This window comes from Cognatiluteimonas sedimenti (assembly GCF_022808325.1).
In the GTDB taxonomy this organism is placed as follows: domain Bacteria; phylum Pseudomonadota; class Gammaproteobacteria; order Xanthomonadales; family Xanthomonadaceae; genus Cognatiluteimonas; species Cognatiluteimonas sedimenti.
This window is the reverse complement of sequence record NZ_JALGCL010000004.1, coordinates 114,431-169,240: the sequence shown is the minus strand read 5'-3', so window position 1 is coordinate 169,240 and position 54,810 is coordinate 114,431. Positions and strand designations below refer to the sequence as shown.

Here is a 54,810-nt window from a genome sequence, read left to right as displayed (position 1 = left end):
GCTGCCGACACCGGCGCCGGTGCCGGCGCGGCGATGGTCGCGGCGAATTCCACCAGCGCCGCCGCATCGGACGGCTCGCCCTGGACGCGATTGCAGCCCGCACACGACACGACGACGGACAGGAACGACAACAGCAGGCGACCACGCATCGCGATTCTCCCGGGTGGCAGGCGGCGAATTGGGCCCGCCCGTCAGAATGCATACGTCAAAACCCGCGGCCCGGGGACAGCGCGCGGCGGCTATGCTGCCGCGTCCGTTCCGGTCCGGCCATGTCCATGCGTGTTTCCGCCACCCTGCGCCCGTGGCTGCTGTTGCCCGCGACGCTGGCAGCGCTGTGGGCGAGCTCGGTATTCACGCCCTGGGCGGTGGATCCCGAGCCGCGGTTGTGGCTGTACGACCTGCTGTTCTACCTGCGCTTTGCCCTGCTGTTCTGGGGCGCTGCCGAAGCACTGCGCCTGGCCTTGCGGCGCGGTCCGGCACGGGATGCCATTCCGGTCGTGGCCGCCGCCTGCGTCGCCGTCGTCGCGCTGGGCCACGCACACACCGGCACCGGCATGCGCTGGAAGGTCGCAGCCAGCCAGGCCGCGTTGGCAGCGGCGGCGCACGCCGGTGACAGCGACCAGCGTCGTCGCCTCGGCCATTTCATCGTCGACGACGTGCGCGTGCCCTGCGCAGGCACGCAGCAGGCGTGGTTGTGGCTGGGACGCCCACACGGCGGCGGCACCGGCACCAACATCGCACTGGTGTGGGGCGCCGGCCGACGCCCGGCCACTCCCTTGCCCGATGCCTTCGCATTCTGGCCCGCGGGCCATGGCTGGTGGGTCGCCTACCAGCACGCCGGCCGTTTCCACGCTGGCAGCGCGCGAGGGTCCGCCGGCGCGAGACATGCCTGCTCCCCCGGCGCGTTGCTGGCGCGCCACAGACAGGGCGTCGCGCTCGTCGTCGCCGGTCGCCGCGCACTGCCCGAATGACACAGCGAGTCAGCGCCGGTTCGATGAAGTCGAATTTGCGTTAACCCTTGCGCCCACGCCGCAACCTGACTGGCCGCCAAGACGGCCCGAGGCGCGAATGCATCGCGAGAATGTGTTGCGCGGTGGAGTACGCAAGCATTGCATTCACGCTTCCTGCAAGTGCCGGAACCTAGCCTGCGCGCATCGGATGCCGTGCATCCGCGCCGGAATCGACATGCGTACCTTGCTGCTCCTGTCCACGATGCTGCTGGCGGTCGCCACGTTCGATGGCAATGCGCAATCGCGTGGCGCGGCGACGGTCGAGGCAGCGCATGGTTCAGCCGCGCCGGCCCCGGCCGAACAGAAGAGCGCATTCGGGCGGGTGATGGGCGTGCTGATCGCCAAGCTGGTGCAGGACACCCAGGCAGCGCAGCAGCGGACAAGCACAAGCGACAGGGGCGCAACCACGCTGCCGATCGACGTCGAAGTGGGCGCGGCGTTCCAGCCCGCTGCCAGCGCCACCGCCGCTACCGGAATCCCGGCCGATGCGGCCGGTGCCGCGCAAGGGGTGAAGGCGCAAGGGGTGAAGGGGCAAGGGGTCGATGTGCAAGAGGTCGAGGCGCCAGCGCGTGTCCCGGAACTCGCACTCCAGGGCGCGCCCGCAGTGGCCGGGCAGTGACCCGGCCAAGGGCCTCGTAACCCTGCGGCGGGCCGCGCCTGTTACTTCGGCGGCGGCATCGCCTTCAAGCGCGCATCGAACTCGGCCTTGCTGATATAGCCGTCGTGGTCGGCATCCACCCTGGCGAACATGGCGCGTGCCCCCGCGGCATGTTCGGATGCGGAAACCTTGCCGTCGTTGTCGGTATCCATCATCGCCTGCTTCCGCATGCCCGCCCCGGCCATGCCGCCCTGGCCGTGCATTCCGTGGCCGGCCATGGCGTGATCGCCCATGCCCCGGTCGCCATGCGCCATGCCCTCCGGCATGGCGTGATCGCCCATCCGCTGCCCGCGCATGCCATGCCCGCCTTCGAGTTCGGCGCCGGCCAGGCGGCCATCGTGATTGGCGTCCATCCTGTCGAACATCGCCTTCGCCATCGCGGCGTGCTCGTCGGCGGTGATCACGCCATCGTGGTTGCCATCCATCTTCGCCATCCAGTCGCCGCCCTGCATGCCGCCGGCGTGCATGCCACCGGCCTGACGCCCCATCCGCGACCGCATTTCGTCGGCGTCGAGCATGCCGTCGTGGTTGGCGTCGTTGCGGGCGAACTTCGCGGCCGCGCCGGCATCATGTTCCTGCGCGGAGATGCGGCCGTCGTGGTTGCTGTCCATCCGCGTGAACATGTCGTCGTCGCCCGCCCATGCGCCGGTGGCGACGATGGCGGCCAGCACCGCGGTGGCGAGCAGGGAATGGGAGATACGCATCTCAGTACTCCAAACGGAAGGATGATGTTGGAATGCTGCGCCGGGCAGGGTTAGTGACGCGTTAACCGGCGTCGGCAACCGCCGATCCGCCGCAATGCCCGACCCTCAGCCCGCGCGCCGCGGCAACACCCAGTCCGGGCGCACGTAATGGCAGGTGTAGCCGGTGGGATAGCGCTGCAGGTAGTCCTGGTGCTCGGGTTCGGCTTCCCAGAAGTCGCCGGCGGCTTCGACCTGGGTGACCGCCTTGCCTGGCCACAGGCCGGAGGCATCGACATCGGCAATGGTGTCCAGCGCGATGCGCCGCTGTTCCGGCGTGGTGTAGAAGATCGCCGAGCGATAGGACGCGCCGCGGTCGTTGCCCTGGCGGTCGCGCGTCGACGGGTCGTGGATCTGGAAGAAGAACTCGAGCAGCTGGCGATAACCGATCTTCGCCGGGTCGAACACGATCTCTACCGCCTCGGCATGGCTGCCATGGTTGCGATAGGTGGCATTGGCGACATCGCCGCCGCTGTAGCCCACGCGCGTAGAGACCACGCCGTCCATCTTGCGCAACAGCTCCTGCACGCCCCAGAAGCAGCCGCCGGCCAGGATCGCGCGCTCCAGTCCTTCGGGCACGTCGCTCATCGCGCGCCCCCCACCTGGTCCAGGTAGTCGCCGTAGCCCTCGGCCTGCATCCGCTCGCGCGGGATGAAGCGCAGCGACGCGGAGTTGATGCAGTAGCGCAGGCCGCCGCGGTCGCGCGGCCCATCCTCGAACACGTGCCCGAGGTGGCTGTCGCCATGGGTCGAGCGCACCTCGGTGCGGATCATCCCGTGGCTGGTGTCGCGCACTTCGTTGACGTGGGCCGGGGTGATCGGCTTGGTGAAACTGGGCCAACCGCAGCCGGATTCGAACTTGTCCGCCGACGCGAACAGCGGCTCGCCGGACACGACGTCCACGTAGATGCCGACAGCCGTGTTGTGCAGCAGCTCGCCGCTGCCGGGGCGCTCGGTGGCGCCTTCCTGGGTAACCCTGTACTGCTCCGGCGTCAGCCTGGCGATGGCGTCGGGGCTCTTGTCGTACTTGTCCATGTCCTGCTCCCGGGATGCTTCCGGCTTTCTTGATGGGGTCCCGCCGGCGGCGAAACAATGGGAGCGCACGGCCGCGCGCCGATCCGGCGGCGACCGCGAAGCGCCGCGCGATGTCCTGCCCGCGGCCTGCGTCGCGTTGAGCCTCCTGAAGCCGTGCCCGGGGAGGCACGGCCGCCCGGCAACGGCAACCCGACGCCGCCGCGCCTGCGTGGTGGCCGGTGCCGCGCGGCATCGAACCGGCCTGGCACCGCCTGCCCGGCCCGGCCGCCGATGGGCACGGACGGATTCCAGGAGAGGCAGATGCGCAACATCGCAGGGACCCCGGAAGGCTTTCGCCTCGCCATTGCATCGTCGTTGGTGGCCCTCGGGCTGCTGGCTGCCTTTCCGGTACAGGCGCAGGGGAAGAACGAAACACTTGTGAGCAGCGAGCGCGAACTGGTGGACAGCGAGTTCAGCCAGTCGCGCGGGATGATCACGTGGTGCGACTACTCGGGCGCCCTCTGGATCGCGGGCATCGATCGCGATACCGGCCTGTTCATCCCGGCCGACGGCAAGGGATTGCTGATCGACCCCAGTGCGATGACGACCGGGGACCTCCAGGTCGTAGGCAACGGCCCGGAATGGATCGGCACCGCCACCGGGGACCAGATCGTCTATACGAAGTTCCTGGCGGACAAGCCGCACACGATCGACAACGCCAGGCTGGCCGTTGCGGTGCAATCGGGCGAGAGCGACTGGTCCTACGGCTACCTGCCGCCCCACACCCGCCGGAATGGCCCCTATGCGAGCCACGACCCCGGGGATCCCGCGCCACGCATCAGCTACGTCGATGCGCGCGGCAACCACTACTGGCGCGATCTCTTCGACGCGTCCAGCGAGACTGCCGTGCCGCAGTTCCCGAAGTCGCGGTTGTCGATGCGCTTCGTGGAAGGGGCGAGGGCCGCGGTCTTCGCCGCGCCGGTCGAGGGCACGCCACAGGTCTTCATGCAATGGCTCGACAGCGACACGCCCAAGCAGCTGACCTTCGACGACGGCAGCAAGGACCTGCACACGGTGCCCTGGGGTTGGCGAGCGCCTGAGTTCGATGGGGATTTCGTCATCGCCACCGTCGCCGACGACACCGAATTGCGCATCTATCGCCGGCGTGCCGGCTCCCGTGGCGAGGACGCCACCTGGGAGTTGGTCCGCAGCGCGCGGACGCCGCGCAACGGTGTCATCAATTCGCCAGAACCCTTCGTGCACGAGGGCAAGTCGTACGTCGTCTTCTCGGCAACCTCGCCGCCGGGCATCTACCCGACCGTGGTCTACCTCGCCAGCATCGACCCCGCCGCACCGTCGCTGGTGCAACTGACGCCGGACCTGCCGCGGCGGATCCGCCGGGATCCGGAAGTATTCGTGGCCAGCGACGGGCCGTACGTCTATTACAACCGGCTGACGATGGAAGGCGGCGGTTATTGCCTGGCCTGCAACGAAGGCGTGTACCGCAGCCATACCGGCCTGCCGCCTGCGCAGCAATGACAGCGACGCCGACGCGGCGTTGCGCGCACGGCGCAACGGCTACCATGGCCGTGTTGCTGGTCGCGACATGCCATTGAAGGTCCGGGTGCCGCCGCAGCGCATACCGGTGCGCGCTGCGGCCAACCTCCGCGCGGATCGCCTTCGCCCTGGAGTCAGCGCCCCCGCGCCGTCGCCGCGCCCGGCCGCGGCGCGGTGGTGTACAGGTCGATGATGTCGGCGATCGCGCGCTGGCAGACCGAGCAGAACGCGTCGGCGCGGGTGAACATCATGCATTGCATCTGCGGGCGGTAATAGCCGGTGGCGGCGTAGTTGGCGCCCTCGAAGGCGCCGACCGCGTCGCGGTACCTGGCGTCGGCGAACAGGGCATCGACGTGATCCTGTTCCTCCCGGAACAGCGCGCTCATTTCCGCTTCCGGGCGCCGGTCGGCACGCAGCTTCACCCGCCGCGCCTGCACGTCGCGCTCGTAGGCTTCGTATTCGGCCTTGGGCCACGGGGTCGGCAAGGGCACCGCCTGCGCGGGCGCGACCGGGCTGACCTGGTCCTTCCACTTCAGCTTGCCCGGATCCAGCAGCGCGGTCACGTTCGGCTCCCACGGCTCCACCGTGGGGCGCTCGCCGGCCGCGTACGCCACCGGCGAGGTGTAGTACTCGTCGGCCAACCCGGCGAAGTGGTGGCCGAACTCGTGCACGAACACGTAGTCGGCCCAGTCGTTGTCGGCGGCCACGGTGCTGAACTGGCCGAAGATGCCACCGCCGCCGTAGGTCTGGTTGTTGACCATGATCTCGACGAACTCGTACGGCGCGTACTGCGCCAGTTCGCGGAAGGCACGGTTGTCCAGCGTCAGGATGTAGCGCTCGCTGCCGAAGATGTCGTAGCGCGCGCCGGTGGCGCTGGCGTGGTGGATGCCGGTGGAAGGGCGGCTGATGCCCGCCTCGGGCACCGGCAACGCCAACGCCCAGACGTTGAAGTCGGCGGCGCGTTCCTTGAACGGCGACACGCTGAACAGCCGGTCGGCCAGCCGCCGCGCATCGGCCCGGAACTTGTCCATCTGCGCGGCGGTGTAGCCATCGCCGAGCAGCAGCAGGTCGACCTTGGTGGCGGGGTCGCCGTGGTGGCGGATCGCGATCGGTTGCGCCGGCGCCGGCAGCGCCACCCGCTCCACGTCCAGCGCCTGCGGGTCGATGCGCACCGACCAGGCCGGCGCGAAGCGGTTGTCGGCGTCGCGGCCGTACACCTTCACCAGCACCGGCCCCGCCGGCATCGGGAAGCGCATGGATTCCTGGAAGCTGCGCTGCGTGGTCCGTGCATCGTCGGTGGTGCGCCATTCGCCGAACACCGTGGCGTAGCCGCGCGAATACAGCACCTGCCCGCTGCCGGCATCGACCACTTCGAACTTCTGGCTGCCGCGGTTGGTGGTGTCGAGCGGCCGCGCCGGATTGCCCGGCCACGGCAGCGGCTCGACGACCACCCGCTCGAGCGCGTAATGCTCGGCGCTGGCGTCGCCGCCGTGCTGGATGTCAACGCGCAGGGTCGCCGGCGTGGCCTGCCGCGAGGCCGGTGGCGACATTGCCCGGGCGTTGGCCAAGGGCAGCAGGATCGCCAGCAGGAGGATGGCAGCGCGCATTGGATTCCCCGGGGCAGCCCGGCATCGGGCTGGGCGATTATGGACCCGTGGGCTGGCAGGCCGGGCCCCCGTTGCGATCGCCGCCGCCCGCCCCCACCCGCGAAGCATCCCGTTTCCGGGGTTTCATCGGCGCCCGCGGGGTTTCGTCGCAATCGCCTCCGGCAGCGCGATCGCCGCCGCTATGCTTCGGCGCACCCACTTCCCGCCCGTCCCGAGCCCGCCGTGATCAAGAGCACCCTGTTCCTCATCCGCATCTTCGCCGCCTGGTGCGCGCTGTTGTTCCTGGCGGTGGCGCTGTGGTCCTCGTTGCCGGGGATCGGCCAGTTCGAGGCACCGATCGTCCTGGCGTGCATGATCACCGCTGCCCTCGTGGTGACCGGCGCGATCTCGCACCTGCGGCGGGTGCGCCTGATCGCCGGGCGGGTCGATGGCGAAACCCTGGGCAACCGCCAGCGGCGGCAGATCGAGATCCCGTTCGAAGCCGGCGAGGCCTTCGACCTGCTCGATGCCGCGATCCGTGAACTGCCCCATGTCGAGCAGGTGCGCAGCGCGCGCGACAGCCTGCAGGTCTCGGCCAAGGTCGCGCGGCCGAATCCGTACGGCAATTACGCGCTGGGCCGCTGGAACCCGCTGCAATGGTTCGGCACGCCGCGCAACCAGCTGTCGGCGACGGTCACTCCCAACCACGACAGCGGCAGCGTCACGCTGATCTGCGAACCGGAAAGCCCGGCCTGGACCGACCTGTTCCGCGTCGACGACGGCACCAACCTGGAGAACGCCGAGGCGATCTCGCGCGCGATCACCCGTCGCGTCGCCGAGCGCCGCCGCAACGAGAAGGCGGCGGCCGTGCAGACCGCGGTCGAGAAGGAACTCACGGTAGCCAGGCTCAGCCTGCTGCACGCCCAGGTCGAACCGCACTTCCTCTACAACACCCTGGCCAGCGCGCAGCTGCTCACGCGCAGCGACGCGCAGCGCGCCGACGAGATGCTCGGGCACCTGATCCAGTACCTGCGCCATTCGCTGCCGCGCACCCAGGACGAGATGTCGACGCTGGGAGCGGAGCTCGAGCGCGCGCTGGCCTACCTGGAGATCCTCAAGATCCGCATGGGCCCGCGCCTGGAAGTGCAGGTGGACGTGCCCGAAACGCTGCGCGCCACGCCGCTGCCGCCGATGATGCTGCAGACCCTGGTCGAGAACGCGATCAAGCACGGGCTGGAACCGCGCACCGGCGGCGGCACGGTCTGGATCCGCGCCCGCGCCGGGGACGATGGCGTCGCGATCACCGTGGCCGATGATGGCGACGGCTTCAACGCCGCCACCAGCGGCACCGGCATCGGCCTGAAGAACGTGCGCGAACGCCTGCAGCTGCGCTACGGCGAGCGCGCGGCGCTGGCGGTGGTCGCCAACTTCCCCGCAGGCGTCGCGGCAACGCTGACCGTGCCGGCCGCGGCCGACGCCGACACCGCCGGGGCGCGCAGCCATGGCTGAGCGCGCCTGGACCGCGATCGTGGCCGAGGACGAGGCGCTGCTGCGCGCGGCGCTGCTCGAGCAGTTGCAGGTCGCATGGCCACGGCTGCAGGTGCTGGCCGAGTGCGAGGACGGCGCCAGCGCGCTGGAAACGCTGGCCGAGAAGCAGCCCGACATCGCCTTCCTCGACATCCGCATGCCCGGCCTCAACGGCCTGGAAGTCGCGGCGGCGCTCGCCGAAGCCAGCCCGCGCACGCAGGTGGTGTTCGTCACCGCCTACGACCAGTACGCGATCGACGCGTTCGAACACGGCGCGATCGACTACCTGCTCAAGCCGGTGGACGCGGAACGGCTGGCCGCCACCGTGCAGCGCCTGCAGGCGCGCGGCGACAATGGCGACGGCGCGGCGCTGGCCGCGCTGGTCGCAAGACTCGGCAGCGCACTGCCGCCGCGCGCAGGCGCCGCGCCGCCACTGACCTGGCTCACCGCCAGCGCCGGCCGCGAAACCCGGCTGATCCTGGCCGACGACGTGCTCTATTTCCGCGCCGCGGACAAGTACACCACCGTGGTCACCGCCGAAGGCGAGGCGCTGTTGCGCACGCCGATCCGCGACCTGCTGGCGGCACTGGACAGCAACGTGTTCAAGCAGGTCCACCGCTCCACCATCGTCAACCTCAAGGCCATCGCCGGCGTCACCCGCGACGACAGCGGCCGCGGCACGCTGCGGTTGAAGTCGCGCCCGGAAACGCTGGTCGTCAGCCAGCCGTTCATGGCCCTGTTCCGCAACATGTGACTGGAGGGATCGCGCATGATCGCCAAGTTCACCGCCCTGGTCGTCTTCGTGCTGTCGCTGCTCGGCGTCCACGTCGGCGGCACCGACTGGAGCCACCGCATCACCAGCGACCGCGGCGACGCGCTGTACAGCAAGGCCTGGGCGAAGGATGGCCGCGCGCGCTTCGAATGCATCGAAAGCAGCAGCGGCAAGTGCTGGTACACGCTGTTCCGCGACGAATGCGACAGCGACGCCTGCGTCGACGCGCCAATCGCCCGCTTCGCGCTGGCGCGCGGCGGCGAGCGCGAGTTCACCGGCCTGCGCGACTTCCGCTTCTGCGTGGCGCGCGATGCGCTGCCGCCGCGGCCCGACTGCCGCGAGCCCTGAGCGACGGATCGCGGCCGCAGGCGTCGGCCACGGGCTGCGGCAACGGGTGTGCAGCAGCAATGGTCCTGTCCGCCCGGCACCTGCGGGCGCGGCGCTTGCGTCGGGATCAGTGGAAATAGCGCGCCGGATTGGAAGCCGACAACATCGGATGCCCGGCGATCAGCACCGCCCACAGCACCGCGGCCAGCAACGGCCGCCACCAGCCGAGCTCGCGCAGCGCCAGGCGATTGCGGCCGGAAAGGATCGCGGCGAACGGCAGGATCGACGTCGCCGCGGCGAACGCCGGCCAACGCTCCGGTTCGCGCCTGGCGTACTTGGCGTCCAGGCTCGGCATGCCGGCGAAGGCGGTGATGAGGATCGCGCCCGCCAGCACCGCCATCGACGCCGTGCCGATCGCGGCAAGGTGCAGCAGGCCCCAGGTCGCGAACGCCCAGAGCATGGGATGGCGGGTGATGCGCAGGATGCCGCGCGCCGGCTCCGCCGCCTCCAGCGCATGGCGGCCGGCGACCGAGGTCGGGTTGGGCATGGTCAGCGAGCACACCAGCAACAGCAGCGCCGGCAGCATCAGCAGCATCAGCACCACGACCAGCCAGCGCGGCGCGATCCAGAGTTGCGCCACTGGCCCGGCCATGTTGTAGGCATGCACCAGCCAGCCCAGCAGCGCCAGCGAGGCGACCACGAACAGGCCGCGGAACGCGCCCTGGCCGATGCGCGCGACGATGGCGCCGCGCAACGCGGTGCCGGAGACGCCGATGTGCAGGGCCACCCAGGCGATGCCGGCGAAGACGAGGGACACGAAGGCTGACGACATGGCTGGGTTCCGGGCGGGGTTGGCTATTTCGCGGGCACGACCACGCGGCGCTTGAAGCAGCGCGTGCCCACGCCGTGGTTCCAGTCGCCGGGCGCCCAGGCCACCGGCGCCTCCAGGGCGGTGGCCGTGTCGGTGTCGAAGCGCGCGCAGAGCTGGTACTCGCGTGCGCCGAGCGCGGCATAGCCGTACGGCTGGCCGGTGGCCGGATCGACGATCGCCAGGCGCGAGCCGGGCTCGGCCGCAAGCAGGGGAAGATCCGTCGGCAGGCGATCGTGCGCATCGCGGTAGCCCTGGATCGCCTGCGTCAGGTTGCCCAGGTCGGTCACCCGGCGCTCGTCCAGGCGCGACAACCGCTGCGTCGACGGCGACCCCATCACCACGATCGCCGCGATGATCGTCGCGACCACCACCGCGCTGGCGAGGATCGCGATCCAGCGGCCGACGCCGTTCCCGGCCACCGGCGCGCTCACGATTCGCGCTCCTCGTGGCGCAGGTCGAACAGGTAGTAGGCGAACACCGTGCCCGCGATCGCAGCGACCACCAGCACCTTCAGCACGAAGCGCAAGGTCAGCTCGCCACCGAGCAGGTTGTAGACCGCCGCGATCAGGTCGCCGATGACGATGCCGGCCGCGAGGAACAGCGTCAGGTAGGTGAGCCAGCGCCGCACCGCCGACAGCCGCTTGACCGGATTGCGCGCCAGGTCCCTGCCCAGGTGCCGCGCCACGTACAGGAATACCGGGAACGCGACCAGCAGCGAGGCGACCGACCAGCGCATCGACGCGCCCAGCTGCAGGGACCGGTAGGCCGCGTCGGCGGGGTCCGGCAGCGCATGGTTGATCAGGTCGAACAGCAGGCTGCCCAGGTGGTACGCCGACACGTACAGGGTCGCGAACAGCACCAGGTACAGGAACGCCTCGCGCGCCGACAGATAGGGCCGCGGGCGCGGCACCGGCACCGCGAATGCGACGTCGGCATAGGCATCGAGCGCATCGCGCACCTGCTCGGCGGGCCAGCCGGCCTGCGCCAGGGCCGCTTCGATCGCCTGCCGCGACTGGCCGCGGGCAAGCGCTTCGTGGACGAACTGTTCCAGTTCCCGGGTCGCCACCGCCATGACCACCTCGCCTGCATCGGGGTGCCTGAATCTAGCAGGTCAGGCAGGCCAACGGCCCCCGCGTGCCCGCGCGGTTGCTGGCGGCGAACCTCCGCCGCCGCGTATGCGGCCGCGCCAGCCGCGCCGGCGCGGCCGCGGCGCCGTGCATGCCGGTTCCGGCAGGCACGGCCCGCGAGTCCTGGTCAGGAATTCAGGTTGCCGTTTCCCACCTGGATGCGGCGCGGGGTCGACTCGGGGCGCTTGGGAATCACGATCTCGAGCACGCCGTTGCTGCCGCTGGCGGTGATGCCGTCCGGGTCCGCGCTGTCGGGCAGCGCGAAGCGCCGATGGAAGCTGCCGTGCAGCCGCTCCACGCGCGAGTAGCGCTCGTTCTGCACCGTACGCTCGGCGCGGCGCTCGCCCTTGATGGTGAGCATGCCCTTGTCCATCTGCACTTCGATGTCCCGCGGATCGACGCCGGGGATGTCGGCGTGCAGCACGAAGCGGTCCTGCTCCTCGCGGATGTCGACCAGCGGCATCCACTGGCTGGTCACCACCGACGACTCGTCGTTGTTGGATCCCAGGAACAGGTTGCCTTCCAGCAACCGGTCGAACAGCTGCCGCATCGGATCCTGGCGGCCCGGGACTGCGGCGGATTGCGGGTAACGGGTCATCTTGTCGTTCATGAAAAGGTCCCTCAGGTTGGGCTGGGCACGTTGCGCGACACGCGTCGCGTCCAGCCCAGCAGCTAAGGCAACGTCGCCGGGTTTCAAGCGGCGCCGCGCGGCCGCAGGGTCGCCGTTGGCGAAATTTCAGGATCGTGAAAGCCGGCGCCGCGAGGCCGCGGGCGCGGCCGCCAGCGTGCCGACGGGCAGCTTGGCGGGAGCAGGCTCCAGGCCGAATACGCTGCGGCCGCCGTAAGCGTGCGAGTGCAGCCGCTCGCGTGCGAGCAGGGCGTCGAGGGTCGGGCCGCGGACATCGCGCTCGAGCGCACGCGCCTGCGCGTCGAGCCGGCGCAGTGCCTGCAGCTGTTCCTCGCGCCCAAGCCGCGCGTTGCCGACCGCGCGCTTGAGCACGCCGATGGTGTGGTCGTACACGCGCACCGGCACCGGGAACGGATGCCGGTCCTTGCCGCCATGCGCCAGCGAGAAGCGCGCCGGATCGCTGAAGCGGCACGGGGCCCCGTGCAGTACTTCGGCCACCAGCGCCAGCGCGCGCACCGTGCGCGCGCCGACGCCCGGCACCCGCAACAGCTCCACGAAATCGCGCGGCCCGCATTCGGCGGCCGCCGCCAGGTTCGCGTGCAGGCGGCGCGTGACGATGTCGCCGGGTCGCACCTCGTGGTGCGCCGGCATGGACAGGTGCGGCAACGGCAGCTGCACGGAATCCCCCGCAGCTGGCTGCGCTGGCAGCGTGCCCTGCAACTGCCGCCATTCGCGCGCGATGCCGTCCGGGCCCAGCGTGTGCAAGGCTTCGACCTGGGCGGCGCGCGAACGCGCGGCACGACGATCGGCCAGATTGACGATGCGGCCGCGGCCCGGGCCCTCGATCGCCGCGTGCGGCGCATCGACGAAGTCGGCCAGGCCTTCCGACAGCCAGTGGTACCGTCGTGCCTGTCGCGTATCGGCGTTCATCCCCTGCTGGACCACCGTCCAGCGGCCGTCGTCGGTGACCACGAAGCCGTGCAGGTACAGGTCGAACCCGTCCTGCACCGCGGCGCTGTCGACCTTGGCCACCATGCGGCTGGCCTGCGCCAGCGCGTCGCCATCGAAACCCACCCGCGTCCCGATCGCGACCAGTTCCCCCGGCGTCATCCGCGAATGACGGCCGCGGCCGCCGCAGACATGCACGCCCAGTTCGCCCGCCAGCGGCGCCAGCCCGCGCTTGAGCGCGCCCAGCACGCTGGTGGTTATGCCCGAGGAATGCCAGTCCATGCCCATGACCGCGCCAAAGGACTGGAACCAGAACGGATGCGCGAGCCGTCGCAGCAATTCGTCGCGCCCGTACTCATGCACGATCGCCTCGCACATGACCGCGCCCAGCCGGGTCATGCGCGTGGCCAGCCATTGCGGCACGCGGCCGCCGTGCAACGGCAGGTCGGCGCTGCCCGAGCGCCGGCTCATGGAATGTGCCGCGACATTGGCGGCGTGATCGGGGGAAGGTTCACGTGCATGCCGGCGCAGCATGTCGCATCCGGGTCTCATCGGCTGCGCCGGTGCGCAGCACTTGCTGAACGCCTCAGGTTCGCGTGGTCAGTCCGGCCGCCAGTGCCGCGGCCGCACCCGGAACACCGCGCTGATCCGCGGCCCGACCGCACGCGTGGTCTTGGCGATGCCGTGTTCGTGGCTGCGCTGCGAGGCATGGCTCATCACCAGCAGGCTGCCCGGGGTGAGATCGACGCCGACGCCGGCGCCGCCGCCGCCCTTGGGCCGGATCCGCATCCGCCGCGTCGCGCCCAGCGACACCAGCGCGATGGGTTGCCCGGCGACGATGCTGTGCAGCTTGTCGTTGTGCATCGCCACGCTGTCGCGTCCGTCGCGATAGAGATTGAGCCCGATTGCGTTGTACGCCGCCGGCGCGGTCGCCTGGATCCGCTCGAGCATCGCCGCCAGCGGCAACGAGGCCGGCAACGCATCGGTTTCGTAGGCAGCCAGGAGCCGTGGCACGTCGACGACGCGGTCGTACATCGGCCGGCGCTGGTGCGCCCAGTGCGCGCCCGCGTGCAAGGCCTCGAACCAGGCCCGTGCCAGCGCTTCGGGCAGCCACTGCGGCCAGCAGACGACGCCGCCCTCGGCATCCTCGACCAGTTGCATTGGCGCCGCGGCGAACAGGCTCATGGCTGCGCAGTTGGGGCCAGCGCCCGTCTTTGCAAGCACCGCCGGCTTTCGCGCTCCGTCGACCGCCATTGCTTACGCTGGCGCACCGTCGCCAGGAGGCTTACGCATGCCGCTGGATGTCCGCCTGCCGGCCGCCCCGGGCCGATGAGCCGCGCGCGCACGCCGCCGCGCATCGCCAGCGCCGGCTGGGCGATCCCGGCCGCGCAGCGCGCGCGCTTCGGCGCGGGGGACAGCGTGCTGGCGCGTTACGCCAGCCTGCTGGATGCGGTCGAGATCAATTCGTCCTTCTATCGCCCGCACCGGCGCCAGACCTACGCGCGCTGGGCGGCCGCGGTACCGGCCAGCTTCCGGTTCTCGGTGAAACTGCCGCGCGCAATCACCCACGAGGCGCGCCTGCGCCGCTGCGGACCATTGCTGGACGAGTTCCTCGAGCAGTGCGGCGGACTCGGGCGCAAGCTCGGCGTGCTGCTGCTGCAGCTGCCACCGAGCCTTGCCCTGGATGCGCGCAGCGCGGCGCCGTTCCTGGCGCGCCTGCGGGACCGCTGGGACGGTGATGTCGCCTGCGAGCCGCGCCACGGCAGCTGGTTCACGCCGCGTGCCGAAGCGTTGCTGCTGCGCCACCGGATCGCGCGCGTGGCCGCGGATCCGGCGGCGCATGCCGGTGGCGACCTGCCGGGCGGCGATCCCGCGCTTGCCTACCGGCGCTGGCACGGCGCGCCGCGCATGTACTACAGCGATTACGGCGAAGCCGCGTTGCAGGCCCTTGCCGCCGCATTGCGTGCCGACGCCGCGCGGCATCGACGCAGCTGGATCGTGTTCGACAACACCGCGCACGGGCATGCGGTCGCCAATGCGCTGCGGCTGCAGGCGGTGCTGCGCGACTGAGGCGCAGCGATCACGCGCCGTGGCCGTGGTGCTTGCGAGACTGGCGCGATGATCGAGCGCATGCCAGTCGACGCCGCGGGCCCGGGCCTGCGCACCCGGATCCTGCGCGTGGTGATGCCACCGGCCCTGGTGGGCTTGCCGCTGCTGGTGCTGCTGGCGGCGCTTCCTGCCTTGCCGCTGCCTGCCGGGGGGGCCGGTTTCGGCCGCCAGGTGCTGGTGGTCGGCGTGCTGCTGTGCGCGACATGGCTGGCGCTGCGCGCGGTGCGCGCGGTGGTGGCACGGGTGCTGCGCGAACATCCCGTCGACATCGCCGACAACCTTCGCGCGCGCAAGGTCCAGACCCAAGCCAGGGTGATCAGCGGGATCGTGCAGGGCGCGATCGTGCTGTTCGGGCTGGGACTGGCGCTGATGACCATCCCCGGGATCCGCAGGATCGGGGCCACCCTGCTCGCCTCCGCCGGGCTGATCGGGCTGGTCGCCGGCTTCGCCGCCAAGCCGGTGTTCGGCAACCTGATCGCCGGCCTGCAGATTGCGATCGCGCAACCGATCCGGCTCGACGACGTGGTCATCGTCGAGGGCGAATGGGGACGGATCGAGGAGATCAATGCCACCTACGTGGTGGTCCGGATCTGGGACGAACGGCGCATGGTGGTGCCGCTGCAGTGGTTCATCGAGCATCCGTTCGAGAACTGGACGCGGACGACCGCGCAACTGCTCGGCAGCGCGCTCCTGTGGCTGGACTACCGCGTGCCGATGGACGCCATGCGCGCGGAGCTGCAGCGCATCTGCAACACCGATCCGCGCTGGGACGGGCGCGTCTGCGTGGCGCAGGTGACCGATGCCGCGGAAACCACGCTGCAGGTGCGGCTGCTGGTCAGCGCGCGCAACTCCGGCGACCTGTTCGACCTGCGCTGCGCGGTGCGCGAGCGCATGGTGGCATGGCTGCAGCAGGCGCACCCGGAGGCGCTGCCGCTGCAACGGCTGGAGCTGGCCCGCGCAACCGCCAATGCCGGCCAGGATGCCAGCCTGCACGCATTGCACGCGGGCGGCGTGGCCGATGCGACCGCGTCACCGGGGGCCGAGGACAGCAACGCAGCCGATGCGGCGGCGGCCGCGCAGCGTGCCTCCGCCGGGGCATGACGCGCGCCACGCCGGGCTCGGCGTGTCGTGGCTCCAGCAGGCGCGCGGGACCGAACAGCGCTGGTGGAGCGCTTGCGGCGGGCGGGCGCTGCCAAGCGCGTCAGCGACGCGCCGGCGCGTGGTCGGCCGCGATCTCCGCCTCGCTCAGGCGCAGGAAGCGCGCGGCATTGCCGTAGAGGATGTCGCGCTTCTGTCCGGCGTCTAGGAACGGCGCGGCCTCGATCGATTCGATCGCCTCGCCGACCGCATCGGGCCAGTACATCTGGTCGGTGCCGAACAGGATGCGCTTGGCGAAGCCGGCGTCGACCATTCGCCGCAGCGCATCGTGGAATTGCGCACGCGGCATCGCCCAGTCGTTGCAGGCCACGTCCACGTAGAGGTTCGGGTAGGCGAACATCATCGCGATCATCTCGTCGACCAGCGGCGAGCCGTAGTGCATCACGTAGATCCGCAGCTTCGGGTGCTTGCGCAGCACCGCTTCCAGCAGGAACGGGGAACCCATGGCGGCGCGGTAGTCCTCGTAGCCGGGGAATCGCGCCGTCGCCGGCGGCCCTTCGCCCATGTGGATGGCGACCGGGATGTCCAGCTCTTCCGCCAGTGAGAAGTAGGGGTCGTAGCGCGGATCGTCGGGGCGCTGGCCGCGGTACTGGATGTAGGCCTCGCCCAGCACGGCCAGCCGCCCGGCCGCGTGCAGACGCCGCAACTCGTCGATGGATGGTTCCTTGCGGGCGCCGAAGGCGACGCCGGGCAGGAACAATCCCGGCGCGGCCTCGCGCCATTCGGCCACCCGCTCGACCGGGCCCTCGAGCATGGCCCGGCGCACGTCGTGCCTGCGCAGGGCGGTGATCGTGCCGTCGCGCAGGCCGGCATCATCGGGAGGGGCGAGCAGCGGGCGCGCACAGGCGCCCATCGCGGAGAAGTCGAGGTCCTGCGCGGGATCCACGGTCGGCATCACAACGGCCTGGTCGCCGGGGCAGGCCGGCGCGCCCGGCGGAACCTCGGCCATCGTGAAGGCGTGCACGTGCATGTCGATCACCGGGCCGCCGTGCGGCGCCTCCGCGCCGAACGCCGCCGGCGTGGCGACGGCCGCGGCCACCAACAACACGATGCGCAGCATGGAGGAACGCCTCTTTCGCAATGGCCCGGGACTTGCCAACTACCAACGCATGGGCGTGGCGATGGCGGCCATCGCCCACCGGCCAGCCCTACAGCGTCGCGCTGTCGATCACGAAGCGGTACTTGACGTCGCTGTGCACCATCCGGTCATAGGCCTTGTCGATGTCGCGCGCCGCGATCATCTCGATGTCGGCGACCAGGCCGTGCTGCGCGCAGAAGTCGAGCATCTCCTGGGTTTCGGCGATGCCGCCGATCAACGAACCCGCGATCGCGCGGCGCTTGAAGATCAGGTTGCCGACGTTCGGCGACGGATGCGCGTGCTCCGGCACCCCCACCAGCACCAGGGTGCCGTCGCGCTTGAGCAGCGACGAGAACGCGTCGAGGTCGTGGCTTGCGGCCACGGTGTCGAGGATCAGGTCGAAGCTGCCGGCGTGCGCCTGCATCTGCGCCGCATCGCGCGAGATCACCACTTCGTCCGCGCCGAGGTCGTGCGCATCCTGGCGCTTGCCGTCGCTGGTGGTGAAGGCGACCACGTGCGCGCCCATCGCATGCGCGATCTTGATGCCCATGTGCCCGAGCCCGCCGATGCCGACGATGCCGACCTTCTTGCCGGGGCCGGCATTCCAGTGCCGCAGCGGCGAGTACGTAGTGATGCCGGCGCACAGCAACGGCGCCACCGCCGCCAGCTGCGCCTCGGGGTGGCGGATGTGCAGGACGAAGTTCTCGTCCACGACGATCCGCTGCGCGTAGCCGCCCAGCGTGTGGCCCGGGGCATCCGCCGTCGCGCCGTTGTAGGTGCCGGTGAAACCGTTCTCGCAGTACTGCTCCAGGCCTTCGTCGCAGGCCGCGCACTGCTGGCAGCTGCCGACCAGGCAGCCGACGCCGACCGTGTCGCCGATCTTGAAGCCGCGCGCGTCGGCGCCGAGCGCGCTGACGTGGCCGACGATCTCGTGTCCCGGCACGCAGGGATACTTCGTGCCGCCCCACTCCGAACGCACCGTGTGCAGGTCCGAATGGCAGACGCCGCAAAACGCGATCTCGACCTGCACGTCGCGCGGGCCGGGCGCGCGGCGGGTGATGTCCATGGCTTGCAGCGGCTGGTCGGCGGCGTTGGCGCCGTAGGCTTTCACGGTCATGGCGGGCTCCTTCCGGGAAGACCGCCATTGTGCGCCTGCGCGTGTCAGCGCGATGCGCTGCCGGAGACCTGCAGGTCGGCCTCCGGATACGCGGCGACGACCTTGTCCACCTCCTCGGCGGCCGGGCCGCCGAGCGACCCGGCAAAGAACCCGGCCAGCAGGCGCGAGGTCAGCTCGAGCCCGCGCACGCCGTCGATCGATCCGAAGCGGGTGCCGCGCAGCTCCTGCGGAATCGCCGACGCGGGCAACAGCGCCTCGTCCTGGAAGTTGGCATGGAACATCCCCCCGACCCGCACCCGCAGCGCACGCGGACTGGCGACCGCGAGCTGGCGCCAGATGCCGGCGCGGCGGACCTCGTTGCGTTCGTCGTCCCAGCCGCTCTTCGGCGTCGCCGCGCGGTTTGGCGGCTGCGTCGTGATGTACAGCAGCGGTACGCGCGGCTGCGCTTCCGCGGCGTCGCCGGAGTAGTCCCCGTCCAGGTTCGCGGCCGCGCGGATCGCGGGCACGCGCGCCGACGCGAGGACCGCCGCGGCGCCGCCGACCGAATGCCCGAACACGCCGATGCGCCCGCTATCCAGGTGCCCGCTGAAGGGGTGCCCCGGCGTCGCATCCAGCTTCGGCAGCTCGGCGACCGCCGACGCAATGTCCTGGGCGAACTTCGAATAGCCATCGTCGCCAAGCGGCAGGTTCGGCGCGATCCGCCCGTCGCCGAGCGGCACCACCTCGGCGATTCCGGGCGCCGCGATCGCGAATACCGCGTACCCGCGCGCGACGAGGCTTTCGATCAACGTCGTGTAGCTGGTCGGAAGCTGGTGGTACCCATGCGCGAACACGAGCACCGGGAAACGCCCTTCCGCAGCGGCAATCCCCGCGCCCGCATGCCAGCGCATCTGCAGGACCGCATCCGCCGCGCGCGGGCCGATGCGCCGCACCAGCGATGGGCGATACGCGTCGGCCCACGCCGCGTCGAGTGCGCGGCCCCCGTCCGCGACGGCCTGCGCCGCCGGGTAATACAGCAGGCCGCGCAGTTCGCGCCTGCCCGACGCGGTGGCGTGCTCGGTGCGCGTGGCGTCGGTCCACGCGACGGGGACGCGACCGATGCCATGGCCTTTCGGCATCGGCGTGACGGGCGTCGCCACGGGGCCGACGTCCTCGGGCACGGACTGTCCCGTGCAGGCGGCAAGGGCCGCCCAGCACAACAGGGTCGCCATCAGGGCGGTGGCGGCGGAGCGAACGGGGCGCTGCATGCGATGCATTCCGGTGGAGGACCTGCAACATGGATCATGGAGCCCGGTGAAGCCATGCGCCGGGAGTCACGGCAACCTTCGGCCTGGATCGCGCCTCGCGCCACGAAAACGCGCGGCCGCGCGGCCACCCGGCCCGCGTGCGCCGGCGCCGCGCCGGCTCAGTCCGCGGGCACTTTCGGCACCATCACCATCCAGTCCACGCCGAAGCGGTCGACCAGCATGCCGAAGGCCGTGGCGAAGAAACTCTCCGACAGCGGCATGTTCACCCGCCCGCCCTCGGCGAGCGCGTCGAAGCGGCGCCGGGCCTCGGCATCGTCGGCGCAGACCAGGGTCATCGAGAACCCCTTGAACTCCGGCTTGCCGCTGCACATGCCGTCCGACAGCCCCATCTCGCTGTCGCCGATACGCAGGCCGGCATGCATCACCTTGTCGCCCGGCGGGGTGGATCCGTCCGGGCATTGCGCGGTGCCGCCGGGGGCATCGGCGTAGGTCAGGCGCATGAGCAGTTCGGCGTCGAGCGCCTGGCGGTAGAACGCGATCGCCTCGTCGGCGCGACCTTCGAAGAACAGGTAGGACTGGATGGACATGGAGCACCTCGCCTGGGGATGGCACGGCAGCGCCGGGATGACGCGCCCGAAGGGACGACGAACCGGCTCGGCCGCAATCGACAAGGCGGGCCTACCCCGTGCACGGCGGCCCCGATTTCACGATCCCCTACGCTGTGACGGGCATCGTGGCGTTGCCGCGGCCGCGCCGACACAGGCCGCCAGGAAACCCCCAATGCGCAAGCCCTGCCTGACCCTCCTGCCCCTGCTGCTGGCCGCCTGCAGCGGCGCCGGGGTGCAACCCGACGCCGGCCCGCGGCTGGTGACCGGGGACTGGGGCGGCGCCCACGTCGCCCTGCGCCTGCGCGCGGATGGCGGCACGATCGAATACGACTGCGCCCATGGCACCCTCGACGGCCCGCTGCTGGCCGGCGCGGACGGCGCCTTCCGCGTCGCCGGCACCCATGTCCGCGAGCACGGCGGGCCGGCGCGCATGGGCGAGGTGCTGCCGCACGAACCCGCCGTCTACCAGGGCCGGGTCCGCGGCGGGCAGATGACCCTGGACGCCAGCACCGCCACGACCGCACTGGGCCGCTACACCCTGCGCAAGGACGCCCCGGCGCAGCTGTTCAAGTGCCTGTAGGCCAGGGCGGCGGGAACGCGGCAACTGCCGAGGGTGACCACGCCGCGCGTCCGCCCGCGCCCGCTCGCGCACCCGCCCGCGCCCACCCGCCCGCGCCCACCCGCACCCGCCCACCCGCACCCGCCCAATCGCTCACCCCGCGCGTGCTAGGCTCCGCGTCGAAGGGGAGTAGCTCCCAATTGCTGTCACCGTCATCACGAGCCCTGGCTCCGGTGCAGCAGCAGGCCACCATCGGCCTGTGAGCAAGACCTTCGCCGTTCACGGCGAAGGTGCATCAATCCCGATGCAGTCCGGCCGTGGCGCCGAGGCCGCCACACCCCGTCGATCGATCCACCGCGCACCGGAGCCCGCCTCCGCGCGCGATCGATGGCAGGGGCGAAGCGGCTTTCCCACCACCACGGAAACCCCGCCATGGAACAGCTCGCCAACCCGGAAATCTGGATCGCCCTCGCCACCCTCACCGCGCTGGAACTGGTGCTGGGCATCGACAACATCATCTTCATCTCGATCCTGGCCGGGAAACTGCCGCCGCAGCAGCGCAACAAGGCGCGCCGGGTCGGCATCCTGCTGGCCGCGGTGACCCGCATCGGCCTGCTGCTGGCCATCGCCTGGATCATCGGCCTGACCGCGCCGCTGTTCTCGCTGTTCGGGCACGCGTTCTCATGGCGCGACCTGATCCTGATCGGCGGCGGCCTGTTCCTGATCGCCAAGGCCACCCACGAGATCCACCAGAAACTCGAGGGCCCGGTCGAGACCGTCGCCACGGCGAGCGGCGCGGCGGGCGCGGCCGCCGCGACCTTCGGCGCGGTGATCGCGCAGATCATGCTGCTGGACATCGTGTTCTCGCTGGATTCGATCATCACCGCGGTCGGCATGGTCGACGAGCGCTGGGTGATGGTGACCGCGATCCTGGCCTCGATCGTGTTCATGCTCGTGTTCGCCAAGCCGATCGGCGAGTTCGTGGAGCGCCACCCGACGGTCAAGGTGCTCGCGCTCAGCTTCCTGATCATGATCGGCCTGGTACTGGTCGCCGACGGCTTCGGCCAGCACATCCCCAAGGGCTACATCTACACCGCGATGGCGTTCTCGGTGTTCGTGGAGATGATCAACCTGTGGATCCGCCGCCGCGCCGAGCGGCAGGTGGCGCCGGTGCACCTGCACGAGAAATACGCCAGCGACACGCCGGCACCGCGGCCATGAACGGCGCGCCGGCACGGTCGCCCATGCGCGTACGGCGCAGGGCCCGTGCCGGCGGCGGCGACGGGCCTGCGGCCCGGGTTCGATCGGCCTGCCCTCGCTGCGCTGGTATCGCTTGCTTCAACGCGGATGCAGCCACGCCGGCATCAACGCGTCCGGATCCACGACCGCGTCCGCGTCGAACACCACGCCAAGTTCGCGCAGCCGCTGTTGCAGGCGGCCCTGCTTGAAGCTGGCCATGGTCTCGGTGGTGCCGCCGATCCACTCGCCGCCGACGCACAGCTGTGGAATGGTCTTGCTGCCGGTGCGCGCGGCCAGCACCGCGCGGATCTTGCCGCCGCGGTCGCCTACCTGGTATTCGGCGGAGTCCAAATCCACCGAGCGATACGGAATCGCGCAGGCCGCGAACAGCTTGCGCAGCGACCAGCAGAACTCGCACCACTCCAATGCGAACAGCACCACCGGCTGCGCGGGGTCGGCGACCAGCTGCGCGACGAACGCCTCGGCGTCCGCGGCCAGTGCCGGCGCGGCCGCCACGGCATCCGTCGGCGCGGTCGCGGCGGGCGGTGGCGGCGGGGGCGTCGATGGCGCATCGAAACGCGCCGCGGGCGTGGAGCGTGAAATCCCAAGCTCCTCGTCCGTCATGTCGATGGCGACGCCCTCGAACAACGGCGTGCTCAGGTACCGCTCGCCGGTGTCGGGCAGCATGCACAGCACGCTGGCGCCCTGCGGCGCGTCGGCCGCGACCTGCAGGGCGCCGGCCAGCGTCGCCCCCGCGGAGATGCCGCAGAAGATGCCTTCGCGCCGCGCCAGCTCGCGCGCCAGCCGCACCGCCTCGTTGCCGTTGATCGGCAGGACCCGATCGACCCAGTGCATCGCCAGCGCGTCCTCGGTCAGCCTGGGGATGAAATCCGGCGACCAGCCCTGCATCAGGTGCGGGCGGAACGCCGGATGGCTGTCGCTGGGCGTGCCGTCGGGCAGGCGTGCCTGCGCGATGCCGCTGCCCAGGATCGGCGAATTGTCCGGCTCGCACACCACCACCTGCGTCTGCGGCCGCTCTGCCTTCAGCACCCGTGCCACGCCCTTGAGCGTGCCGCCGGTGCCGTAGCCGGTGACCCAGTAGTCCAGGCGCTGGCCCGCGAACGCCGCCAGGATTTCCGCCGCGGTGGTGCGCGAATGCATGTCGGCATTGGCCTCGTTGTCGAACTGCCGGCACAGGAACCAGCCATGCGCCTGCGCGAGCTCCACCGCCTTGGCCAACATGCCGGTGCCCTTCTGCGCTGCCGGCGTCAGCACCACCCGTGCGCCGAGGAAGCGCATCATCCTGCGGCGCTCGACGCTGAAGTTCTCCGCCATCGTCACCACCAGCGGATAGCCCTTCACCGCGCACACCATGGCCAGGCCGATGCCGGTATTGCCGCTGGTGGCCTCGATCACCGTCTGCCCGGGCCGCAGCGCGCCGCGGCGCTCGGCATCCTCGATGATCCCCAGCGCCAGCCGGTCCTTGACCGACCCCATCGGGTTGAAGGCCTCGACCTTGGCGTACACGTTCACGCCCGGCGGCGCCAGCGCATTCAGCCGCACGATCGGCGTGTTCCCGACCGTGGCGAGGATGGAGTCGAAGAGTCCGGTGGGCATGTGCGCGGGCCCCGCATGCGGCTGCTTTTTCGTCCAGCAACGCCAATGGCCCGCGCCGACGGCCGTCGTGGGCGGGAGTCGGCAAGGGCTCGGCTTCCCGCCCATCCGGGCCCATGCCACGGCCGCCCGCGGCGAGCCGCCGCGTTCCACGGATCGATGCGTGCGGGTCGGTTGCCCCGCCGCCACCGATTTCCACCGGAGCCTCCAACGATGACCGATCGCCGCGCCTTCCTGGTCCGCACCTCCGTCGCCCTGAGCAGCCTGGCCTTGCCGTTGCACGCGCTTGCGCAGGCGCTTCCGCGCGTGGAAACGGCGCTCGCCGTACGCCCGAACGTCGCCGCGTCCGCGCTCGCCACCGACGAGACGTTCTGGGCCGAGATCCGCGCAGGCTACGACCTCGATCCGGACGTGGTGAACCTCGACCACGGCTGGACCAATCCCGCCCCGCGGGTCGCCATGGACCTGCTCACCGCAGACGCACGCCGGCTGGAATCCTTGCCCGCGATGCACCTGCCCGGCATCTGGGAACAGACCACCACCACCCGCGTCCGCGCGGCGATCGCGGCGGCCGTCGGCGTGCCCGGCGAACAGCTGGCGCTGCTGCGCAACGCCACCGAAGCGCTCGACACGGTGCTGCTGGGGTTTGCGCTGCAGCGCGGCGACGAGGTCGTGTGCTGCAAGCACGACTACTACGCGATGCTCGATGCGCTCGAGCAGCGCCGCCAGCGCGATGGCGTGGTGCTGCGCTGGGTGGACCTGCCCGTGCCGGCACCGTCGATGGATGCGATCGTCGCCGCGTACGCCGCGGCGATCGGCCCGAAGACGCGGCTGGTGCTGCTGACGCACCCCAGCAACCTGACCGGGCAACTCCTGCCGGTGCGCCGCATTGCGGACGTCGCCCACGCGGCGGGGGCGAAGGTGGTGGTGGACGGCGCGCAGTCGCTCGGCCTGCTGCGCGAATCGCCCGCCGCACTGGGCGCGGATTTCTACGGCGCAAGCATGCACAAGTGGCTCGGCGCGCCGGTCGGCATGGGCGTGTTGTGGATGCGGCCCGAGCACGTGGACGCGGTGTGGCCGCTGATCCCGTCGGCGCCCGGCACCAGCGGAATGGGACGCTTCGAGTGGATCGGCACCGGTCCCGAATACATCAGCCCCAGCCTGCTGCCCGCGCTGGCGTTGCATGCGCGGATCGGCGCCGAACGCAAGCAGGCGCGCCTGCAGCATCTCGCCGAACTGGTGCGCGACCGCATCCGCGCCCACGTGCCGGACGCGCGCTTCTATACCTTGCCCGCGCCAGGCATGCGCCTGGGCCTGACCACCGTCGACTGGCCCGGCATCGACGCCGCGGCCCTGCAGCGCACCCTGCTCGACAAGCACCACGTCCTGGTGCAGGCGATGGCCGGGCAGCCGCGCACGCCCCACATCCGCGGCATCCGCATCAGCCCGAACGTGTACACCAGCGTTACGGAACTCGACCGCTTCGCCTCGGCGCTTGCAGCAATCGTTCGCCGCTAGTGGCCGGGCATTCACTTGAAAGTGGCCTGCCGCCCGTTTCCCCGGGAGTCCGGCGTTGGTTCCATTCAACTGCGCCGTCCCTTAGGCCAGTTTATTTAAAATCGACCATCTGGCTGTACACGTCGCCACCGTCTACTTGCACACTGAGCAAATATTGACCCGAAGCCCGCTCCTTCTTATGGGGAAACCGAAACGTCCAGAGGCTATCGCCAGGTGTAGAAACATCAGCAGTTTCTTCTTCGCGATCTCCACCAAACATCACGGAGCCAAACACCGCGGTCAGTCGCACGGGGAAGTTGCTAATGCCATTGGAACCACGGTAATTGACGGTAACAGCGACCTCTTCATTTAAATCAAAAACCGTTCGCTTTTCCACAACGAAGAGTCCGCCATTCGTGGACCCGATTTGGACCCCGGTTACTTCGAGTTCCGTTCGCCGCGAGGACGGCGTTGAAAAGCGCTTGGGTACGTCGGACTTAGAACGTACAGCCACCTGTTCTCTGGTCGCTGGGTCTACGCCTTGAGAAGGGTGCGATTGAATGTATGCAGCACTGATTGTGGCGGCGGCGCCTATTACCGCGATCACTATTGCTAGGAATGTTTTGCCCATTACTTCCCCCGACTAACGAACTGGTGCCGGAACAATTTTAATCCAGCCGACCCCTTGAGGGCCTTCGTTGTATCAACCCTAGTTTCGTGGGGTATCCTGGGGGTCAGGGGGCAGCTGTTATGGCGTTTTGGTGGGTTAATCACAAGCAGACGCGCGATCACGAAGTTCGTGGTGGCTATTTGTGGTCGCCGATGCGTAACGCGAACGGTGGTTTTAACCAGACATACGAGAATATGACCCTCGTGCGTCCCGGCGACACGGTGTTCTCGTATGCGAACGGCCGCATCGGGGCGATCGGACAAGTGATCGAAGCCGCTTCTGCCAGCCCCAAGCCGACTGAGTTCGGCAATGTCGGCGATTACTGGGCCAATGAAGGCTGGCTGGTTGGGGTCTATTTCACGCCTGCGCCCAAGCCGCTGCAGCCCAAGGCTCACATCGAAGCCATCGCACCGATGTTGCCGCCGCGCTATTCGCCTATTCGTGCCAACGGTGACGGCAACCAAGGTTGCTATCTCGCTGGGATATCGGACGCCCTCGGCCTTCTCCTGCTCGCCTTCCTAGGCGTCGAGGCAACTGCGTCAGTCGCATCGGCGCTTCACATCAATGATGTCGAGAACGATATGGAAGTGCTCGACGATATCCATCAGATCGAAGGCGACGCAACGATTCCGGAAACCCAGCGCTTGCAGCTGGCAAAAGCCCGCATTGGGCAAGGCTTGTTCCGCAAGCGGGTGATGTTGGTGGATCCACATTGCCGCGTTACCGGCGTGGAAGACTCCCGCCTATTGATCGCGAGCCATATCAAGCCTTGGCGCGATGCCTCGAATGCCGAACGCATTAATGGTTACAACGGCATCATGCTGTCACCGCATGTAGACGCCTTGTTTGACGAGCGATTAATTTCGTTCGATAACGACGGGCGGATGCTTGTGCACTCATCCCTATCGCAGGACGTGCTGGATCGCTGGTCAATTCGCCGCGATCTCCGTGTAGATAAATTCCGTACCGAGCAATCTGACTTTCTCGAACACCATCGCAAGCTGTTTTACGCCAGGACGACTTGATCGTTTCGAGCCTATTTTTTTGGTGAGGAAATCGCACACATGCGTGGTTCTTCCTGGGCAATGAAATAATGGTAATAACTCATTCAACTAGCCGACGCGAAATCATCGCCGCCTTTGAATCCGGAACCCTGGCAACACAGCTAGCCGAACGGTTCGGCGGTCTCGACCGGGAGTCTATGCATGCATCGGTTGCGCTATGCGCAGAGCTTCATAATTCCGGCGAGATCGATCTGCTGCGGCTGGTCGACGACGGATCGCTCCTAGCGCTCAACGGTCCGCGTTTCTTCATGGCGACCCATTTTCTTGATTCAGCGCTTCCGGAACTAGACGAGCCGCCTGAGCGCGTCATGACCTTTGTAGACAAACTCGTCTCGCGCGGTGGAAATGATGGCGCAGCGAACTTTCCAAACGTTGCCTTTCGCGAATGGTGCAAGCGCGACCCTCGTCGGTCCGCGGTCGTGGTTGAAGCTGCAGTGGCGGGCGACCCCCTCGCGAACAAATTCCTGCTATTCGCACTGGAAGCATCGATGGACGCGGCACTGGCACAGCAGATCGCGCTGAATGAGTCGGACGAAACCGCTTACGCGGCGATCGCCGCGCTAGGGCGAATTCCCGCCACCAACAAGGAATCAAGGGCAGAGCGCGTGGCGACGTTGTCCGAACTTCTCACACGCGAGCCTGACGACAAGATGCGGGCAGCTATCTTGCACGCCGCGGCCAATTTGCTGACCCAGCAAAAGCAGAACGGCGATGACGCGCTGTTGCACGTGATTGCTCGCGCCGCAGATGGCGGCGAAACGCTCACCATCCACTATGCTGCACAGGCGCTTTGGCTGGCCTCCGGGCTCCTGGATGATGCAACCGTGGCAGCGCTTCTGGCGGCGCTTAGGCAATTGGAACCAGAGAGCAAGGGAACTTTAGAAGTTCTCGACTGCGGCTTGGCCGGGCTCGTAAAGAATGGATTCACCGAGCGCGCCATCGGCTACGTCACTGACCTGGTGTCGGCAACAGACACCTTCCGACTCGAGAGTTTCGATGACTTCATGCGGGCGCTCGCTGAGAGCGATGACACGCTTGGAACGGTCGCCATCCGGTGGTTACAGACCGGCTCCGCGATGCTGTGCGATGGCCTTGCACATTTCCTTCAGCGAGACAACCTGAGGGGGCAATCGCTGAAAATCCCGGTGGTGGCCATCCCGAAGGATCACCACGTGCAGGTGTTCGTCTGTCGAAAGGCTCTTGGCTGGTTCTTCTTCCTCCCTACAACGGCGGCCTCGGTACTTGTTGCGGTCCTGCGGGAAGCCGACGACGAAGCGATTGAGGAACTGCAGTGGCTCCTCTTCGATCCGCTGTTAATGAATTATGGCGGCGTCGCGGAATATCTTGCGACCATTCCGGCTAAGGACCCGGTCCGTAAGCGAATCAAGGCGGCACTGGCTTTCCACGAGGCCTATATCGAGGGCCTTAAGTCGGTAGGAACGATTACGGAGTTGCGACCCTCTGAGCACCGGCAACAAATCCACAACCGGCGTAGCTTGGAGGAAATGCAGCAGGCCCACAAGAATGCCCGGAAGCAATCCGTCTTCTTCGACATCGTGCACCACTCTGTGCTGCTGTATGGCAGAGGTGCAGTGAGCTTCGTGCAGGACAACGGTGAGACTTTGCGCGCGGTTGAGATGGACCTTAAGACACACGGTGTTTCGATGGAGTACCCCCGCACCGAAACACTGGACCCGATCGGTCTTAGCTACCAGTTGCGCCTTTTCCAGGCAGAGAAGCTTAAGCAATGAAGGCCCTTGTACGCGACTATCTCGCGTCGCTTCGTGAACGCGACGAACTTGACGCTGTGCTCCCCGAGTTACTCGGCGAGCTCGGCTTCCATGTCTTCTCTCGCCCAGGACGAGGGACGCACCAGCTTGGAGTTGACGTTGCCGCAATCGGCAAGGGAGACGACGGCAAGGACGCGGTGTTCTTGTTCTCTGTTAAGCCTGGCAACCTGACGCGCCAGGATTGGATGAACGACACGCCACAGGCGTTGAAGTACTCGCTGGAGGAAGCATTACAGGTCTATGTGAGAAACAGACTTCCGGTGCAGTACCGAAAGCTGAATGTCGTTATCTGCATTGTGATCGGCGGCGAAGTGCACGAGCACATGCGGGAGCACCTCAGGGCGTTCATCGAGCAGCACGAATCAGATCGAATCAGCTTTCAGGAGTGGGACGGCGACCACCTTGCCGAACTCGTCCTGCGCGGCCTGCTTCGTGAAGAAATTCTGCCTGCAGAACTACGGAGCAGCTTCCGTAAGGCAATCGCCATGTTGGACGCCCCGGAAGTGTCGATACAGCACTTCACCCATCTAGTGCGAAGTCTGCTGGGCATGGACAAGAGCCAGAAGGCGCGATTGCGCGTTGCTCGACAACTCAATATCTGCACATGGATTCTGTACGTCTGGGCGCGAAGCATCGATAACATCGAAACCCCCTATCGCGCGAGTGAATTAACGCTGCTTTGCACATGGGAACTTGTGCGTCGTTCCATCAATTCAAAGGGAGCCCCCGACAAGAGCCTCGATGGCGTGCTGCGTCATACCATCGAGCTTCATCTGAATATCGCGCGCGCCTTCGTGGATAAGATCACGCCGCACGTCAACGTAATGCACGGAGTTTCGGCTGCCACGGAATCCAGATCAGCGCTAGACGTAAATCTTGCGCTCTTTGAAGTACTGGGACGGATCGGCCTTTGGGGCCTGTGGATGCACTGGCTTCACTCGAACGCCGCTGAAGGTGCGGACGTGTACCGAGGAAATATCGACAACGCAGTCGCTACTGGAATCAAGCTGATACGAAATAACCCGGCGCTATTGCTTCCCGCTACAGACCAACAGACAACTGATATCGCATTGTTCCTTCAACTGTGGCTCGCCGAATCGATGGATCTTGCGCCGGTTCGCGAGTGGCTCGGAGAAATGACGGGGCGCCTCAACTACACCGTCAGAACCCGGGGGCGCTATCCCTCGTGCTCCACCGACTACGCGGAACTGGACAACCACCAGTCCAATCGCCAGGACGACGAATACTTTAACGAGGCCACCGCCGGTTCGACGCTCATCCCCCTTACTGCGGCGTGGCTGCACGCCCTCGGTGAAACCGAAGCATTCGACGCGCTAGCGAAGCTGGTTAAGGAGAAGCTTGATCACTGCACGCTGCAGCTTTGGTTCCCAGACGAGTCGTCGGAGCCAGCTTTGTATATCGGTGGCGAACAGCACGGGCGCGCACTTACCGGCTTGTCACTCGTCCATGGCGGGGAGGCGCTCCTTACGACCATCGCGGAAGCGTGCAACCGCACCGACTCCTTCCAGAAGCTCTCGCCGATGAACTTCGGCTTTTGGCCGATCATACTTGTGGCGTGTCACTACTACCGACTTCCGATTCCCCCAAATCTTTGGATCTATCCCTTGCTCCCGCAAGAGCATTCTTCGTTGCCCCCCGCGAAGAAGTCGCCTGCCAAACGCAAACACCCCGCCAAAACGGCAGTGAGTGGCGTGAAACGCGGCGCTAATAAAGCGACGGCCGAGCGTAAGTCTCCGTCACAGCAAGAGGTGATGAGGCTGACAAAGGAGACGACTGTTCCTGTTGCGAGGAAGGCGCCTGCTAAGAAGAAGGTGCCTGCAAAAACACGACCCCGTGCGCGGGATACATCGCCTTGACGACATCCCGTAGGTTATCGATGTGTGAACGAAGCCCGGCAATCGAAGCATCCACGCCCTCGATGATGTCATCCGTCTGCTTCTTGAGGGTGATCGCAATGCGTTCGCCCACCAGGGCTTCCACCTCGTTGGAAGTGAGGGCCACGCCGACAGGAACTGAATCCATTGCCACCTGAAACTTTTCCACGTGCCAATGCTGCCTCTGACGAATAACGCCAACTGTCGCATTGATCTCGAGTTGGACCGCAGCGAGTGTCCTAAGCAAGTCGGGCTTCGGTGAGTTAAATAGGAAGGCCAGGGAATCAAAATTGATGTGGAGCTCTTCAATTCCGTACTCCATGCCAGCATCAATCTGAAAATGTCGAGCTTGGTTGTTCCTGTGCTCGGCGATGTACTGTTTTTCGATTACATGGAACAGGTACGCAAATCGCACCAGCTGAAAAATTGTTGTGTTCGCGGCGCGCACGTTTTGAGAAATTTCGTTTTCGTGGTCTTTCTTCGATTGAAAGCCGAATGCAATGCGAGCGCCTGCATACGCCGCAGCCAACGTCGCGACCGGCGTTACTACTAAGTTGATCAACAGTTGGAGTGTGTTGTCCTCGACGATCGAAGCGAGCACTAGGGTCGCGACGGCGGCGCCGAGCACGAAGAATGTGCTTGCCGGAATCAAGCGGCTATCGCGCGCCATCTCCACTAGAGATTTCATTGACACCGTCCACCCTCCCCGAACTCTAACGACCGTCTACGCCCCGCGGACATACGCTAGTTCCGGCCATTGGTGGTGTATCAAATGGGCTTTTACGGGTGTTTCTCAAACCCCAATCGGATTCGGATTCTCCGCATCGATCTTGTACAGCTTGATCGCCCGCGCCACGTCCTTGGCCGTCATCTTGCCTTCCGCCGCCAGCGCCGCGATCGCGGCTTGTGCTACGTGGAAGCGGTCGACCTCGAAGAAGCGGCGCAGGTTCTCGCGGGTGTCGCTGCGGCCGTAGCCGTCGGTGCCCAGCACGGTGTAGCGCATCGGCACGAAGGCGCGGACCTGCTCGGGGTAGGCGCGGATGTAGTCGGTGGCGACGATCGCCGGGCCTTGGCGGCCTTCGAGCTGCCGGGTGATGTAGGCCTTGCGCGGCTCGGCTTCCGGGTGGAAGCGGTTGTGGCGCTCGGCGTCATGGCCGTCGCGCGCGAGCTCGTTGAAGCTGGGGCAGGACCAGATGTCGGCGGTCACGCCGAAGTCCTTGTCCAGCAGTTCGGCCGCGGCGATGACTTCGCCGGCCTGCAGGCGGCATCGCCGATGCGCTGGAAACCGAACATCGAGTAGTAGATGTAGAACGGCAGCAGTTGCAAGTCGTTGGTGCTGTAGCTGGTGGCGCAGGCGAACCATGACGCGAACGCGCCGGCCTCGATGAGTCCTTCCTCCAGCATTTCACCGACCAAATACACGCGGTCCTGCATCAATCGCCGCGCGCCAGCCACGCCAGAAGGTCCGCACGCATCGCGGCGTCCAGCTCATGCCCGCCCGGATACAGCTTCATCTCATGCGAAACCCCCAGCCGCGTGAGCCACGCGTCCGCGCGGCGCGCCCAGTCCACCGGCAGCTTGTCGTCGTGCAGGCCGTGGGCGATGTAGCCGCGCAGGGTGGACAGGCGCTGCGCGTCGGCGAGTTGCGGCTCGAGCTCGGGCAGGATGCGGCCGGCGAGCACCGCGAACGCGGCGACGCGTTCGGACGCGGTCAGCGCGACGCTGGCGCTGAGGATGCCGCCTTGGCTGAAGCCCGCAATCGTGGTGTGCGCGGCGTCGATGGCATGGGCCTGCTGCAGTTGCGCGATGAAGGCGATCAGCGCGCGGCGGCTGGCGTCGGCTTCGCCGGCTTCGATCCGCGGGCCGGCGCTGGTGAAGGCGACGCGGAACCAGCCGAACGCATCCGGGCCCAGCGTGATCGGGCCGCGCGGCAGCACCACCAGCGTGTCGCCGCCGACTTCGGCGCCGAGGCCGGCAAGATTGCCTTCGTTGCCGCCGACGCCGTGCAACAGCACCAGCAGCGACGCGGGCCTTGCCGGCGCCGGCTGCAGGCTGCGGAACGCCAGCGCGAAGGCCGGATCGGTGACGAGCGGGCTGGGCGTGCTCATGCGGCCTGGCCTTGCGCGAGCCGATCCAGCGCATCGTTGGCCGCTTGTGGCAGGCCGAACGCGAACGAATCCATCGACAGCACGCCGTCGGTCATGCCGCCTTCGACCAGGCGCGCCGCGTCTTCGCCGGAACTCGCGCCCGCAGCGACCAGCAGCGGCAGGTAGTGCTCCTCGGTGGGATGCGCGCGCGCCGCGTGCGGTGCGCGGCGGCGGTAGTCGACCAGCGCGTCGACGTCGCGCGCGAGCACAGCATCGTGGACCCAGTCGGCGAACTGCTGCGCGTATTCCGGATCACGGATGTGCTGGCGGAATTCATGCAGGTTGTGGGTGAGGCTGCCGGACCCGACCACCAGCACGCCACGCTCGCGCAGCGGCGCCAGCGCCTGGCCCAGCCGCAAGGCGCCGGCCGCATCGATGTCGTGCGGCAGCGAGACCTGGAACACCGGCACGTCGGCCTGCGGGAACAGGTGCCGCAGCGGCACCCAGGCGCCGTGGTCCAGGCCGCGGCGTTCGTCGAACCCGACCCCGAAACCGGCGATCGTGAGCAGCCGCGCGGCGTCCTGCGCCAGGCCCGGCGCCCCGGGTGCGGGGTATTGCAGCTGGTACAGCGCGGCGGGGAAGCCACCGAAGTCGTGGATGGTCTCCGGCGCGGCGCCGGCGCCGACGCGCACGCCGCGAGTCTGCCAGTGCGGCGACACCACCAGCACCGCGCGGATGTCGGGCATCGCCTGGCCGAGGGCGCCCAGGTTGGGGCCGAGCCGGCCAGGTTGCAGCGCGAACATCGGCGAGCCGTGGGAGATGAAGAGCACGGGGGCGGGGGTCATGGCGGGCTCCTGCAAAGGCAGCGGGCGTGGTGCGCCCGCTGCCGTGGGGTGATGCGTGGATGTCAGCGGTTGCGGCGCTCGCTCCATGCCTGCTCGAGGCTGAAGCGGCCGGCGCCGTGGGCGGCGAGCATCAGGAAGCCGCCGGCCATCGCCACGTTCTTCCAGAAGTTGATCGCCTGCGCGGCATCGCCGAAGTCGGCGTGGAACAGCGCGGCGCTGGCGAGCGAGAACGCGGCGAGCGCCAGCGCGATCCAGCGGGTGAAGGCGCCGCCGAGGATCGCCAGGCCGCCGCCGAGCTCGAGCGCGATCACCAGCGGCAACAGGCCGCCGGGCACGCCCATGGCTTCCATGTACTGCTGGGTGCCGGCATAGCCGGCGATCTTGCCCCAGCCGGAAATGATGAAGATCAGCGACAGGCCGAGGCGGCCGAGCAGCGATGCGGTGGCGTCCAGGGACGCGTTGATCGGAAGTGCGCGGGACGATGCAGAGATGGCGTTCATGGGTAGGTCCTTGGAAGATGTGTGGGTGGCGACGCCGCGGCGTCAGGCCTTGCTGATCCAGGTCGGCGCGATCGCGGTGCCGCGGCCGGCGCCATAGCCGAGATAGATGTTCAATCCGGCCAGCGGTTCGAGATAGCGCGCGTTCTTCAGCGGGCCGGCGTCGACTGGGGTGAAGCCGATGCTTTCGATCAGCGCGGTCGCGGTCTGCTTGGCGCGCTCGCTGTCGCTGGCGACGAACGATTGCGCGACCTGGCCATCGGCGAACCGCGGGCCTTCCGCCAGCACCTGCGCGAACAGCGTGTTGAACGCCTTGGCCACTTCGGCCTCGGGCACCGCCTTGGCGATTTCTTCGGCGGCGGAGGTGTCGTGGCCCAGGGTCAGGCCCATGAAGTCGGCGGTCAGCGGGTTGGTGATGTCGATGACGACCTTGCCCTTGAGCGACCCCAGCGAACGCAGCGCCGGCACCGCGTCGGCATAGCCGGTGGCGACGATGACCACGTCGGAGCCGTCCAGGGCGTCGGCGGGGGTGGCGGCCACGGCGCCCGGGTTGGCGGCGGCGAGCGCCTGCGCCTTGGCCGGGTCACGGGCGGTGATGCGCAGGGCATGGCCGGCGCGGGTGAGCTGGGTGGCCAGGGCCGAGCCCATGTTGCCGGTGCCGATCAGGGTGATGCTCATGGCGGTCTCCGTTGGTTGCCCGGGGCGTCCGGGCATGGGAGACACTCTATTGATCACATCGACATTGATAAACTACCATTCGGTTGACTGACTGTCTCACTAATCGAGACAAAGGAGCCAGGGCATGGACAAATTCCAGCAGATGGCCAGCTTTGTCGCCGTCGTCGATGCCGGCAGCTTCGTCGGCGCCGCGGACGCGACCGGCCTGTCGAAGGCGGCCGTCTCGCGCCACGTGGCCGAGCTGGAACAGCGCCTGGGCGCGCGCCTGCTGCAACGGACCACGCGGCGGCTGTCGCTGACCGACGATGGCCAGCTGTTCTTCGCCCGCGCCAAGGACATGCTGGCCGCGGTCGACGAGGCCGAGTCGGAAATCAGCTCGCGCAGCGGCGAGCCCAGCGGGCTGCTGCGGATCAATGCCCCGCTCACCTTCGGCGTGCTGCACCTGGCGCCGCTGTGGGGGCGTTTCGCGCAACTGCATCCCAAGGTATCGCTGGACATCGCGCTGAGCGATCGCGTCGTGGACCTGGTCGAGGAGGGTTACGACCTGGCGGTGCGCATCACCAACCTGCCCAGCTCGCAGCTGGTGAGCCGGCAGCTGGCGACGACGCGGATGGTGGCGTGCGCTTCACCGCAGTACCTGGCGCAGCACGGCACGCCACGACATCCGGGCGAACTGGCCGGGCACGCGGTGATTTCCTACAGCTACTGGGCGGCGCGGGACGAGTGGACCTTCACCGCGCCGGACGGCAACGCGGTTGCCGTTCGCACCCACGCGCGCATCCACGCCAACAACGGCGATACCTGCCGCGCGGCCGCGCTCGACCACCAGGGCATCATCCTGCAACCGGATTTCATCGTCGCCGACGACCTTCGCCAGGGCAGCCTGGTCGAACTGATGCCGGATTACCGGGCAATGACGCTGGGCATCCACGCGGTCTATCCGTCGCGCAAGCACCTGCCGATCAAGACCCGGCGGCTGGTCGATTACCTGGTCGAGGCGTTCGCGGTGCCGGCATGGAGCGTGGCGCGCTGAGCGACGCGGGCCGCGCGCGCCCGCGGCGGCGTTCGCGACGGCCAGGCGACCAAAGCAAAGGGCGGCCGCTGGCCGCCCTTCGGTGCCCGCAACCGCGTCGCCTCAGGCGTGCAGCGGGTTGGGCTTGTCCGCGTCGATCTTGTACAGCTTGATCGCCCGCGCCACGTCCTTGGCCGTCATCTTGCCTTCCGCCGCCAGCGCCGCGATCGCGGCTTGTGCTACGTGGAAGCGGTCGACCTCGAAGAAGCGGCGCAGGTTCTCGCGGGTGTCGCTGCGGCCGTAGCCGTCGGTGCCCAGCACGGTGTAGCGCATCGGCACGAAGGCGCGGACCTGCTCGGGGTAGGCGCGGATGTAGTCGGTGGCGACGATCGCCGGGCCCTGGCGGCCTTCGAGCTGCTCGGTGATGTAGGCCTTGCGCTGCTCGCCTTCCGGGTGGAAGCGGTTATGGCGCTCGGCGTCATGGCCGTCGCGCGCGAGCTCGTTGAAGCTGGGGCAGGACCAGATGTCGGCGGTGACTCCAAAGTCCTTGTCCAGCAGTTCGGCTGCGGCGATGACTTCGCGCAGGATCGTGCCCGAGCCCATCAGCTGCACGCGCAGCTCGCCCTTCTTCGCCTTGCCCGCATCGCGGAACAGGTACATGCCCTTGAGGATGCCCTCGGCGCTGCCTTCGGGCATCTCCGGGTGGGCGTAGTTCTCGTTCATCAGGGTGACGTACCAGTACTCGTCGTGCTGCTCGGCGAGCATGCGCTGCATGCCGTGCTGGATGATGGTGACGACTTCGTAGCTGAAGGTGGGGTCGTAGCTGCGCACGTTGGGGATCAGGCCGGCCTGCACCAGGCTGTGGCCGTCCTCGTGCTGCAGGCCTTCGCCGTTGAGCGTGGTGCGGCCGGCGGTGGCGCCGAGCAGGAAGCCGCGCGCGCGCATGTCGCCGGCCTGCCAGGCGGCATCGCCGACGCGCTGGAAACCGAACATCGAGTAGTAAATGTAGAACGGCAGCAGCTGCAGGTCGTTGGTGCTGTAGCTGGTGGCGCAGGCGAGCCATGACGCGAACGCGCCGGCCTCGGTGATGCCTTCCTCCAGCACCTGCCCGGCGGCGTCCTCGCGGTAGTACATCAGCTGGTCGCGGTCGACCGGCTTGTACTTCTGTCCGTGCGGCGCATAGATGCCGAGCTGGCGGAACATGCCTTCCATGCCGAAGGTGCGCGCCTCGTCGGCGACGATCGGCACCAGCCGCGGGCCGACCTGCTTGTCGCGCAGCGCGATGTTGAGCATCTGCACGAACGCCATCGTGGTGCTGATCTCGCGCTCGCCGGTGGACTTGAGCAGGCGCTCGTAGGTTTCGAGCTTCGGCACTTCCAGCGATTGCGTGGACTTGCGCCGGCGCTGCGGCAGGTAGCCGCCCAGCGCGCGGCGGCGCTCCTGCAGGTATTCGACTTCCGGCGACTTCTCGCCGGGGTGGTAGAACGGGACCGCGCTGTCCTTGAGCTGGTCGTCGGTGACGGGGATCTGGAAGCGGTCGCGGAATGCGCGCACGTCCTCGTCGTCCATCTTCTTGGTGCCGTGCGTGGGGTTGAGCGCTTCGCCGGCCTTGCCCATGCCGTAGCCCTTGACCGTCTTGGCCAGGATCACGGTCGGCATGCCGGTGGTCTTCACCGCCGCGTCGTAGGCGGCGTAGACCTTGTGCGGGTCGTGGCCGCCGCGGTTGAGGCGCCAGATGTCGTCGTCGGACAGGTTGGCGACCAGCGCCGCGGTCTCCGGGTACTTGCCGAAGAAATGCTCGCGCGTGTAGGCGCCGCCGAAGGCCTTGCAGTTCTGGTATTCGCCGTCGACGGTTTCCATCATCAGCTGGCGCAGCTTGCCGCTGGTGTCGCGCGCCAGCAGCGGATCCCAGTAGCTGCCCCAGATGGTCTTGATCACGTTCCAGCCGGCGCCGCGGAAGTTGCCTTCCAGCTCCTGGATGATCTTGCCGTTGCCGCGCACCGGGCCGTCCAGGCGCTGCAGGTTGCAGTTGATGACGAAGATCAGATTGTCCAGGCCTTCGCGGCCGGCGACGCTGATCGCGCCGAGGGATTCGGGCTCGTCGGTCTCGCCGTCGCCGAGGAAGCACCAGACCTTGCGGTCGGTCCTGGGCATCAGGCCGCGGCCTTCGAGGTACTTCCACTGCCGCGCCTGGTAGATCGCGGCGATCGGGCCCAGGCCCATCGACACGGTGGGCGTCTGCCAGTAGTCGGGCATCAGCCACGGGTGCGGGTAGGAGCTGACGCCGCGGCCGTCGACTTCCATGCGGAAGTTGTCGAGCTGGGATTCGCTGATGCGGCCTTCCAGGAACGAGCGCGCGTAGATGCCGGGCGAGCCGTGGCCCTGGATGTAGAGCAGGTCGCCGGGGTGCTCGCCGTGCGGCGCGCGCCAGAAGTGGTTGAAGCCGACGTCGTAGAGGGTGGCCGAGGAACCGAAGGTGGCGATGTGGCCGCCGAGGTCGCCGGGCTTGCGGTTGGCGCGCACCACCATCGCCATCGCGTTCCAGCGGATGATCGAGCGGATCCGCCATTCCATCGCCGCGTCGCCGGGGGACTTGGCCTCCTGGCCGGCGGGGATGGTGTTGATGTATTCGGTGGTCGGCTCGAACGGCAGGTTGGCGCCGGCGCGGCGGGTGACCTCGACCACGTTCTCGAGCAGCTGGTGGGCGCGGGCGGGGCCGTCGTGGTCGAGCACGGCCTGGATGGAATCGAGCCACTCGCGGGTTTCGACGGGATCGGGGTCGTCGCGCAGCAGCTCGTTGGTGGCGTTCATTGCGTTCACTGTCTCGGCTCCGCACGGCCCGCTGGCCGCGCAATTCGGTCGGTTTTCTGGAGTTTTCATTCTAGCAGGGGGGGGTGGCGATGAGGCCGGAGGGGAAAGCTCGCGGCTGAAGCCGCTCCCACAGAAGCCCGCTCCCACAGAAGCCCGCTCCCACGGAAGCCGCTCCCACGGAAGCCCCATCCCACAGAAGCCGCTCCCACGGTTGGCTGCAGGATTTTTTTTGTGGGAGCGGCTTCAGCCGCGAGCTCTTTTCTCCTCACCTCCTCCAAAATCCCTACCCTCACCCGCGCCTGATCCCGATGGTGCGCGCTAGCCCCGGCGACGAAGCTGCCGGCATGCACTCCATGGCACTCCGCATCGGCCGCTGGTCGATTCCCGGCCAGGTTTACCTGGTGACCTTCACCACTGCCTTTCGCAAGCCGCACTTCCGGCCCGCCGCCGTGGCGTCAGATGCCGCCCGCATGCTCGCGGCCGCGGATGGATGGCAGGCGACACAGCTGCTGGCCTGGGTGTTGATGCCCGATCACTGGCACGGGTTGGTAGAACTTGGCGAAGGCGACGATCTGTCGCATCGGATCGGAGCCATCAAGGGCGCGACCGCACGGCGGCTGGGGCAGTTGTATCCGCAGCTCGGGCCGGTCTGGGCCAATGGATTCCATGACCGTGGGTTGCGGCACGACAACGAAATCAGGGCCGCGGCGAGGTACCTGGTGTTGAACCCGGTGCGGTCGGGGCTGGTGCGGTCCGCCGGGCAGTATCCATATTGGGATGCGGTATGGGTGGGAGGAGCTCGCGGCTGAAGCCGCTCCCACGACATCCTGCTGGTACGGGATGCAGGTGTACGGGATGGGTGGAGGCGCCTCGCGGCTGAAGCCGCTCCTGCAGAGGCCGCTTTAGCGGGCTGGTTAAGAGCTCGCGGCTGAAGCCGCTCCCACCGAAACTGCTCCTACAGGTGACAGCAGGATTTTGTGGGAGCGGCTTCAGCCGCGAGCTCTGCTCCCGAAGCGTCACTCCTCGCGCAGCAACCGCCCCATGCCGACGCCGGTCTCGCGCTGCTTGCGCAGCTGGGCTTCGACGGCGGCGATCGCGGTCATGTTGATCACGCGGCGCGGGGTGCTGGCCGGGGTGAGGATGTGCGCGGCCTGGTCCAGGCCCATCAGGATCGGTCCGATGGCGACGCCGTCGGTCATCACCCGCACCATGTTGTAGGCGATGTTGGCCGCATCCAGGTTGGGCATCACGAACAGGTTGGCGCGGCCGGTCAAGGTGGTGTGCGGGAAGATGTGCTGGCGCAGCTCTGCGTTCCAGGCGGTGTCGGCCATCATCTCGCCGTCGATCTCCAGCTTCGGCGCGCGCGCCAGCACCAGCTCGCGGGCCTTGCGCATCTTCTGCGCGCTGGCGTCGTCGTGGCTGCCATAGTTGGAATGCGACAGCAATGCGATCTTGGGCTCGATGCCGAACAGCTTGAGCCGGTAGCTGGCCTGCAGCGTGGCCTCGGCGATCTGCTCGGCACTGGGATCCAGCTGCACGTGGGTGTCGAGGAAGAACCACACGCCCTGTTCGTTGATCACGCCGGTCATCGCGGCGGTGCCCTGCACGCCCTTGTCGAAGTCGAACACGCTGCGCAGGTAGCCGAGCTTCTTGTGATAGCGGCCGACCAGGCCGCAGATCATCGCGTCGGCTTCGCCGCGCTCGACCATCAGCGCGGCGATCAGCGTCGGCCGCGACCGGATCAGGTTCTTGGCCGCTGCCGGGGTCACGCCGCGGCGTTCGGTCAGGGCGTGGTACTGCTGCCAGTAGTCGTCGAAGCGCGGGTCCGAGTTGATGTTGGTGAGCTCGAAGTCGACCCCGGCGCGCATGCGCAGGCCCAGGCGCTCGATGCGCGCGGCGATCACGTCCGGGCGCCCGATCAGGATCGGCCGCGCCAGCTGCTCGTCGATCACGGTCTGCACCGCGCGCAGCACCACTTCCTCCTCGCCCTCGGCGTAGACCACGCGCTGGCGGTCGCCGCGGGCGCGGTCGTACACCGGCTTCATCAGCAGGCCGGTGCGATAGATGAACTGGGCGAGCGTTTCCTCGTAGGCGTCGAAGTCGGCGATCGGGCGCGTGGCGATGCCAGATTCCATCGCCGCGCGCGCCACGGCCGGCGCCAGCATCACCAGCAGGCGCGGGTCGAACGGGCGCGGGATCAGGTAGTCCGGGCCGAAGCTCGGGATGTCGCCGCCGTAGGCCGCGGCCAGGTCGCCGGCTTCCATGCGCGCCAGCTGCGCGATCGCGCGCACGCAGGCGAGCTTCATCGCCTCGTTGATTTCCCTGGCGCCGACGTCCAGCGCGCCGCGGAAGATGTAGGGGAAGCAGAGCGCGTTGTTGACCTGGTTGGGATAGTCGCTGCGGCCGGTGGCGATGATGCAGTCGGGGCGCACGCGCTTGGCGTCTTCCGGCAGGATCTCCGGGTTCGGGTTGGCCAGCGCGAGGATGATCGGCCGCGGCGCCATCGTCGCCAGCATCTCCGGCTTGAGCACGCCGCCGGCGGACAGGCCGAGGAAGATGTCGGCGCCTGCGACGATCTCGCCGAGCGTGCGCTTGTCGGTGTCGCGCGCGTAACGCTGCTTGTCCGGGTCCAGGTGCGCGCGGCCGGTGTACAGCACGCCTTCGCGGTCCACCGCCAGGATGTTCTCCGGCTTCATGCCCAGCGCCACCAGCATGTCCAGGCAGGCGATGCCGGCGGCGCCGGCGCCGGCGGTGGCGAGCTTGACGTCCTCGATCTTCTTGCCGACCACTTCCAGCGCGTTGTAGATCGCGGCGCCGACGATGATCGCGGTGCCGTGCTGGTCGTCGTGGAACACCGGGATGTTCATCCGCTCGCGCAGCTTGCGCTCGACGATGAAGCACTCCGGCGCCTTGATGTCCTCGAGGTTGATGCCGCCGAAGGTCGGCTCCATCGCGGCGATGATGTCGACCAGCTTGTCCGGGTCGCGCTCGTTCAACTCGATGTCGAAGACGTCGATGCCGGCGAACTTCTGGAACAGGATGCCCTTGCCTTCCATGACTGGCTTACCGGCCAGCGGGCCGATGTCGCCGAGGCCCAGCACCGCGGTGCCGTTGGTGATCACCGCGACCAGGTTGCCGCGCGCGGTCAGCGCGCTGGCCTGGTTCGGGTCGGCGACGATCGCCTCGCAGGCGTAGGCCACGCCCGGCGAGTACGCCAGCGCGAGGTCGCGCTGGGTGACCATCGGCTTGGTGGCGACGACCTTGATCTTCCCGGGAGGCGCGAAACGGTGGTAGTCGAGCGCCGCCTGCTGGAAGTTCTCGCTCGGGTTCGCCGGGCTCGCGGGCAGCGAACCCGAAGACGGGTTACCGGGGGAACCTGGAGCAGGCGTGTCGGACATCGGATCACGAACCTCGGTCGGGCATTCGATTCTAGCCGCTTCCGGCGACACCCCGGCGGCGCCGGTCGCGCGGCGATGGCCGCCGCCGGCGCCGATCGCGCAGAATGCGGCGTTCGCAGGCGGAGGCGGCATGGCGATTTCGATGGAACCGGCGAGGCCACCGTTGCGCGCCCGGCCAGGGCTGGCGCGCTGGTCGCCGCTGCTGGTGTTCGCGCTGGCGCTGCTCGGGCAATGGACGCTGATCGCCAATCCCGGCTATTTCAGCCATGACGAGTTGCAGTGGGCGGCGACGGCAGGCGAGGCGGGGCCGATCCCGTGGTTTTCGTGGGGCGCGATCGACGCGTTCCAGTACCGGCCACTGACCTTCAACCTGTGGATGTGGCTGTCGCGGCAGCTGTTCGCGCAGCCGCAGGCCTTCCATGCGCTGCTGGTGGCCTGGGGCGCGGGCAACGCGGCGCTGCTGTGCGTGCTGGCGCGGCGATTCGGGGTGGCGGCGCTGCCGGCGGCCGCGGGCGCGCTGGTGTTCGCGCTGGGGCCGTTTGCGAGCTACGTGCACGGCTGGGTCGGGACCATCGGCGACCTCGCGTGGCTGGGCTGCGCATTGCTGGCCGGGCTGGTGGCGACGCGCTGGCCGCGGCCGGCGGTGGCGGCGCTGGCCGCGGCCGCGTTCAGCGCGATCGGCCTGCTGGCGAAGGAAGCGGCGGCGGCGATCCCGGCGTTGCTGGCGCTGGCGTGGTGGTTCGATGGCCGCAAGCGCCATTGGGCCGCGGCGACGCTGGCGTCGGCGGCGGTGGTGGCGGCCTACCTCGCGCTGCGCGTCGGCGTGCTGCTGCACGCGCCGCGCGATGGCGGCTTGTACGTGGTGAGTGCCGCGCACGCACCGCTGCGCTGGCTCGAATACCAGTTGTTCGCGTTCGTGCCGAACGCGTTCGAGACCTTCCTGACGTTGTCGCGCGGCATCACCAGCCGCATCGTCGTGGCCGGCGTGCTGTGGCTGGCATTGCTGGCGGTGCTGTGGCGCAGCCGCCCGCGCCTGGCCGCGATCTTCCTGCTCGGCGGCATCGCCGCGCTGGCGCCGGTGCTGCCGCTGGGCAGCAGCTGGAACCACTATGGCTACGGCTACGCCGCGGTCACGACGATGGCGGTCGCCGCGGCGTGGCCACGGGCACCGCGCTGGGGCCGCGGCGTGATCGCTCTGTGCGCGCTGCTATGCCTGTGGCACGGCGCCAACGTGATGCGCAAGATGCGCCATGCCGGGGACGTGCAGGCGGTGTTTTCCCCGGCGCTGGCCGAGGCGGTCGCCGCGCATGCGGCGCGGGCAAGCGGCGCCACGCCGTTGCGCCTGCGCGTGGCCGCCGAGGCCGAGGACGACGCCTGGATCTTCGAGCGGCTGACGCACGACATCCCGAGCTATCGCGGCATCCCGATCGGCAGGCGCGTGCAACTGGTGGCGGGCGACGCGCCGGCCGATGCCGTGATCACCGCGGACGGCCACATCGCGCCGCCGTAGGTCTGCCCCTATTGCGTCGCCAGCAGCGGCGGCGCGTCGGACATCGCGTCCAGGCGGATGCGGTTGGCGAACAGCGAGAACGCCAGCATCCCGGCCAGGCCGTTGGCCCGCGACAGCCAGTGCGGCAGCCAGCGTGGCGGCAGTAGCACGCCGGCGTCGAACAGCGGCTCGAAGCGGGTGGCGTCGGCCAGGGTCATCTTGCCGGCGAACAGCTGCCGGCACAGCCGCAGCTTGCGCTGGCGCAACGCCCAGCGGAAGAACGTGTGCACGCCGATCAGGCCGCGCAGGTACACGGTGTCCTTGGTGAACGCGGCGCCACCGGTCAGCGGCACCCCGCGGAACACCCGCTGCGCCGAGGAGAAGCTCTCGACCTCGTCCTGGCCGGCGTCGAGGAAATAGTGGAACACCTGCACGAAGTCGGCGCCGTCCAGCGCCATCGCCACCGCCTCGATCCGCAGCGACACCCGTTTCATGCGCTCGATGTCGATGCTGCCGGTGATCTGCTCGGCGAACGTCGCCAGCCCTTCCTGGGTGGCGGTGGTGCGCGGCGAGGACAGCGCCATGCTCTGCAGCAGCGGTTGCTCGCGGCCGTTGAGCGCGGTGAGCGAATGCACGAAGGCCTCGTGCTGCAGCAGCTGGTGGCGGTCGTAGTCGCTGAACGCGGCACCGGCGCGCAGGCGGATGCGGGTGGCGCCGGCGGCGGCCTTGGCGATCAGGCTCGGGTCGAGCACCACCTCGATCACGCGCTGGTTGAAGAAGTCGTCGAGGTCGGATTGCAGTTGCAGTTGCAGCGCGGTGGCCGAAATCGCGACCTGCTCGGACGGCGCCAGCAGTTCGCGGTCGAGTTCGTCGGCGATGGCGATGAAATGGCGCGCCGCCTCGCGCGTGCTCGGGCCGTTGCCGGGCAAGGGCTCGTCGGGGCGACCGAACAGCCGCTGCGAATGCGTGGTCACGGCGGCGCTGCCGAGCGCTTCCAGCAGTTCGGCGGCGATCGCCCAGGCCCGCGCGGATTCGGCCAGGTAGCGCCCGAGCGGGTGCTGCGGGTCGGCGGCGGCGGCGATCGCGTCCAGCTCGCGCCGCGCCTCGCTGAAATCGTGTTTCGGGTAATCGAAGCGCGGAAGCGCGGTATTGCCGGCCGCGCGCTGCGCCAGGAACGCCTGCTGCACCTCCATCGGCCAGCTGACCAGGCCCAGCAGCTTGATCCCGCGCGCGGCGCGGACCATGCGTGCGTCGAGCGTGGCGTGGTGGGCGACCTCGGGCGCCGGGGGCATCAGCATTCCCGGGCGCCCGCGGCGCCCGTCATCCCGGCTGCGTCGCGGGAGTCGCGTGCCGGCACCGCGGGAATCCACCGGCGCTCCCCCGCCGCGTTGGCGATGGCCGGGAACGCAGCGTTGCGCGTGCGTCGCCCGCCCCCGCCCGGAGGCCTAATGGCGTCCATACTTCTCGTCCAGCCGCTTGTGCAATGCCTTGCCCTGCACCTTCTCGTCGGATTTCTGCGCCATCCGGTTGGCCAGCTTGCCGGCGGCGCCGGCGACCTCGTCGCGCAGCTTCAGGAAGTTGGCGTAGCGCTCGCCGTCCAGGGTGCCGGCCTCGAGCGCGGCGCGCACCGCGCAGCCGGGTTCGCGCTCGTGCTTGCAGTCGCGGAACCTGCACTGTTCGGCCAGCGCCTCGATGTCGGAGAAATTCTCGGCGACGTCTTCCTCGCCGGTCGGCTTGAGTTCGCGCATGCCCGGGGTGTCGATCAGGCAGGCGCCGGACGGCAGCGGAATCAACGCGCGATGGGTGGTGGTGTGGCGGCCGCGGGCGTCGCTGTCGCGCACGGCCCCGGTCTTCATCCGCTCCACCCCGAGCAGGGTGTTGGTCAGCGTCGACTTGCCGGCGCCCGACGACCCCACCAGCACGATGCTGCGGCCGGGCTGCAGCCACGGCGCGAGCGCGCCGAGATCGTCGCGGTCCCTGGCGTTGAGCGCGACCACCGCCGCGCCCTGTGCGGCGGTGCCGGCGAGCGCGGCCAGCGCTTCGGCAATCGCGTCCGGGTTGCCCGCCGCGGCCTGGTCGGCCTTGGTCAACACCACCACCGCACCGGCGCCGCTGCCCTGCACCAGCAGCAGGTAGCGCTCGATCCGGCGCGGGTTGAAGTCCGCGTCCAGCCCGCAGACCACGAACACGGTGTCGATGTTGGCCGCGATCAGCTGCTGCTTGTAGTGCTCGCCGGCGGCGCCGCGCTTGATCGCCGAATGCCGCGGCAGCAGGGCCACGATCTTGCCGGCCTCGACCAGCACCCAGTCGCCGACCGCGGCGCGCTGCTCGGCCGGCACCATGCCCTTGCGGTAGCCGGGCGGGCGTTGCCAGTCCGGCGGCGACTCGACCGCGACGCCCGCCTCCACGCCTTCGGCGACGACGTAGCCGGAGCGGTGCTGCTCGGTGACCCGCGCCGGCCGCGCCAACGGATGCGCGGCCAGCAGGGCGGCCCATTGCGGGTCGGTGACGGGGCCGGGGTAAGGCCAGCCGATGGCACGCAAACCGGCCAAATCTTCAGTCATGCCGGCAAGCGTATATCGACGCGCGCGGCGGCGCGGTGCAGCGGCATCGCAAGCGGGGGCCGACCCGGCGCGGACCTGGCCGCGCGCGGCCGGCGGCTCGCGGCGGAGCCGGAATTCAAGCGTGGCGGCGGGAAGGGCGCATGCCCGGATTCTATCGCGTGTGCTCGCCGCGACGGCGGCCGGATCGGCTAGGCTGGCAGGCCCGTCGCCCTGCCGCCACCGATGTCCCCGCCCAGCCTCAAGACCCGCGAACGCCTGTCCGAAGTCCGTTACGAGATCCGCGGCGAACTCGCCCGCCGCGCGCGCGAGCTGGAAGCCCGGGGCCGCAGCCTGGTCAAGCTCAACATCGGCAACCCCGGCGCGTTCGGATTCCGCGCCCCGGAACACCTGCAACAGGCGATCGCCGGCCAGATCGCGCACACCGATCCCTACACCCACCAGCAGGGCCTGCCGGCGGCGCGCGAGGCGATCGCCGAATTCCATCGCCGCCGCGGCACGCCCAACGCCTCGCCCGAGCGCGTCTTCATCGGCAACGGCGTCAGCGAACTGATCGACCTGTCGCTGCGCGCGCTGCTCAATCCCGGCGACGAAGTGCTGCTGCCCTCGCCCGATTATCCGTTGTGGAGCGCGGCCACCATCCTCAACGACGGCCGCCCGGTGTATTACCGCTGCGCGCCGGAGAACGGTTTCCTGCCCGATCCGGACGAGATCGAGGCGCTGGTGACGCCACGCATCCGTGCGATCGTGCTGATCAACCCCAACAACCCGACCGGCGCCGCCTATCCGCGCGCGCTGCTCGAGCGCATCGTCGCCATCGCCGCCAGGCACCGCCTGCTGCTGATGGCCGACGAGATCTACGACGGCATCCTCTATGACGAGGCGCGCTTCGAGCCGCTGGCGCCGCTGGCCGGCGAGCTGCCGTGCCTGTCGTTCGGCGGCTTGTCGAAGGTGCACCGCGCCTGCGGCTGGCGCGTGGGCTGGGCGGTGCTCAGCGGCGATCCGCTGGCCAGCGGCGACTTCCACCACGCCATGGACCTGCTCGGCGCGCTGCGCCTGTGCGCCAACGTGCCCGGGCAGTTCGCGATCGAACAGGCCCTGTTCGGCATCGACACCATCGGCGCGCTGGTGGCGCCGGGCGGGCGCCTGCACGAGACCCGGCGCGCCCTGGTCGAATGCTGCGACGCCAGCGAACACCTCGCACTGGTGGCGCCGCAGGGTGCGTTGTACGGCTTCCCCGCGGTGGTCGGCGCGGCCGCGCGCGGCTTCGACGACCACGCCTTCGCGCTGCAGCTGCTCGAGGAAGAGGACGTGCTGGTGGTGCCTGGTTCCAGCTTCAACGTCCCGTACCGCAACCACTTCCGGGTCACCCTGCTGCCCGAGGCACCGCTGCTGCGCGAAGTGTTCGCGCGGATCGAGCGGGTGCTGGAGCGGCGCGCGCAGGCGGGCGGCCGCGATGCCGCCGCGCGCGACGCCGCGGTGGCCTGACGCCATGGCGCTGGGCCCGCTGGCGCTGGGCATGCTGGCCGGCCACGTGGCCGATGGCGCGCCGGCAAGCGCCGACGGCCTGCGCTACCTCGCGCTCGGCGACAGCTACACCATCGGCGAAGGCGTGGCCGGGGACGACCGCTGGCCGCTGCAGCTGGCGCGCGCATTGCGGGCCGAAGGCGTCGCGCTCGCCGATCCGCGCATCATCGCCACCACCGGCTGGACCACCGACGAACTGGCGGCGGCGATCGATGCGGCCGAACCGATTGGCGATCACGACTTCGTCAGCCTGCTGGTCGGCGTCAACAACCAGTATCGCGGCCGCGACCTCGACGAGTACCGCACGCAGTTCACGGCGCTGCTGGAGCGCGCGATCGGGCTTGCCGGCGGCGATGCCGGGCGGGTGCTGGTGCTGTCGATCCCGGACTGGGGCGCGACCCGTTTCGGCCGCGAATCCGGCCGCGACCCCGATGCGATCGCGCGCGAGCTCGATGCCTTCAACGCCGCGGCGCGCGCCATCTGCGCCGCGCATGGCGTCGCCTTCGTCGACATCACCACGGTGTCGCGCGCGCATGGCGCGGATGCGTCGATGCTCGCCGACGACGGCCTGCATCCGTCGGCGCGCGCGCACGCGGACTGGGCGCGCCAGGCGTTGCCCGCGGCGCGCCGGTTGCTGGCGCCGCGATGACGGCCGCGCCGATCGCCACCGGCCGCCCGCTCGACCGCGCGACATCGGTCCGCATCGCCCGCGCCTTCCTGCCTGAACGCTGGTACGGCAATCGCGGACACTACTACTACGCGCGCGCCAAGCTGGGCAGCGATCCGCTGTACCCGAGCATGGTCGACGCGCTGAGCGGCAGCCACGCGCCGCTGCTGGACCTGGGCTGCGGCATCGGCCTGTTCGCCCATGCGCTGCGCGCCGCAGGCGTCGCGCTGCCGTATCGCGGGGTCGACAACGACGCCGGCAAGATCGCGCAAGCGCGGCGTGCGGCCGGCAGCGCCGGGCTTGCCGACGTGGAGTTCGACTGCATGGACCTCGCCACCGGATTGCCGCCGCACCGCGGCAGCGTCGCCCTGCTCGACGTGTTGCAGTTCGTGCCGGCGCAGGCGCAGGACGGCATCCTCGATGCCGCCATCGCCATGCTGGTGCCCGGCGCGCGGCTGCTGCTGCGCACCGGACTGGACGATGGCAGCGCGCGGGCGCGGACCACGCGCCGGATCGATGCGCTGTCGCGGCTGATGGGCTGGATGAACGCCGGGCCGCAGCGCTATCCCGACGCCGACGCGCTGCGCGCGCGCTTCGAGGCCGCGGGCCTGCGCTGCGAATTCACCCCGCTGTACGGCAACACGCCGTTCAACAACTGGCGCGTCGTCGCGACCCGGCCCCTGTAGGAGGCGTATCCTCCTGTGGGAGCGGCTTCAGCCGCGAGCTTTTCACCACAAGGGCTCGCGGCTGAAGCCGCTCCCACAATCGAAGCCGCCTCTGCTACGACAGTTCCGGCGCGCGGCAGGCGCCGGTCTCGGCCTCCAGCATTTCCGGCAGCACGCAGCGATAGCCCAGCGCATCCAACCGTTGCAGCAGCAGCGCGATGGCTTCCACATTGCGGCCATGCGCCGCGCCTTCGTGCAGCAGCACGATGGCACCGGGCGCGAGCGTGCGCTCGATCCGGGCGACGACCCGCCGCGGATCCGCGGCCACGGCATCGAAGCCGCGCGCGCTCCACGCCACCCGCGCCAACCCCAGCTTGCGCAATGGCGCCGACACGAACGGATTGGCCATCCCCACCACGGCGCGGAACCAGCGCGGCGCGGTCCCTGCGATTTCGCCCAGGATCGCTTGCGTGCGTTCGATCTCCGTCGCCATCCGCCGCGGCCCCAGCGCCCAGAACCAGGCCGAGGGATGGGTCGCGCTGTGGTTGCCGAGCGTGTGCCCGCGCCGCACGATCTCGCGCACGGCGTCCGGCCGCGCGCGCGCGCGTTCGCCGACCACGAAGAAGGTCGCCTGCGCCGCGTGCGCATCGAGCAGGTCGAGGATCGCGGCGGTGTCGGCGGACGGGCCGTCGTCGATCGTCAGCCATGCGACGCGCTCGCGCGTCGGCAGTCGCGACAGCGCCGGGCCATACAGTCGCGATCGCGGCCACAGCACGCCCCACAGCAGCAGCGCATGGCTGGCCAGCAGCAACGGCAGGCCATAGCCCCACCCCAGCCGCCACCACGCGAGCGCGACCAGTGCCTGTGACAGCAGCACCAGCCACGGCCACGCGTACACGTGGCGCGGCAGGCGGTGCAGCGGCGAGGCGGCGCGCGCGGCGGGATCGGTCATGCGGCCATCATGCCGTGCGACATCGGCCCCGAGGAAGGGGCGGCGACATCGGCCTGCGGGCAGTTCCGGCCGGAATCCGGTAGTGGGAGCGCGGTTTTCCGGGGGCGTAGAATGCGTGTCCCCACGTTTCCGGATGCCTCCCATGTCGCTCGACCCTGCCCTGCGCGCGCGCATCGATGCGCTGCTTGCCGCCAACCAAGTGGTGCTGTTCATGAAGGGCGAGCCGCGCGCGCCGCAGTGCGGATTCTCCGCGAAGGCGGTGGCGGCGCTGGAGGCGGCCGGCGTCGATGGCTACGCCCATGTCGACGTGCTGTCGGATCCGGAGATCCGCGAGGGCATCAAGCAGTACGGCGACTGGCCGACGATCCCGCAGCTCTACATTGGCGGCGAACTGGTCGGCGGCAGCGACATCGTCGAGCAGATGGCCAACAGCGGCGAACTGCATGCCGCGCTCGGCCTGCCGGCACCGGACCGCACCCCGCCGGCGATCACGATTTCCGCCGACGCCGTCGCCATGCTGCGCGAGGCGTTGGCCAACGCCGGCGACGGCCATGCGCTGAAGATCGAGGTCGATCCGCGCTTCAACGCCAAGTTGCAGCTGGCGCCGGTGGATGCCGGCGCGATCGCGGTCGAGGTCGACGGCATCCGCGCGCAGTTCGACCTGGCCTCCGCGCGCCGCGCGCAGGGCCTGTCGATCGACTGGGTCGACGACGAACGCGGCCGCGGGCTGGTGATCGAAAATCCCAACGCGCCGGCGAAGGTGCGCGAATTGTCGCCGGTGGAAGCCGCGGGCAAGCTCGCCGCCGGCGCGATCACCCTGGTCGACGTCCGCCCACCCGAAGAGCGCGCGTTCGCCATGGTCAAGGCGAAGTTCGCGACCCTGGACGCCGGCATCGCCGAACTCGAGGCGCTGCCCAGGGATACGCCGCTGGCATTCCTGTGCCACCACGGCAACCGCAGCGCGCAGGCGGCGGAGCATTTCCGCCAGCTCGGCTTCCGCGAGGTCTACAACATCGTCGGCGGCATCGATGCCTGGGCCGACGCCGATCCCGCGATCGGGAAGTACTGAGCAGGGCACATCTGCACCGTGCAGGAGCGGCTCCAGCCGCGACACGACTCAAGCATGCGACACAATAACAGGCAAGCGAGTCAGGCAGCGCTTGGCGGTGCCTTGGCTCTGCCCGGTTGCCGAATCCGGTCCGGGCACGGTCGCGGCTGAAGCCGCTCCTGCAACGGCGGGTCGTTGCCGGTGCGCTGCCCTCAACCGAAGCCGCCGCCCGCGTCCAGCCAGGCCTGTTCGTCCGGCGTGCTGTCGCGTCCCAGCGCCAGGTTGCGGTGCGGGAAGCGGCCGAAGCGCGCGATCACGTCATGGTGCGCCTGCGCGTAGGCCAGGTAGTTGTCGTCGCCTAGCGCCGCGAACAACGTCAGCGCGTGGCGCTGGTCGAGGATGTCCTCGGAATGTTCGTACGGCAGGTAGAAGAACGCGCGCAACGCCGGTTCGAATGCCTGGTCGTGGCCGGCCGCGAGCGCGGCCGCCGCGTGCCTGCGCGCCAATGGATCGGTGGCGTAGCCGTGCGCGCTGCCGCGATAGATGTTGCGCGGGACCTGGTCGAGCAGCAGCAGCAGTCCCAATGCGCCTTCCGCATCCGCCAGCCAGTGGTCGTACTCGCGCCGCGACGCGGCCAGGTGCGCATCGAGGAACCGGGCGCGGCATTCGGCGTCGAAGCCCGGACCGCCGCCAAACCACTTGCCCGGCCCGGCCCCGCGCCAGAACCCGACGATGTCCGCCGCGGCGATCATGCGCGCGCCGTCACAGGAAGCGCTTCTCGGCAGCGCCGGGCTCGTGCCACCAGTCGTTGTCGCGGCCGTTGCTGTAGCGCACCGGCATGTCGGCCAGCACCTGCGCCGGCACGTCGTCGAGGCAGGCCAGTTGCACCGAGTAGAACTTGCCGCCGGCTTCCGGGATGTCGCCATGGGCGTACGGCCGCACCCCGCAGGTCCTGCAGAAGGGCCAGTGCACGCTGCCGGTGCCGAACTGGTAATCCACCACCGCGTCCTCGTCGCCGAGGAGGCGGAACGCTTCGGGCTTGAGGCTCGCGCTCCAGTTGCGGGTCTTGCGGCAGATCGAACAGTTGCACTTGCCGCCGCCCGTGGCCAGGTCGAGGTCGGCCTCGAATCGGACGTTGCCGCAGTGGCAGCTGCCGGTATAGGTCTGGGTGGCCATGTCCGCGCCTCGGTTTGGGGAGCAGCGAGGATACCGCCGTGCAGGAGCGGCTTGCAGCCGCGAGCTTTTTGCACGACCGATACAACCCGGATGGAGCTCGCGCCTGCAAGGCGCTCCTGCGCAAGCCGCTACTCGTCGAAGCGCAGGTGCCGCACCGACTTGCCGTGGCGGCGGATCAGGCGCAACGCCTCGATCCCGACCTGGATGTGGCGCTCGACGAATTCGGCGCTGACCCTGGCGTCGCTGGCCTCGGTCTTGATGCCCTCGGGCACCATCGGCTGGTCGCTGACCAGCAGCAGCGCGCCACAGGGAATACGGTTGGCGAACCCGGCGGCGAAGATCGTCGCGGTCTCCATGTCCACCGCCATGCAGCGCATCACCCGCAGCCGTTCCTTGAAGGCCTCGTCGTGTTCCCAGACGCGGCGGTTGGTGGTGTAGACGGTGCCCGTCCAGTAGTCGTGGCCGAGGTCGCGGACCATGGTCGAGACCGCGCGCTGCAGCGCGAATGCCGGCAGCGCAGGCACCTGCGGCGGCAGGTAGTCGTCGCTGGTGCCCTCGCCGCGGATCGCGGCGATCGGCAGGATCAGGTCGCCAAGCTGGTTCTTGCGCTTGAGCCCGCCGCACTTGCCCAGGAACAGCACCGCCTTGGGCGCGATCGCCGACAGCAGGTCCATCATGGTCGCGGCATTGGGACTGCCCATGCCGAAGTTGATCATGGTGATGCCGTCGGCGGTGGCGCTGGGCATCGGCCGCTCGGCGCCGACGACGGGCGCGCCGGTGAGGCGGGCGAAATGCCCGAGGTAACCGCCGAAATTGGTCAGCAGGATGTGTTCGCCGAAGCCGTCCAGCGGCACGCCCGTGTAGCGCGGCAGCCAGTTGTCGACGATCTGCTCTTTGCCTTTCATTGGGCCCGTCCTTGCTGCGCGCAGTGTCCGCCGCCGGCCGCCCCGCCGGCAAGTGGGCCATGCCGGGCCGGACGCGGGTGGACGCCGCACGACCCGGCGCCTGCATCGCGGCCCCGGGGCGGATGCAACCGTGCTCGCGATCGGGTAGCGTGCGACCTACGTCACGCATCGGAGCAACGGCATGCGCATCGGACTGGTGGTCGACTCGGCCTGCGACCTGCCCGCCGGGTATTTCGAGCAGCACCGGATCACCCTGCTGCCGGTCACCGTGCATATCGGCGAGGCCACCCTCACCGACCATCGCAACGAGCAGGCCACGCTGCAGTTCCTGGAGTCGCACCTGGCCAGCGGCGGCGCCGACGCGGAAACCTCGCCGTTCACGGTGCAGCAGATCCAGGACCTGTTCCTGCAGAAGCTGGTGATCGACTACGACTACGTGTTCTGCCTGACCACCACCCGTACCCGCAGCCCGATCTTCGACAACGCCACCCAGGCCAGCTTCGCGATCCTCAACGAATACCGGCCGATCCGCGCCGCGGCCGGCCACGACACCCCGTTCGCACTGCGCGTGATCGACACCCAGAACGTGTTCGCCGGGCAGGGCGTCACCGCGGTCGAGGCAGTGCGCCTGATCGAGGCCGGCGAGGGCGCGCCCAAGATCCGCGCGCGGCTGGAGAACCTGGCGCTGCACACCCACGCCTACATGATCGCGCCGGACCTGCATTACCTGCGCGCGCGCACCCGCAAGCGCGGCGACCGCAGCGTCAGCCTGCTCAGCGCCACCCTGGGCAGCGCGCTGGACATCAAGCCGATCCTGCACTGCAACCGCGGCCAGACCGGGCCGGTGGCCAAGATCAAGGGCATGGACGCGGCGGCACAGCGGCTGTTCGCCTTCGCCGGCGACCGCATCCGCAACGGGCTGATGACCCCGACCCTGTGCCTGAGCTACGGCGGCGCGCTCGAGGAGATGCGCGCCCTGCCCGGCTACGACGACCTGCGCGTGACCTGCGCCAGCTACAACATCGAGCTGTTCGAGACGGTGATGGGCCTGACCGGCATGGTCAACGTCGGCAAGGGCGCGCTGGTGGTCGGCTTCGCCGCCGAAGCGCACGCGTTCGCATGATCCGGCGGGCGCGGCGCGTCGACGCCACGCCGACGCCGACGCGCTAGGCTGGGGGAACCCCGCCACGCGAGCCTTCCATGCCGATCCGCTACTACCTCAGCCTGCCCGACCCGCAACGCGCGCGCGGCAACGATCCCGCATTCGCGTTCCGCGCGCAGGGCGCCGACGGACTGGCGCTGGAACTGCAGCAGGCGCTGCGCAGCGACGAGCTGTTCCAGCGCTGGCGCATGGCGCAGGACGACCCGGATGCCGTCGATCCCGCGCTCGGGGCCGTCGATCCCGCCGCCACCGTCAGCGGCCAGCAGCACGACCTGCACATCGACCTGGTCGCCACCACCACGATCCCGGGCAGCGTGCTCAAGCAGCGCCTGCGGCTGCTCGCCGGCAGCCACTGGACGCTGTCGGACGTGGCCAGCGCCTGAGCCGCTCGCCGCGCCAGCGAAGGCACGGCGTTCGGCGCGGATCGGCCCTTTTCCAGGCGTCGGCTAAGCTGCGCCGATGGCGAAACCGATGGCGATCGTGTCCTGGAGCGGCGGCAAGGACGCGGCCTGGGCGCTGCACGCCTTGCGCCAGCGCGACGAGGTCGAGGTCGTCGGCCTGCTGACCACGATCACGCAGGAGCATGGGCGCGTCGCCATGCAGGGCATCCGCGTCGAGGTGCTGCACGCACAGGCCGCGGCGGCGGGCTTGCCGGTGATCGAGGCGCGCATGCCCCGGGGCGCCGACAACACGACCTACGAAGCGGTGTTCACCGCGGCCCTGGCGCAGGCGCGCACGCGCTGGCCGGGGCTGCGCGACATCGCCTTCGGAGACCTGTTGCTGGAGGACGTCAAGGCCTGGCGCGACGCGCTGTGCGCGCGCGCCGGCTGGGCCCCGCACTACCCGCTGTTCGGCAGCGATACCGCGGCGCTGGCGCGCACGATGATCGCCGGCGGCCTGCGCGCGACCCTGTGCTGCGTG

The 54,810-nt window shown here is 69.1% G+C and carries 54 protein-coding genes and 2 pseudogenes (2 of these 56 only partly in view); 24 read left to right on the top strand and 32 right to left on the bottom strand.

The genetic code is table 11. The features are described from left to right. On the bottom strand, positions 1-149 hold the start of the coding sequence (locus MQC88_RS11570) for an OmpA family protein (RefSeq protein WP_243322212.1). Its footprint begins 931 nt before the window's first position; the window shows 149 of its 1,080 coding nt (coding positions 1-149); its start codon is at positions 147-149; the stop codon falls past the left edge of the window. Positions 150-275: 126 nt separating this feature from the next. Between MQC88_RS11570 and MQC88_RS11565 the strand changes: the two genes are divergently transcribed. Further along, the gene (locus MQC88_RS11565) at positions 276-971 is read left to right on the top strand and encodes a hypothetical protein (RefSeq protein ID WP_243322211.1); all 696 of its coding nucleotides are present in this window, start codon (positions 276-278) and stop codon (positions 969-971) included. A gap of 97 nt (positions 972-1,068) precedes the next feature. Further along, complete coding sequence (locus MQC88_RS11560) at positions 1,069-1,629, top strand: hypothetical protein (RefSeq protein ID WP_243322209.1); 561 nt, start codon at positions 1,069-1,071, stop codon at positions 1,627-1,629. A gap of 41 nt (positions 1,630-1,670) precedes the next feature. Here MQC88_RS11560 and MQC88_RS11555 read toward each other — a convergent pair whose 3' ends face one another. From MQC88_RS11555 to msrB, 3 genes are all read right to left on the bottom strand, one after another. After that, a complete protein-coding gene (locus MQC88_RS11555; protein ID WP_243322207.1) occupies positions 1,671-2,372 on the bottom strand; it encodes an EF-hand domain-containing protein in 702 nt (233 codons plus the stop codon). Positions 2,373-2,477: 105 nt separating this feature from the next. After that, positions 2,478-2,996, bottom strand: a complete 519-nt coding sequence (gene msrA, locus MQC88_RS11550; protein WP_243322205.1) for a peptide-methionine (S)-S-oxide reductase MsrA — start codon at positions 2,994-2,996, stop codon at positions 2,478-2,480. Further along, a complete protein-coding gene (gene msrB, locus MQC88_RS11545; RefSeq protein ID WP_243322203.1) occupies positions 2,993-3,442 on the bottom strand; it encodes a peptide-methionine (R)-S-oxide reductase MsrB in 450 nt (149 codons plus the stop codon). The genes msrA and msrB overlap by 4 nt, the downstream gene beginning before the upstream one ends. A 300-nt stretch (positions 3,443-3,742) precedes the next feature. Here msrB and MQC88_RS11540 point away from each other — a divergent pair, with 300 nt between their 5' ends. Then, the gene (locus MQC88_RS11540) at positions 3,743-4,960 is read left to right on the top strand and encodes a hypothetical protein (RefSeq protein WP_243322201.1); all 1,218 of its coding nucleotides are present in this window, start codon (positions 3,743-3,745) and stop codon (positions 4,958-4,960) included. Between the two features lie 152 nt (positions 4,961-5,112). Here MQC88_RS11540 and MQC88_RS11535 read toward each other — a convergent pair whose 3' ends face one another. Further along, positions 5,113-6,585, bottom strand: a complete 1,473-nt coding sequence (locus tag MQC88_RS11535; RefSeq protein WP_243322199.1) for an IgA Peptidase M64 — start codon at positions 6,583-6,585, stop codon at positions 5,113-5,115. A gap of 222 nt (positions 6,586-6,807) precedes the next feature. On the opposite strand from MQC88_RS11535, the gene MQC88_RS11530 reads away from it, so the two are divergent. From MQC88_RS11530 to MQC88_RS11520, 3 genes are read left to right on the top strand one after another with little or no spacing between them, the layout of a single operon-like run. Continuing rightward, positions 6,808-8,073 (top strand): sensor histidine kinase, encoded by a 1,266-nt coding sequence (locus MQC88_RS11530; protein WP_243322197.1) that lies wholly within the window; start codon positions 6,808-6,810, stop codon positions 8,071-8,073. Continuing rightward, entirely contained in the window at positions 8,066-8,845 is a 780-nt protein-coding gene (locus tag MQC88_RS11525; RefSeq protein ID WP_243322195.1) for a LytR/AlgR family response regulator transcription factor, read from the top strand. The genes MQC88_RS11530 and MQC88_RS11525 overlap by 8 nt, the downstream gene beginning before the upstream one ends. A gap of 15 nt (positions 8,846-8,860) precedes the next feature. Further along, positions 8,861-9,211: a hypothetical protein gene (locus tag MQC88_RS11520; RefSeq protein WP_243322194.1), complete on the top strand. Its 351-nt coding sequence runs from the start codon at positions 8,861-8,863 to the stop codon at positions 9,209-9,211. Between the two features lie 106 nt (positions 9,212-9,317). Here MQC88_RS11520 and MQC88_RS11515 read toward each other — a convergent pair whose 3' ends face one another. The 6 genes from MQC88_RS11515 to MQC88_RS11490 form a co-directional block, all read right to left on the bottom strand. Continuing rightward, positions 9,318-10,022 (bottom strand): NnrU family protein, encoded by a 705-nt coding sequence (locus MQC88_RS11515; RefSeq protein WP_243322191.1) that lies wholly within the window; start codon positions 10,020-10,022, stop codon positions 9,318-9,320. A gap of 23 nt (positions 10,023-10,045) precedes the next feature. Further along, positions 10,046-10,492, bottom strand: coding sequence for a hypothetical protein (locus MQC88_RS11510; protein WP_243322190.1), 447 nt, complete (start codon positions 10,490-10,492; stop codon positions 10,046-10,048). Beyond that, entirely contained in the window at positions 10,489-11,133 is a 645-nt protein-coding gene (locus MQC88_RS11505; RefSeq protein WP_243322188.1) for a DUF5671 domain-containing protein, read from the bottom strand. Before MQC88_RS11505 ends, MQC88_RS11510 begins: the two co-directional genes overlap by 4 nt. Positions 11,134-11,315: 182 nt before the next feature. Then, positions 11,316-11,798, bottom strand: a complete 483-nt coding sequence (locus MQC88_RS11500) for an Hsp20/alpha crystallin family protein (protein WP_243322185.1) — start codon at positions 11,796-11,798, stop codon at positions 11,316-11,318. A 126-nt stretch (positions 11,799-11,924) separates the two neighbouring features. Further along, on the bottom strand, positions 11,925-13,235 hold the full coding sequence (locus tag MQC88_RS11495) for a DUF763 domain-containing protein (protein ID WP_243322183.1): 1,311 nt from the start codon (positions 13,233-13,235) through the stop codon (positions 11,925-11,927). 129 nt (positions 13,236-13,364) lie between these two features. Further along, positions 13,365-13,949 carry an alpha-ketoglutarate-dependent dioxygenase AlkB family protein gene (locus MQC88_RS11490; RefSeq protein WP_243322181.1) on the bottom strand — a complete coding sequence of 195 codons (585 nt, stop codon included), beginning with the start codon at positions 13,947-13,949 and terminating at the stop codon, positions 13,365-13,367. 144 nt (positions 13,950-14,093) lie between these two features. On the opposite strand from MQC88_RS11490, the gene MQC88_RS11485 reads away from it, so the two are divergent. Both MQC88_RS11485 and MQC88_RS11480 read left to right on the top strand, forming a co-directional pair. Continuing rightward, complete coding sequence (locus MQC88_RS11485) at positions 14,094-14,834, top strand: DUF72 domain-containing protein (RefSeq protein ID WP_243322179.1); 741 nt, start codon at positions 14,094-14,096, stop codon at positions 14,832-14,834. Between the two features lie 48 nt (positions 14,835-14,882). Beyond that, positions 14,883-15,974: a mechanosensitive ion channel family protein gene (locus MQC88_RS11480; RefSeq protein WP_243322177.1), complete on the top strand. Its 1,092-nt coding sequence runs from the start codon at positions 14,883-14,885 to the stop codon at positions 15,972-15,974. Positions 15,975-16,074: 100 nt separating this feature from the next. Here MQC88_RS11480 and MQC88_RS11475 read toward each other — a convergent pair whose 3' ends face one another. The 4 genes from MQC88_RS11475 to MQC88_RS11460 form a co-directional block, all read right to left on the bottom strand. Beyond that, complete coding sequence (locus MQC88_RS11475) at positions 16,075-17,091, bottom strand: amidohydrolase family protein (RefSeq protein WP_243322175.1); 1,017 nt, start codon at positions 17,089-17,091, stop codon at positions 16,075-16,077. Between the two features lie 88 nt (positions 17,092-17,179). Next, positions 17,180-18,226: an NAD(P)-dependent alcohol dehydrogenase gene (locus MQC88_RS11470; RefSeq protein WP_243322173.1), complete on the bottom strand. Its 1,047-nt coding sequence runs from the start codon at positions 18,224-18,226 to the stop codon at positions 17,180-17,182. Between the two features lie 44 nt (positions 18,227-18,270). After that, the gene (locus tag MQC88_RS11465; RefSeq protein ID WP_243322172.1) at positions 18,271-19,473 is read right to left on the bottom strand and encodes an alpha/beta hydrolase; all 1,203 of its coding nucleotides are present in this window, start codon (positions 19,471-19,473) and stop codon (positions 18,271-18,273) included. A 158-nt stretch (positions 19,474-19,631) separates the two neighbouring features. After that, positions 19,632-20,060 (bottom strand): VOC family protein, encoded by a 429-nt coding sequence (locus MQC88_RS11460; protein WP_243322170.1) that lies wholly within the window; start codon positions 20,058-20,060, stop codon positions 19,632-19,634. Positions 20,061-20,253: 193 nt separating this feature from the next. Here MQC88_RS11460 and MQC88_RS11455 point away from each other — a divergent pair, with 193 nt between their 5' ends. Beyond that, complete coding sequence (locus MQC88_RS11455; protein WP_243322168.1) at positions 20,254-20,661, top strand: hypothetical protein; 408 nt, start codon at positions 20,254-20,256, stop codon at positions 20,659-20,661. Positions 20,662-21,072: 411 nt separating this feature from the next. Next, positions 21,073-21,861, top strand: a complete 789-nt coding sequence (locus MQC88_RS11450; protein WP_243322166.1) for a TerC family protein — start codon at positions 21,073-21,075, stop codon at positions 21,859-21,861. 117 nt (positions 21,862-21,978) lie between these two features. Here MQC88_RS11450 and MQC88_RS11445 read toward each other — a convergent pair whose 3' ends face one another. Then, positions 21,979-22,503: a glutaredoxin domain-containing protein gene (locus MQC88_RS11445; RefSeq protein WP_243322356.1), complete on the bottom strand. Its 525-nt coding sequence runs from the start codon at positions 22,501-22,503 to the stop codon at positions 21,979-21,981. A 9-nt stretch (positions 22,504-22,512) separates the two neighbouring features. Beyond that, positions 22,513-23,496: pseudogene (cysK, locus tag MQC88_RS11440) on the bottom strand (cysteine synthase A); the annotation flags it as partial. 210 nt (positions 23,497-23,706) lie between these two features. On the opposite strand from cysK, the gene MQC88_RS11435 reads away from it, so the two are divergent. Continuing rightward, positions 23,707-25,011, top strand: coding sequence for an aminotransferase class V-fold PLP-dependent enzyme (locus tag MQC88_RS11435; protein WP_243322164.1), 1,305 nt, complete (start codon positions 23,707-23,709; stop codon positions 25,009-25,011). Positions 25,012-25,102: 91 nt separating this feature from the next. Here the strand turns inward: MQC88_RS11435 and MQC88_RS11430 are convergent, their stop codons facing one another. After that, positions 25,103-25,621 carry a hypothetical protein gene (locus MQC88_RS11430; protein ID WP_243322162.1) on the bottom strand — a complete coding sequence of 173 codons (519 nt, stop codon included), beginning with the start codon at positions 25,619-25,621 and terminating at the stop codon, positions 25,103-25,105. A 119-nt stretch (positions 25,622-25,740) separates the two neighbouring features. Here MQC88_RS11430 and MQC88_RS11425 point away from each other — a divergent pair, with 119 nt between their 5' ends. The 3 genes from MQC88_RS11425 to MQC88_RS11415 all read left to right on the top strand — a co-directional run bounded on the left by MQC88_RS11425 (position 25,741) and on the right by MQC88_RS11415 (position 30,391). Further along, entirely contained in the window at positions 25,741-26,685 is a 945-nt protein-coding gene (locus MQC88_RS11425) for an HNH endonuclease (RefSeq protein WP_243322160.1), read from the top strand. 68 nt (positions 26,686-26,753) lie between these two features. Continuing rightward, a complete protein-coding gene (locus MQC88_RS11420) occupies positions 26,754-28,475 on the top strand; it encodes a hypothetical protein (protein WP_243322159.1) in 1,722 nt (573 codons plus the stop codon). Continuing rightward, on the top strand, positions 28,472-30,391 hold the full coding sequence (locus MQC88_RS11415) for a hypothetical protein (RefSeq protein WP_243322157.1): 1,920 nt from the start codon (positions 28,472-28,474) through the stop codon (positions 30,389-30,391). The genes MQC88_RS11420 and MQC88_RS11415 overlap by 4 nt, the downstream gene beginning before the upstream one ends. On the opposite strand, the gene MQC88_RS11410 is transcribed toward MQC88_RS11415, so the two are convergent. The 6 genes and pseudogenes from MQC88_RS11410 to MQC88_RS11385 form a co-directional block, all read right to left on the bottom strand. Beyond that, complete coding sequence (locus MQC88_RS11410; protein WP_243322155.1) at positions 30,336-31,085, bottom strand: hypothetical protein; 750 nt, start codon at positions 31,083-31,085, stop codon at positions 30,336-30,338. The two genes, MQC88_RS11415 and MQC88_RS11410, sit on opposite strands and share 56 nt — an antisense overlap. A gap of 117 nt (positions 31,086-31,202) precedes the next feature. Further along, positions 31,203-31,855: pseudogene (locus tag MQC88_RS11405) on the bottom strand (transketolase-like TK C-terminal-containing protein); the annotation flags it as partial. Next, positions 31,843-32,517, bottom strand: coding sequence for an alpha/beta hydrolase (locus MQC88_RS11400; RefSeq protein ID WP_243322153.1), 675 nt, complete (start codon positions 32,515-32,517; stop codon positions 31,843-31,845). The gene MQC88_RS11400 and the pseudogene MQC88_RS11405, both read right to left, overlap by 13 nt. Continuing rightward, the gene (locus tag MQC88_RS11395) at positions 32,514-33,341 is read right to left on the bottom strand and encodes a dioxygenase family protein (protein ID WP_243322151.1); all 828 of its coding nucleotides are present in this window, start codon (positions 33,339-33,341) and stop codon (positions 32,514-32,516) included. Before MQC88_RS11395 ends, MQC88_RS11400 begins: the two co-directional genes overlap by 4 nt. 62 nt (positions 33,342-33,403) lie before the next feature. Further along, a complete protein-coding gene (locus MQC88_RS11390) occupies positions 33,404-33,841 on the bottom strand; it encodes a DoxX family protein (protein ID WP_425491627.1) in 438 nt (145 codons plus the stop codon). Positions 33,842-33,883: 42 nt separating this feature from the next. Continuing rightward, positions 33,884-34,516: an NADPH-dependent F420 reductase gene (locus MQC88_RS11385; protein ID WP_243322150.1), complete on the bottom strand. Its 633-nt coding sequence runs from the start codon at positions 34,514-34,516 to the stop codon at positions 33,884-33,886. Between the two features lie 124 nt (positions 34,517-34,640). On the opposite strand from MQC88_RS11385, the gene MQC88_RS11380 reads away from it, so the two are divergent. Then, on the top strand, positions 34,641-35,549 hold the full coding sequence (locus MQC88_RS11380; protein ID WP_243322148.1) for a LysR family transcriptional regulator: 909 nt from the start codon (positions 34,641-34,643) through the stop codon (positions 35,547-35,549). A 102-nt stretch (positions 35,550-35,651) separates the two neighbouring features. Here the strand turns inward: MQC88_RS11380 and aceE are convergent, their stop codons facing one another. Next, on the bottom strand, positions 35,652-38,339 hold the full coding sequence (gene aceE / locus MQC88_RS11375; RefSeq protein ID WP_243322145.1) for a pyruvate dehydrogenase (acetyl-transferring), homodimeric type: 2,688 nt from the start codon (positions 38,337-38,339) through the stop codon (positions 35,652-35,654). 353 nt (positions 38,340-38,692) lie between these two features. On the opposite strand from aceE, the gene MQC88_RS11370 reads away from it, so the two are divergent. Further along, positions 38,693-39,148: an REP-associated tyrosine transposase gene (locus tag MQC88_RS11370; protein WP_243322143.1), complete on the top strand. Its 456-nt coding sequence runs from the start codon at positions 38,693-38,695 to the stop codon at positions 39,146-39,148. Positions 39,149-39,355: 207 nt separating this feature from the next. Here MQC88_RS11370 and MQC88_RS11365 read toward each other — a convergent pair whose 3' ends face one another. Next, positions 39,356-41,869, bottom strand: coding sequence for an NADP-dependent malic enzyme (locus tag MQC88_RS11365; protein ID WP_243322141.1), 2,514 nt, complete (start codon positions 41,867-41,869; stop codon positions 39,356-39,358). Here MQC88_RS11365 and MQC88_RS11360 point away from each other — a divergent pair. Then, a complete protein-coding gene (locus MQC88_RS11360) occupies positions 41,868-43,247 on the top strand; it encodes a hypothetical protein (protein ID WP_243322139.1) in 1,380 nt (459 codons plus the stop codon). The two genes, MQC88_RS11365 and MQC88_RS11360, sit on opposite strands and share 2 nt — an antisense overlap. An 8-nt stretch (positions 43,248-43,255) precedes the next feature. Here MQC88_RS11360 and MQC88_RS11355 read toward each other — a convergent pair whose 3' ends face one another. Continuing rightward, positions 43,256-44,518: a flavohemoglobin expression-modulating QEGLA motif protein gene (locus MQC88_RS11355; RefSeq protein WP_243322138.1), complete on the bottom strand. Its 1,263-nt coding sequence runs from the start codon at positions 44,516-44,518 to the stop codon at positions 43,256-43,258. Positions 44,519-44,671: 153 nt separating this feature from the next. Then, a complete protein-coding gene (gene rsgA, locus MQC88_RS11350; RefSeq protein WP_243322136.1) occupies positions 44,672-45,790 on the bottom strand; it encodes a ribosome small subunit-dependent GTPase A in 1,119 nt (372 codons plus the stop codon). A 222-nt stretch (positions 45,791-46,012) separates the two neighbouring features. On the opposite strand from rsgA, the gene MQC88_RS11345 reads away from it, so the two are divergent. Genes MQC88_RS11345 through MQC88_RS11335 form a run of 3 tightly spaced genes read left to right on the top strand, consistent with a single transcriptional unit; the run spans position 46,013 to position 48,667 of the window. Further along, a complete protein-coding gene (locus MQC88_RS11345; protein WP_243322134.1) occupies positions 46,013-47,275 on the top strand; it encodes an aminotransferase class I/II-fold pyridoxal phosphate-dependent enzyme in 1,263 nt (420 codons plus the stop codon). 31 nt (positions 47,276-47,306) lie between these two features. After that, positions 47,307-47,963: an SGNH/GDSL hydrolase family protein gene (locus tag MQC88_RS11340; RefSeq protein ID WP_243322352.1), complete on the top strand. Its 657-nt coding sequence runs from the start codon at positions 47,307-47,309 to the stop codon at positions 47,961-47,963. Next, positions 47,960-48,667 (top strand): class I SAM-dependent methyltransferase, encoded by a 708-nt coding sequence (locus MQC88_RS11335; RefSeq protein ID WP_243322132.1) that lies wholly within the window; start codon positions 47,960-47,962, stop codon positions 48,665-48,667. The genes MQC88_RS11340 and MQC88_RS11335 overlap by 4 nt, the downstream gene beginning before the upstream one ends. 94 nt (positions 48,668-48,761) lie before the next feature. Here the strand turns inward: MQC88_RS11335 and MQC88_RS11330 are convergent, their stop codons facing one another. Next, entirely contained in the window at positions 48,762-49,598 is an 837-nt protein-coding gene (locus MQC88_RS11330; RefSeq protein ID WP_243322128.1) for a polysaccharide deacetylase family protein, read from the bottom strand. A gap of 142 nt (positions 49,599-49,740) precedes the next feature. On the opposite strand from MQC88_RS11330, the gene grxD reads away from it, so the two are divergent. After that, entirely contained in the window at positions 49,741-50,667 is a 927-nt protein-coding gene (gene grxD / locus MQC88_RS11325; RefSeq protein ID WP_243322126.1) for a Grx4 family monothiol glutaredoxin, read from the top strand. A gap of 191 nt (positions 50,668-50,858) precedes the next feature. On the opposite strand, the gene MQC88_RS11320 is transcribed toward grxD, so the two are convergent. The 3 genes from MQC88_RS11320 to MQC88_RS11310 form a co-directional block, all read right to left on the bottom strand. Beyond that, a complete protein-coding gene (locus MQC88_RS11320; RefSeq protein ID WP_243322124.1) occupies positions 50,859-51,398 on the bottom strand; it encodes a DUF924 family protein in 540 nt (179 codons plus the stop codon). 10 nt (positions 51,399-51,408) lie between these two features. Further along, positions 51,409-51,822, bottom strand: a complete 414-nt coding sequence (locus MQC88_RS11315) for a GFA family protein (protein ID WP_243322121.1) — start codon at positions 51,820-51,822, stop codon at positions 51,409-51,411. Between the two features lie 128 nt (positions 51,823-51,950). Next, positions 51,951-52,727, bottom strand: coding sequence for an AMP nucleosidase (locus MQC88_RS11310; protein ID WP_243322118.1), 777 nt, complete (start codon positions 52,725-52,727; stop codon positions 51,951-51,953). Between the two features lie 181 nt (positions 52,728-52,908). On the opposite strand from MQC88_RS11310, the gene MQC88_RS11305 reads away from it, so the two are divergent. The 3 genes from MQC88_RS11305 to MQC88_RS11295 form a co-directional block, all read left to right on the top strand. After that, on the top strand, positions 52,909-53,850 hold the full coding sequence (locus MQC88_RS11305) for a DegV family protein (RefSeq protein ID WP_243322117.1): 942 nt from the start codon (positions 52,909-52,911) through the stop codon (positions 53,848-53,850). A 77-nt stretch (positions 53,851-53,927) separates the two neighbouring features. Next, positions 53,928-54,272 (top strand): hypothetical protein, encoded by a 345-nt coding sequence (locus MQC88_RS11300; protein WP_243322115.1) that lies wholly within the window; start codon positions 53,928-53,930, stop codon positions 54,270-54,272. Positions 54,273-54,348: 76 nt separating this feature from the next. Continuing rightward, positions 54,349-54,810, top strand: partial view of a Dph6-related ATP pyrophosphatase gene (locus tag MQC88_RS11295; protein WP_243322113.1) — the 5' portion only. The gene runs 258 nt beyond the window's last position; 462 of the gene's 720 nt are visible here — the first part of the coding sequence; its start codon is at positions 54,349-54,351; the stop codon falls past the right edge of the window.

Excerpts from the sequence above, each read along its gene's own strand:
- MQC88_RS11565 (WP_243322211.1), top strand. The coding sequence starts at position 276 with ATGCGTGTTTCCGCCACCCTGCGCCCGTGGCTGCTGTTGCCCGCGACG.
- MQC88_RS11560 (WP_243322209.1), top strand. The coding sequence starts at position 1,069 with ATGCATCGCGAGAATGTGTTGCGCGGTGGAGTACGCAAGCATTGCATT.
- MQC88_RS11555 (WP_243322207.1), bottom strand. The coding sequence starts at position 2,372 with ATGCGTATCTCCCATTCCCTGCTCGCCACCGCGGTGCTGGCCGCCATC.
- msrA (WP_243322205.1), bottom strand. The coding sequence starts at position 2,996 with ATGAGCGACGTGCCCGAAGGACTGGAGCGCGCGATCCTGGCCGGCGGC.
- msrB (WP_243322203.1), bottom strand. The coding sequence starts at position 3,442 with ATGGACAAGTACGACAAGAGCCCCGACGCCATCGCCAGGCTGACGCCG.
- MQC88_RS11540 (WP_243322201.1), top strand. The coding sequence starts at position 3,743 with ATGCGCAACATCGCAGGGACCCCGGAAGGCTTTCGCCTCGCCATTGCA.
- MQC88_RS11535 (WP_243322199.1), bottom strand. The coding sequence starts at position 6,585 with ATGCGCGCTGCCATCCTCCTGCTGGCGATCCTGCTGCCCTTGGCCAAC.
- MQC88_RS11525 (WP_243322195.1), top strand. The coding sequence starts at position 8,066 with ATGGCTGAGCGCGCCTGGACCGCGATCGTGGCCGAGGACGAGGCGCTG.
- MQC88_RS11520 (WP_243322194.1), top strand. The coding sequence starts at position 8,861 with ATGATCGCCAAGTTCACCGCCCTGGTCGTCTTCGTGCTGTCGCTGCTC.
- MQC88_RS11515 (WP_243322191.1), bottom strand. The coding sequence starts at position 10,022 with ATGTCGTCAGCCTTCGTGTCCCTCGTCTTCGCCGGCATCGCCTGGGTG.
- MQC88_RS11505 (WP_243322188.1), bottom strand. The coding sequence starts at position 11,133 with ATGGCGGTGGCGACCCGGGAACTGGAACAGTTCGTCCACGAAGCGCTT.
- MQC88_RS11500 (WP_243322185.1), bottom strand. The coding sequence starts at position 11,798 with ATGAACGACAAGATGACCCGTTACCCGCAATCCGCCGCAGTCCCGGGC.
- MQC88_RS11495 (WP_243322183.1), bottom strand. The coding sequence starts at position 13,235 with ATGAGCCGGCGCTCGGGCAGCGCCGACCTGCCGTTGCACGGCGGCCGC.
- MQC88_RS11490 (WP_243322181.1), bottom strand. The coding sequence starts at position 13,949 with ATGAGCCTGTTCGCCGCGGCGCCAATGCAACTGGTCGAGGATGCCGAG.
- MQC88_RS11485 (WP_243322179.1), top strand. The coding sequence starts at position 14,094 with ATGAGCCGCGCGCGCACGCCGCCGCGCATCGCCAGCGCCGGCTGGGCG.
- MQC88_RS11480 (WP_243322177.1), top strand. The coding sequence starts at position 14,883 with ATGATCGAGCGCATGCCAGTCGACGCCGCGGGCCCGGGCCTGCGCACC.
- MQC88_RS11475 (WP_243322175.1), bottom strand. The coding sequence starts at position 17,091 with ATGCTGCGCATCGTGTTGTTGGTGGCCGCGGCCGTCGCCACGCCGGCG.
- MQC88_RS11470 (WP_243322173.1), bottom strand. The coding sequence starts at position 18,226 with ATGACCGTGAAAGCCTACGGCGCCAACGCCGCCGACCAGCCGCTGCAA.
- MQC88_RS11465 (WP_243322172.1), bottom strand. The coding sequence starts at position 19,473 with ATGCAGCGCCCCGTTCGCTCCGCCGCCACCGCCCTGATGGCGACCCTG.
- MQC88_RS11460 (WP_243322170.1), bottom strand. The coding sequence starts at position 20,060 with ATGTCCATCCAGTCCTACCTGTTCTTCGAAGGTCGCGCCGACGAGGCG.
- MQC88_RS11455 (WP_243322168.1), top strand. The coding sequence starts at position 20,254 with ATGCGCAAGCCCTGCCTGACCCTCCTGCCCCTGCTGCTGGCCGCCTGC.
- MQC88_RS11450 (WP_243322166.1), top strand. The coding sequence starts at position 21,073 with ATGGAACAGCTCGCCAACCCGGAAATCTGGATCGCCCTCGCCACCCTC.
- MQC88_RS11445 (WP_243322356.1), bottom strand. The coding sequence starts at position 22,503 with ATGACGGACGAGGAGCTTGGGATTTCACGCTCCACGCCCGCGGCGCGT.
- MQC88_RS11435 (WP_243322164.1), top strand. The coding sequence starts at position 23,707 with ATGACCGATCGCCGCGCCTTCCTGGTCCGCACCTCCGTCGCCCTGAGC.
- MQC88_RS11430 (WP_243322162.1), bottom strand. The coding sequence starts at position 25,621 with ATGGGCAAAACATTCCTAGCAATAGTGATCGCGGTAATAGGCGCCGCC.
- MQC88_RS11425 (WP_243322160.1), top strand. The coding sequence starts at position 25,741 with ATGGCGTTTTGGTGGGTTAATCACAAGCAGACGCGCGATCACGAAGTT.
- MQC88_RS11420 (WP_243322159.1), top strand. The coding sequence starts at position 26,754 with ATGGTAATAACTCATTCAACTAGCCGACGCGAAATCATCGCCGCCTTT.
- MQC88_RS11415 (WP_243322157.1), top strand. The coding sequence starts at position 28,472 with ATGAAGGCCCTTGTACGCGACTATCTCGCGTCGCTTCGTGAACGCGAC.
- MQC88_RS11400 (WP_243322153.1), bottom strand. The coding sequence starts at position 32,517 with ATGAGCACGCCCAGCCCGCTCGTCACCGATCCGGCCTTCGCGCTGGCG.
- MQC88_RS11395 (WP_243322151.1), bottom strand. The coding sequence starts at position 33,341 with ATGACCCCCGCCCCCGTGCTCTTCATCTCCCACGGCTCGCCGATGTTC.
- MQC88_RS11390 (WP_425491627.1), bottom strand. The coding sequence starts at position 33,841 with ATGAACGCCATCTCTGCATCGTCCCGCGCACTTCCGATCAACGCGTCC.
- MQC88_RS11385 (WP_243322150.1), bottom strand. The coding sequence starts at position 34,516 with ATGAGCATCACCCTGATCGGCACCGGCAACATGGGCTCGGCCCTGGCC.
- MQC88_RS11380 (WP_243322148.1), top strand. The coding sequence starts at position 34,641 with ATGGACAAATTCCAGCAGATGGCCAGCTTTGTCGCCGTCGTCGATGCC.
- aceE (WP_243322145.1), bottom strand. The coding sequence starts at position 38,339 with ATGAACGCCACCAACGAGCTGCTGCGCGACGACCCCGATCCCGTCGAA.
- MQC88_RS11370 (WP_243322143.1), top strand. The coding sequence starts at position 38,693 with ATGGCACTCCGCATCGGCCGCTGGTCGATTCCCGGCCAGGTTTACCTG.
- MQC88_RS11360 (WP_243322139.1), top strand. The coding sequence starts at position 41,868 with ATGGCGATTTCGATGGAACCGGCGAGGCCACCGTTGCGCGCCCGGCCA.
- MQC88_RS11365 (WP_243322141.1), bottom strand. The coding sequence starts at position 41,869 with ATGCCGCCTCCGCCTGCGAACGCCGCATTCTGCGCGATCGGCGCCGGC.
- MQC88_RS11355 (WP_243322138.1), bottom strand. The coding sequence starts at position 44,518 with ATGCCCCCGGCGCCCGAGGTCGCCCACCACGCCACGCTCGACGCACGC.
- rsgA (WP_243322136.1), bottom strand. The coding sequence starts at position 45,790 with ATGACTGAAGATTTGGCCGGTTTGCGTGCCATCGGCTGGCCTTACCCC.
- MQC88_RS11345 (WP_243322134.1), top strand. The coding sequence starts at position 46,013 with ATGTCCCCGCCCAGCCTCAAGACCCGCGAACGCCTGTCCGAAGTCCGT.
- MQC88_RS11340 (WP_243322352.1), top strand. The coding sequence starts at position 47,307 with ATGCTGGCCGGCCACGTGGCCGATGGCGCGCCGGCAAGCGCCGACGGC.
- MQC88_RS11335 (WP_243322132.1), top strand. The coding sequence starts at position 47,960 with ATGACGGCCGCGCCGATCGCCACCGGCCGCCCGCTCGACCGCGCGACA.
- MQC88_RS11330 (WP_243322128.1), bottom strand. The coding sequence starts at position 49,598 with ATGACCGATCCCGCCGCGCGCGCCGCCTCGCCGCTGCACCGCCTGCCG.
- grxD (WP_243322126.1), top strand. The coding sequence starts at position 49,741 with ATGTCGCTCGACCCTGCCCTGCGCGCGCGCATCGATGCGCTGCTTGCC.
- MQC88_RS11320 (WP_243322124.1), bottom strand. The coding sequence starts at position 51,398 with ATGATCGCCGCGGCGGACATCGTCGGGTTCTGGCGCGGGGCCGGGCCG.
- MQC88_RS11315 (WP_243322121.1), bottom strand. The coding sequence starts at position 51,822 with ATGGCCACCCAGACCTATACCGGCAGCTGCCACTGCGGCAACGTCCGA.
- MQC88_RS11310 (WP_243322118.1), bottom strand. The coding sequence starts at position 52,727 with ATGAAAGGCAAAGAGCAGATCGTCGACAACTGGCTGCCGCGCTACACG.
- MQC88_RS11305 (WP_243322117.1), top strand. The coding sequence starts at position 52,909 with ATGCGCATCGGACTGGTGGTCGACTCGGCCTGCGACCTGCCCGCCGGG.
- MQC88_RS11300 (WP_243322115.1), top strand. The coding sequence starts at position 53,928 with ATGCCGATCCGCTACTACCTCAGCCTGCCCGACCCGCAACGCGCGCGC.